This window comes from Wolbachia endosymbiont of Armadillidium vulgare str. wVulC (genome assembly GCF_001027565.1).
GTDB lineage: Bacteria > Pseudomonadota > Alphaproteobacteria > Rickettsiales > Anaplasmataceae > Wolbachia.
Window position 1 is genome coordinate 519,042 of record NZ_ALWU01000001.1, and the last position, 57,671, is coordinate 576,712.

The 57,671-nt window shown below is 34.0% G+C and carries 36 protein-coding genes, 1 tRNA gene and 15 pseudogenes (2 of these 52 cut by a window edge); 26 read left to right on the forward strand and 26 right to left on the reverse strand.

Annotation, left to right across the window (positions count from 1 at the left end):
* The 3 genes and pseudogenes from wVul_RS10445 to wVul_RS02585 form a co-directional block, all read right to left on the reverse strand.
* Positions 1–31: pseudogene (locus wVul_RS10445) on the reverse strand (transposase); it reaches 841 nt to the left of the window's first position.
* Between the two features lie 456 nt (positions 32–487).
* A complete protein-coding gene (locus wVul_RS02580) occupies positions 488–1,213 on the reverse strand; it encodes a triosephosphate isomerase (protein ID WP_047759017.1) in 726 nt (241 codons plus the stop codon).
* Positions 1,214–1,237: 24 nt separating this feature from the next.
* A tRNA-Thr gene (locus wVul_RS02585) sits at positions 1,238–1,310 on the reverse strand.
* 77 nt (positions 1,311–1,387) lie between these two features.
* Here wVul_RS02585 and rsmA point away from each other — a divergent pair.
* Complete coding sequence (gene rsmA / locus wVul_RS02590; protein WP_047759018.1) at positions 1,388–2,182, forward strand: 16S rRNA (adenine(1518)-N(6)/adenine(1519)-N(6))-dimethyltransferase RsmA; 795 nt, start codon at positions 1,388–1,390, stop codon at positions 2,180–2,182.
* A gap of 118 nt (positions 2,183–2,300) precedes the next feature.
* Positions 2,301–3,794, forward strand: coding sequence for an IMP dehydrogenase (guaB, locus tag wVul_RS02595; protein ID WP_047759019.1), 1,494 nt, complete (start codon positions 2,301–2,303; stop codon positions 3,792–3,794).
* Positions 3,795–4,072: 278 nt separating this feature from the next.
* Here guaB and rho read toward each other — a convergent pair whose 3' ends face one another.
* Together rho and wVul_RS02605 are read right to left on the reverse strand one after the other, a co-directional pair.
* Positions 4,073–5,479 (reverse strand): transcription termination factor Rho, encoded by a 1,407-nt coding sequence (rho, locus tag wVul_RS02600; RefSeq protein ID WP_047759020.1) that lies wholly within the window; start codon positions 5,477–5,479, stop codon positions 4,073–4,075.
* A 195-nt stretch (positions 5,480–5,674) separates the two neighbouring features.
* Complete coding sequence (locus wVul_RS02605) at positions 5,675–6,277, reverse strand: cell cycle transcriptional regulator TrcR (protein ID WP_047759021.1); 603 nt, start codon at positions 6,275–6,277, stop codon at positions 5,675–5,677.
* 332 nt (positions 6,278–6,609) lie between these two features.
* Between wVul_RS02605 and wVul_RS02610 the strand changes: the two are divergent.
* The 5 genes and pseudogenes from wVul_RS02610 to trpS form a co-directional block, all read left to right on the forward strand.
* Positions 6,610–8,412: pseudogene (locus wVul_RS02610) on the forward strand (peptidylprolyl isomerase); the annotation flags it as partial.
* A 136-nt stretch (positions 8,413–8,548) separates the two neighbouring features.
* Entirely contained in the window at positions 8,549–8,857 is a 309-nt protein-coding gene (gene rpsP / locus wVul_RS02615; RefSeq protein WP_047759023.1) for a 30S ribosomal protein S16, read from the forward strand.
* A gap of 10 nt (positions 8,858–8,867) precedes the next feature.
* Entirely contained in the window at positions 8,868–9,854 is a 987-nt protein-coding gene (locus wVul_RS02620; protein WP_047759024.1) for a polyprenyl synthetase family protein, read from the forward strand.
* Between the two features lie 61 nt (positions 9,855–9,915).
* Positions 9,916–10,485: a nucleotide exchange factor GrpE gene (locus wVul_RS02625; RefSeq protein ID WP_047759025.1), complete on the forward strand. Its 570-nt coding sequence runs from the start codon at positions 9,916–9,918 to the stop codon at positions 10,483–10,485.
* 17 nt (positions 10,486–10,502) lie between these two features.
* The gene (gene trpS / locus wVul_RS02630) at positions 10,503–11,501 is read left to right on the forward strand and encodes a tryptophan--tRNA ligase (protein ID WP_047759026.1); all 999 of its coding nucleotides are present in this window, start codon (positions 10,503–10,505) and stop codon (positions 11,499–11,501) included.
* Between the two features lie 7 nt (positions 11,502–11,508).
* On the opposite strand, the gene wVul_RS02635 is transcribed toward trpS, so the two are convergent.
* Positions 11,509–12,888: a hypothetical protein gene (locus tag wVul_RS02635; RefSeq protein ID WP_047759027.1), complete on the reverse strand. Its 1,380-nt coding sequence runs from the start codon at positions 12,886–12,888 to the stop codon at positions 11,509–11,511.
* Between the two features lie 397 nt (positions 12,889–13,285).
* On the opposite strand from wVul_RS02635, the gene wVul_RS02640 reads away from it, so the two are divergent.
* The 4 genes and pseudogenes from wVul_RS02640 to wVul_RS02655 all read left to right on the forward strand — a co-directional run bounded on the left by wVul_RS02640 (position 13,286) and on the right by wVul_RS02655 (position 19,918).
* Complete coding sequence (locus wVul_RS02640; protein ID WP_047759028.1) at positions 13,286–15,931, forward strand: 2-oxoglutarate dehydrogenase E1 component; 2,646 nt, start codon at positions 13,286–13,288, stop codon at positions 15,929–15,931.
* Between the two features lie 200 nt (positions 15,932–16,131).
* Positions 16,132–16,905, forward strand: coding sequence for a hypothetical protein (locus wVul_RS02645; RefSeq protein ID WP_047759029.1), 774 nt, complete (start codon positions 16,132–16,134; stop codon positions 16,903–16,905).
* A 588-nt stretch (positions 16,906–17,493) separates the two neighbouring features.
* Positions 17,494–18,482: pseudogene (locus wVul_RS02650) on the forward strand (IS110 family RNA-guided transposase).
* Positions 18,483–18,901: 419 nt separating this feature from the next.
* Positions 18,902–19,918 (forward strand): substrate-binding domain-containing protein, encoded by a 1,017-nt coding sequence (locus tag wVul_RS02655; RefSeq protein WP_047759030.1) that lies wholly within the window; start codon positions 18,902–18,904, stop codon positions 19,916–19,918.
* 106 nt (positions 19,919–20,024) lie between these two features.
* On the opposite strand, the pseudogene wVul_RS08445 reads toward wVul_RS02655, so the two are convergent.
* Positions 20,025–20,777 (reverse strand): annotated as a pseudogene (locus wVul_RS08445) (IS5 family transposase).
* Positions 20,778–21,244: 467 nt separating this feature from the next.
* Between wVul_RS08445 and wVul_RS02670 the strand changes: the two are divergent.
* Entirely contained in the window at positions 21,245–22,564 is a 1,320-nt protein-coding gene (locus tag wVul_RS02670; protein ID WP_047759031.1) for a pyruvate dehydrogenase complex dihydrolipoamide acetyltransferase, read from the forward strand.
* 81 nt (positions 22,565–22,645) lie between these two features.
* Positions 22,646–23,827, forward strand: coding sequence for a hypothetical protein (locus wVul_RS09430; protein ID WP_153295471.1), 1,182 nt, complete (start codon positions 22,646–22,648; stop codon positions 23,825–23,827).
* Positions 23,828–23,961: 134 nt separating this feature from the next.
* On the opposite strand, the gene wVul_RS02680 is transcribed toward wVul_RS09430, so the two are convergent.
* From wVul_RS02680 to wVul_RS02700, 6 genes are all read right to left on the reverse strand, one after another.
* The gene (locus tag wVul_RS02680) at positions 23,962–25,707 is read right to left on the reverse strand and encodes a type I secretion system permease/ATPase (RefSeq protein ID WP_047759032.1); all 1,746 of its coding nucleotides are present in this window, start codon (positions 25,705–25,707) and stop codon (positions 23,962–23,964) included.
* 245 nt (positions 25,708–25,952) lie between these two features.
* Positions 25,953–29,252 carry an ankyrin repeat domain-containing protein gene (locus wVul_RS02685; RefSeq protein WP_238580371.1) on the reverse strand — a complete coding sequence of 1,100 codons (3,300 nt, stop codon included), beginning with the start codon at positions 29,250–29,252 and terminating at the stop codon, positions 25,953–25,955.
* Positions 29,218–29,931: an ankyrin repeat domain-containing protein gene (locus wVul_RS09760; RefSeq protein WP_238580372.1), complete on the reverse strand. Its 714-nt coding sequence runs from the start codon at positions 29,929–29,931 to the stop codon at positions 29,218–29,220. Before wVul_RS09760 ends, wVul_RS02685 begins: the two co-directional genes overlap by 35 nt.
* 118 nt (positions 29,932–30,049) lie before the next feature.
* Entirely contained in the window at positions 30,050–31,060 is a 1,011-nt protein-coding gene (gene tsaD / locus wVul_RS02690) for a tRNA (adenosine(37)-N6)-threonylcarbamoyltransferase complex transferase subunit TsaD (RefSeq protein ID WP_047759033.1), read from the reverse strand.
* A gap of 107 nt (positions 31,061–31,167) precedes the next feature.
* The gene (locus wVul_RS02695) at positions 31,168–31,617 is read right to left on the reverse strand and encodes a hypothetical protein (protein ID WP_047759034.1); all 450 of its coding nucleotides are present in this window, start codon (positions 31,615–31,617) and stop codon (positions 31,168–31,170) included.
* A gap of 127 nt (positions 31,618–31,744) precedes the next feature.
* The gene (locus tag wVul_RS02700) at positions 31,745–32,482 is read right to left on the reverse strand and encodes a WD_0702 family putative metalloprotease (RefSeq protein WP_047759035.1); all 738 of its coding nucleotides are present in this window, start codon (positions 32,480–32,482) and stop codon (positions 31,745–31,747) included.
* Between the two features lie 327 nt (positions 32,483–32,809).
* Here wVul_RS02700 and wVul_RS02705 point away from each other — a divergent pair.
* A pseudogene (locus wVul_RS02705) lies at positions 32,810–33,564 on the forward strand (IS110 family transposase).
* A 237-nt stretch (positions 33,565–33,801) separates the two neighbouring features.
* Here wVul_RS02705 and wVul_RS02710 read toward each other — a convergent pair.
* On the reverse strand, positions 33,802–35,229 hold the full coding sequence (locus tag wVul_RS02710; protein WP_047759036.1) for a sensor histidine kinase: 1,428 nt from the start codon (positions 35,227–35,229) through the stop codon (positions 33,802–33,804).
* Positions 35,230–35,293: 64 nt separating this feature from the next.
* Here wVul_RS02710 and wVul_RS02715 point away from each other — a divergent pair, with 64 nt between their 5' ends.
* Positions 35,294–36,469 carry an aspartate aminotransferase family protein gene (locus tag wVul_RS02715; RefSeq protein ID WP_047759037.1) on the forward strand — a complete coding sequence of 392 codons (1,176 nt, stop codon included), beginning with the start codon at positions 35,294–35,296 and terminating at the stop codon, positions 36,467–36,469.
* Here the strand turns inward: wVul_RS02715 and wVul_RS02720 are convergent.
* Positions 36,466–40,098 (reverse strand): DEAD/DEAH box helicase, encoded by a 3,633-nt coding sequence (locus wVul_RS02720; RefSeq protein ID WP_047759038.1) that lies wholly within the window; start codon positions 40,096–40,098, stop codon positions 36,466–36,468. The genes wVul_RS02715 and wVul_RS02720 overlap by 4 nt on opposite strands.
* A gap of 97 nt (positions 40,099–40,195) precedes the next feature.
* Here wVul_RS02720 and rimM point away from each other — a divergent pair, with 97 nt between their 5' ends.
* The 5 genes and pseudogenes from rimM to wVul_RS02745 all read left to right on the forward strand — a co-directional run bounded on the left by rimM (position 40,196) and on the right by wVul_RS02745 (position 43,658).
* Positions 40,196–40,693: a ribosome maturation factor RimM gene (gene rimM / locus wVul_RS02725; RefSeq protein ID WP_047759039.1), complete on the forward strand. Its 498-nt coding sequence runs from the start codon at positions 40,196–40,198 to the stop codon at positions 40,691–40,693.
* Positions 40,694–40,755: 62 nt separating this feature from the next.
* Positions 40,756–41,322, forward strand: a complete 567-nt coding sequence (efp, locus tag wVul_RS02730; RefSeq protein ID WP_047759040.1) for an elongation factor P — start codon at positions 40,756–40,758, stop codon at positions 41,320–41,322.
* The gene (locus wVul_RS02735) at positions 41,323–42,006 is read left to right on the forward strand and encodes an inositol monophosphatase family protein (protein ID WP_047759041.1); all 684 of its coding nucleotides are present in this window, start codon (positions 41,323–41,325) and stop codon (positions 42,004–42,006) included. It abuts the gene before it with no gap.
* Positions 42,007–42,293: 287 nt separating this feature from the next.
* Positions 42,294–43,197, forward strand: a pseudogene (locus tag wVul_RS10450) (transposase).
* A gap of 122 nt (positions 43,198–43,319) precedes the next feature.
* The gene (locus wVul_RS02745; protein WP_047759042.1) at positions 43,320–43,658 is read left to right on the forward strand and encodes a hypothetical protein; all 339 of its coding nucleotides are present in this window, start codon (positions 43,320–43,322) and stop codon (positions 43,656–43,658) included.
* Between the two features lie 164 nt (positions 43,659–43,822).
* Here the strand turns inward: wVul_RS02745 and wVul_RS08460 are convergent.
* Positions 43,823–44,925: pseudogene (locus tag wVul_RS08460) on the reverse strand (IS256 family transposase).
* A 417-nt stretch (positions 44,926–45,342) separates the two neighbouring features.
* Here wVul_RS08460 and wVul_RS02760 point away from each other — a divergent pair.
* From wVul_RS02760 to wVul_RS02785, 6 genes and pseudogenes are all read left to right on the forward strand, one after another.
* Positions 45,343–47,043: an ABC transporter ATP-binding protein gene (locus wVul_RS02760; protein ID WP_047759043.1), complete on the forward strand. Its 1,701-nt coding sequence runs from the start codon at positions 45,343–45,345 to the stop codon at positions 47,041–47,043.
* Positions 47,044–47,153: 110 nt separating this feature from the next.
* Positions 47,154–47,957 (forward strand): hypothetical protein, encoded by an 804-nt coding sequence (locus tag wVul_RS02765; protein ID WP_047759044.1) that lies wholly within the window; start codon positions 47,154–47,156, stop codon positions 47,955–47,957.
* 89 nt (positions 47,958–48,046) lie between these two features.
* Positions 48,047–48,640: a hypothetical protein gene (locus wVul_RS08470; RefSeq protein WP_153295473.1), complete on the forward strand. Its 594-nt coding sequence runs from the start codon at positions 48,047–48,049 to the stop codon at positions 48,638–48,640.
* 88 nt (positions 48,641–48,728) lie between these two features.
* Complete coding sequence (locus tag wVul_RS02775; RefSeq protein ID WP_047759045.1) at positions 48,729–49,175, forward strand: hypothetical protein; 447 nt, start codon at positions 48,729–48,731, stop codon at positions 49,173–49,175.
* Positions 49,176–49,263: 88 nt separating this feature from the next.
* Positions 49,264–50,061, forward strand: a complete 798-nt coding sequence (locus tag wVul_RS02780; RefSeq protein ID WP_047759046.1) for a hypothetical protein — start codon at positions 49,264–49,266, stop codon at positions 50,059–50,061.
* A 459-nt stretch (positions 50,062–50,520) separates the two neighbouring features.
* A pseudogene (locus tag wVul_RS02785) lies at positions 50,521–51,180 on the forward strand (JAB domain-containing protein).
* A 98-nt stretch (positions 51,181–51,278) separates the two neighbouring features.
* On the opposite strand, the pseudogene wVul_RS02790 reads toward wVul_RS02785, so the two are convergent.
* The 10 genes and pseudogenes from wVul_RS02790 to wVul_RS08495 form a co-directional block, all read right to left on the reverse strand.
* Positions 51,279–52,237: pseudogene (locus wVul_RS02790) on the reverse strand (DDE-type integrase/transposase/recombinase).
* A gap of 36 nt (positions 52,238–52,273) precedes the next feature.
* Positions 52,274–52,660 (reverse strand): annotated as a pseudogene (locus wVul_RS02795) (IS630 transposase-related protein); the annotation flags it as partial.
* 92 nt (positions 52,661–52,752) lie between these two features.
* A pseudogene (locus wVul_RS08475) lies at positions 52,753–53,367 on the reverse strand (transposase); the annotation flags it as partial.
* Positions 53,368–53,450: 83 nt separating this feature from the next.
* A pseudogene (locus tag wVul_RS08480) lies at positions 53,451–53,594 on the reverse strand (transposase DNA-binding-containing protein); the annotation flags it as partial.
* Positions 53,595–53,711: 117 nt separating this feature from the next.
* A complete protein-coding gene (locus wVul_RS02800; RefSeq protein ID WP_047759047.1) occupies positions 53,712–54,263 on the reverse strand; it encodes a 5-formyltetrahydrofolate cyclo-ligase in 552 nt (183 codons plus the stop codon).
* Positions 54,247–54,867 carry a ferredoxin reductase domain-containing protein gene (locus wVul_RS02805; protein WP_047759048.1) on the reverse strand — a complete coding sequence of 207 codons (621 nt, stop codon included), beginning with the start codon at positions 54,865–54,867 and terminating at the stop codon, positions 54,247–54,249. The genes wVul_RS02800 and wVul_RS02805 overlap by 17 nt, the downstream gene beginning before the upstream one ends.
* 99 nt (positions 54,868–54,966) lie before the next feature.
* On the reverse strand, positions 54,967–56,109 hold the full coding sequence (locus wVul_RS02810; protein WP_047759049.1) for a SurA N-terminal domain-containing protein: 1,143 nt from the start codon (positions 56,107–56,109) through the stop codon (positions 54,967–54,969).
* A gap of 319 nt (positions 56,110–56,428) precedes the next feature.
* Positions 56,429–56,539 (reverse strand): annotated as a pseudogene (locus wVul_RS08485) (IS5/IS1182 family transposase); the annotation flags it as partial.
* Positions 56,535–56,852 (reverse strand): annotated as a pseudogene (locus tag wVul_RS08490) (integrase core domain-containing protein); the annotation flags it as partial. The pseudogenes wVul_RS08490 and wVul_RS08485, both read right to left, overlap by 5 nt.
* Before the next feature lie 265 nt (positions 56,853–57,117).
* Positions 57,118–57,671, reverse strand: a pseudogene (locus wVul_RS08495) (IS3-like element ISWpi17 family transposase); it runs 553 nt beyond the window's last position.

Genomic DNA, 57,671 nt, shown 5'->3' on the forward strand with positions numbered 1-57,671 from the left:
GGCAGTTACTGATCTTCATTTTAGTTGGCATATTTTTCTTTCGTAGGTTAAATGCCTGTTTTATAGTGAATTTCGTCAGTAACTGCCAGTTCTTTTCTCTTGAGTGATGCAACAAAGCCCACTGGAATCCATTTTTCCATCACCATCAGAAACGTTGTATTTTAACATAAAGCAGCTACTTTTATACTCGCAAATTTAACTGGATCCCAGTGTCTGGGCACTGGGATGACATCTTCTTACAGATAATGTTCGTACAGCTGCGCGCGTGATGCTGGAATCCAGCCTTTATCACTTGGTTGAAATTACTTTTTCTGGATTCCAGTGTCTGGGCACTGGAATGACACCGTCTTGGATGGAAATCAGTGTCAGTATTTAGATGACACCACTTTTGTATAGAAATCAGTGTCGCCTTGACAACCGTCAATCTCACTATATGTTAGCGGAATCTGCTGAGACGCACGTGATAGACCTATTCCTATATTGAGTATTATCTATTTTTAGAATTAATAAGAGAAAAATTTTTCTCGACTTGTTGTATAATTTTATAAAAGTGATCAAAATCTAAGCTTGCACTACCAATTAAAACTCCTAATAAATTTGGAATACTGAGTAAATTTTCTATATTTTCTGAGCTGACTGAACCACCATATATAATGTGTTTTTTACCAGTACAAAATTTTATTGTCTCTATCACCTCAGCAATTGCGTCATTATTTGGCACATTTCCTGTTCCTATTGCCCATATCGGTTCGTATGCTATGGTATATTCACCATGTGTTGGCAAACGGTTTTTACACTGATATTCTATTACTTCTTTTGTTTTTTTATTTTTATAATCTTCTGAGTTTTCACCTACGCAGATGATTGGGTGTAAGCCTGATTCTATTGCTGTTTCTGATTTCAGTTTTATTTCACTATCTGTTTCATGAGCTCTTTCAGAATGTCCAAGTATTACGTAACTACATCCTAGCTCCTTTAACATTTCTGCGCTAATTTCGCCTGTATAAGAACCAGATTTTTTATGATGGCAGTTTTGTGCTCCTATTTTAATATTGTTGTCCAACTCTATATTGCTTGGAAATGATGTAAAAGGAGGGCAAATTACTAATTTAGAGGTAATTTTGTTGCTCTTATCATTAAGTTTGTCTATGAAGTCAACAAATGAAGAACGCGTTCCATTCATTTTCCAATTTGCTACTATTAAAAAGGACATCAATTTTTCTTATATGGATAAGAGTGCCGGCTGTCGGACTTGAACTGACAACCTACTGATTACAAGTCAGTTGCTCTACCAATTGAGCTAAGCCGGCATTAAATACACTGACAATATACAATTATCAGTGAATTTTCGTCAACTAATTTTTAAAAAACTGCATAATAAGATTATATGAGAAAATTTTTATTGAAGCCAAAAAAGAGTCTAGGGCAAAATTTTATTTTATCGAATGAGATAACAAAAAGAATAGTTGCCTTAGCTGGTAGCCTGAAAGATTTTAATGTTATTGAAATTGGTCCTGGATATGGTGCGTTAACAAGGGAAATATTGGCGTATAATCCAAAGTTTCTACTTTCTATAGAAAAAGATAGTAATTTAGTGAAACATCATGAACAATTGCTGAATGAGCATAAGGGAAAATATAGAATTATAGAAGCAGATGCACTTAATGTTGTAGAAAAAGAGCTGGTAGAATGTCCAGTTAAAGTCATTGCTAACTTGCCTTACAATATCTCGGTAGCGTTATTTTTAAAGTGGTTAAATAATATAAAATTTTTTACGAGTTTGACGTTAATGTTCCAAAAGGAGGTAGCAGAGCGTATTACAGCAGAACCTAATTCTAAAGATTATGGTTCCCTATCAGTGCTAAGCCAGTTACTATGCGACATAAAAAAGGAATTTGATATTGAACCTAAGGAGTTTTTTCCAAGACCAAAAGTATATTCTTCAGTAATTACAGTAAAACCTTTGTCCAACCTAAGATTTGCAGTCAATTTAGAAACCTTAACAAAGCTAACACGTGCTGTTTTTGCTCAAAGAAGAAAGATGCTGAGAAATAGCTTGCAAAGTATAACTAGTGATGTCTCAACTATTCTTGAGAATGCTAAACTGAGTGGAGACGAACGTCCAGAAAGCTTAACTATTGAACAGTTTTGTTTGCTAGCAAATAACATAATTATGCGATAAATATATTAGAAGCTACATCCCTATCCTATTTTGATCTAAAAACAGCTGGAGCCAGGCTAATTTTACAAAAGCTCTATTGCAATTTCATTAATTGGCGTATAAGCTTTAAATAAAGCATATGAAAAAAATGGAAGCTTGTTATTCGTTTGACGATGTACTTCTCTTACCAGCCTATTCTGATGTATTGCCTCGTGATGCAGATACAAAAACTTATTTAACAAATAATATAGAACTAAATATCCCTCTCATATCCTCCGCAATGGATACTGTTACTGAATCAGGCTTTGCAATAGCTATTGCCCAACATGGGGGAATAGGTTGCATACATAAGAATTTATCAATAGATGAACAAGTTTTAGAAGTAAGAAGGGTGAAAAAATATGAAAGTTGGATCGTGTATAACCCAATTACAATTTCCCCAGATAAAACGGTTGCGGAAGCAATTTCATTAATGAGAGAGTACAACTATTCTGGAATTCCTGTAGTTGAGCAACGCAAGTTAGTGGGAATTTTAACTAACCGAGATGTAAGATTTATTGAAGACCAGAACATGAATATAAAAGTTTCCGAAGTAATGACAAAAGATAAGTTAGTGACAGTGCGGGAGCAGGAAGTGAGTAGCGCCTCAGCAATGAAATTGTTGCATGCAAATAGAATAGAGAAGCTTTTGGTTGTTGATAAAAATTCTTGTTGCATAGGCCTAATTACAGTTAAAGACATTGAAAAATACAATAGATATCCAAATTCGTGTAAAGACAGTAAAGGTCGGCTCAGAGTTGCCGCTGCAATTGGTACTGGTAAAAAAGATGATATAGAAAGATGTGAAGCTTTGATCGAAGAAGAAGTCGATGTGGTTATTGTAGATACCGCTCATGGTCATTCCCAAAACGTTATCAGCACCATTAGAGAAATAAAAAAGATGTATCCGAATACGCAATTAATCGGCGGAAATATTACAACAAAGGAGGCTGCTGAAGCGTTGATTGATGCTGGTGTTGATGCAGTGAAGGTTGGAATAGGACCCGGATCAATTTGTACTACCAGAATAGTTACAGGTGTTGGTATACCGCAATTCTCTGCAATCAAGAATGTTGCAGAGGTGTGTAGAACAAAAAACGTCAGACTAATTGCTGATGGTGGGATAAAATACTCGGGAGATGTTGCAAAAGCTATTGCAGCTGGTGCTGATACTGTGATGATAGGTTCAATCTTTGCTGGTACTGACGAAAGCCCAGGTGAGATTATCATGTATAAGGGTAGAGCATATAAAGAATATCGAGGAATGGGATCTATTAGCGCAATGAAAAGAGGTTCAGCTAGCCGTTATTTTCAAGATAAAGATTCAAAGCTTGATTTAGTCCCACAAGGAGTAGAAGCAAGAGTTCCTTTTAAAGGTCCAGCTTCAGGAGTGATCTGTCAATTAATTGGTGGATTGCAAGCTGCAATGGGTTATACTGGTAATCGTAATATAGAAGAGATGAAAAAAAACTGCAAATTTGTTACTATTACTGCATCAGGATTAAGAGAAAGTCATGCTCATGATATAATCATTACACAGGAAGCTCCAAATTACGCTTATCAAGCATACAACCTGTCAGATGATTCAGAGTAGATACGATTCTTTTTGGAATATGTCACTCCAATACTGATACACAATTGTATAAACATACTAATATTAAGAGTCCAAAAGATGTCATTTAAGTAGCTGATACTGGAAAATTGATTGTAAATAAACTGACTGTACAAAATTTTCGATCAAAACTAGTGCTACACGCTGGAACAGCAACTTAAGGTAGATTACCAACTTAACTATCTGGTAAATCCAAATTATTTTAGCTATAAGAGCGTTTTACTTTTTGCTCAGCATATCCAATCATAACTGGCTTACTTCTAGTGATTCATAGAGTTAAAAAAGTCAGCATTGCTCTTTGTTAAAAGTAATTTGTCGCGCAAAAACTCCATCGCTTCAACAGATCCCATAGGACTAAGTATCCTACGCAACACCCATATTTTATTTAGTATAGCCTTATTAACTAATAGCTCTTCCTTCCTTGTTCCGGATTTTGTAATATCAATAGCAGGAAATATACGTTTATCAGCAAGCTTTCTATCGAGTATAATTTCAGCATTACCTGTACCTTTAAACTCCTCAAAAATAACTTCATCCATTTTTGAACCAGTTTCTATAAGAGCTGTAGCGATAATTGTCAAAGAACCACCATTTTCAATATTACGAGCTGCTCCAAAAAAGCGTTTTGGTCTCTGCAGTGCATTTGAATCTACACCGCCAGTTAGAACTTTTCCAGACGAAGGAATTACTGCATTATAAGCACGTGCAAGACGAGTTATAGAATCAAGCAAAATCACTACATCTTTTTTGTGCTCGACCATTCTTTTAGCTTTTTCTATTACTATTTCAGCAAGCTGGACATGACGATAGGCAGGTTCATCAAATGTAGAGCTTACCACTTCACCCTTTACAGAGCGCATCATATCTGTCACCTCTTCGGGTCTTTCATCTATAAGTAATACTATTAGTTCTATTTCAGGATGATTTGTAGCTATAGAGTGAGCCATTTGCTGAAGCAATATCGTTTTTCCTGTACGAGGCGGAGCAACTATCAATGCTCTTTGTCCTTTTCCAAGAGGTGTCACTATATCCACAGCACGCATATTTATATCTTTTTTATTATCTCCACTGCTGTTGTTTTCAAGGATTAAGCTCTCTTCAGGATAAAGAGGAAGCAAATTATCAAAATGGACGTACTTTCTTAATTCACTGACTTCAGTAGAGTTTATACTTTGAACCTTAGTTAAAGTAAAATATCTTTCTTTATCACCAGGTGGCCTTATTTCCCCATATACCATATCTCCTGTGCGTAAATTAAACTTCTTTATTTGCCCGTTGGAAATAAAAACATCATCGGTACTTGGGGCATAATTTGCACTTGCTGAACGTAAGAAACCGAAACCATCAGGCAATATTTCCACTATTCCACTCCCTGTGGTTATGCCTCCTTCTTCGCTCATTTTCTTCATTAAGCTGAATATTATTTCTTGCTTTAGCATTCTACCATTGCTTTTACCGTTAGTTGAAATTTTTCTTTCTTCAGCTAACTCTAACAATTCTTCTGCTGTTTTCTTTTTTAATTCGCTCAGATCTAATGTTTTTTTGTTTTTTTCAGTACCTTCAATGGCTATCTGGTTTACTGTATCATTATTGTGAACTCGTTCACCTTTTTCAGGTTGATCTATAACCTTTCCTTTTGCTAAGACATCTTCATTGATTGTTGTCATAATCCTCCAAAAATTTTAACTGATGCTTACTAACCTAAGATGTGACTATAAGATAATAAATGAGCTAGTTTTTAGTGCGTACTTAAGCTTAATTACTATTAAACTAGATACTTTACTTATATTATACTGACAAAAACTAACAAGTCAAGTTAATTTAATGTTCACAAATCGCAAAAATTTGAGAATCATCAATAGCTATTCATTTATATTTTTTAACCTTCGTTGTTTTTCTTCTTCTACCTTTGCTTTTTCCACTTCCGCTTCTAAATTTTCCTGGCTACATAAGCCGAGCAGTACAGGATCTTGGGGTTTTATATTGTGCATGTTATGATGAGATCCATCTCTTATTTGCTCAACTGTATAATTTGTTGTACTCACTAGCTTAGCTATAACATTATTGTCAAAGATAGGAAATTTTTTTATCAAATAATAAATCGCATTAGGTTTATCTCTACGCCTTATTGTAGAAGCAAAGCCAAGAATGCTGCAAACCGCTTTTCTCCTTTTTTTTATATTTTCCATAATCAAATTTGGCACACGATTTGGATTTTTTTTGCAATCATCGATTTCTTTTTCAGTAATTATTCCAGAAATAATAGGGTCATACTTTTCAACTTCTATTTCCTCATCAGCTATATCTTGTACTTTTTTAAGGTCTAATTTGCAACATTGTGCTATTTGATTAAAAGTTAAACTAGTGTTATCTACCAGCCAAGCAGCTATTTGCATGAGAAATTGTTCATTTTTATCGTTATTGTCCTTAGAAGACTCCATTGACATCAAAAAAACATCTCCCATGTTAATATTCCTTTACTGTTATAAAGATAAAATATAAGCTATTAAAACTAAAAAAGCATTAACTTTGTCATTCAACAACTTTTTGGTTTATATTTCTCACCTCTTAGGTTAATTAAATGCGCTTACCTTTAAGCATATTTCAAACGATTCAAAAAAATATTTTCCCTTCTTAAGGTATAGTATAACTCAGTTGAATATATGTTTTTATCTAAGAGGAGAGTTAAATTTTAAGTTAATATATTGTAATATTATATATATTAGCTAATAAAGCAACAGGTTTACAAGAATTATATTATCACTATCCTATAATTAACCATTAATTAACTGAGTTTAAAATGAATGTTAAAAATTTTTTCACTAAAGTAACCGTTGTCCTTTTAGCTTGCTTGTTAATCTTCATGGGAGTTAGCAACCTTTTATCAGATGATGATGAAAAAGAAGAGGTAGCTAGAGTTGGAAAAGAAGTTATAACATCAGATGAGTATAAATCGCTATATCAAAATTATGGAAAGCAAATCTCTGGATCTGATGCAAGTGGAGAACAAGTCAAAAAGCTGAAATACGATTTGCTTAATGCACTTATAGAGCAAAAACTATTGTTTAACCTAACTAGTGAACTGGGATTAACAGTTGGAGAAGAGTCTATAAAAAACCATATTAAAAATACCAAGTACTTTCAAAATGATAAAGGCGAATTTGACAAAAATAAATTCCATAAAACGCTAAATAGCCTGCATATTACAGAAAAGGAGTATATAGCAAAGCTAGAGAAAATCCTGCCTGTAATGATGTTCATGACTTCATTATTTAAAGATAATTATCCGATAACTTTTGGCGAGAAAATTGACGAGCAGATATACAAAAGTCGCTACCAAACTAGAGTAGTTGATATTGTTAAAATAACTGAAGATGCAGTTACAAACGTTCCTGAGCCAAATGATCAAGTCTTACTTGATTTATACGAAAGAAATAAGTCCAATTTTTATTATCCTGAGTATCGAACTGCGCAATATATTTCTCTGGACCAAAAGTATTTTGAAGATCAAATCAAAATCTCAGATGAAGAAGTTGATGGTGTAATAGAACAACAGGAACTTAAAGATCAAAGAGATATATTCAATGTAATATTTTCTACCAAAGAGAAAGCTGAGACAGCAAGAAGGGCATTTGAGGAGGGTAAAACGAGCTTTGAACAGATAGTAGAAAAGTTTGGCAAAGCAAAACTTGAGGAAACTAGAGTAGATAATATAACCAAGGATTCTTTACCAGAAGACGTGAGAGAAAAGGTATTTGCTCTCAAAGTAGGTGAAGTAAGTGAAGTTTTAGCAAGCAGTTTTGGTTGGCACATAATAAAAGTGGAAAGTGCGCATCAAATCTCTGATGAAGACTTAGTTGATTTAAAAAAAGGCATAAAGTCAGTTTTAACTAACCAAAAGTCTTTTGAAAGAGTCAATGACTTCATAAACCAAGTGAACTATAAGATATACAATGGCACAGCAATTGAAGAAATATTGAGTGAATACAATTTGCCTATACAAACTATTGGTCCAGTAGATGCGAGTGGAAAAGATCAAAACGGTAATAACGTAGGAGATTCTGGTGATTTGATTTCTTTCATTTTTTCGCGAGAAAAGGATCAGAAAGGTTATTTCAAGGACGTTGGGGACGCTGTTGTTAGTGTAAAAATCACTGATATCATTCCTCCTAAATTACAAAGTTTTGAAGAAAGTAGGGCATCAGCCGTGAAGCTTTGGCGTAGTGAGTTTATAAAAGAAAGAATGTTTAAATTAGGACAAGAAGTTGCAGTTCAACTAAAAGAAAAGACAGATTTGGAAGAAATGCAAGGTGTAAAATTGGTTAAAGATCAGCAAATACAACGCAATGAACAAAGCTACCCTTTTTCTTTTATAGAAGAGATTTTTAATATGAAGACAGCTGGTTTAGTAACAGAGCCTATTCAATACAACAATGAAATTATAATAGGTGTTTTAAAAGAAATGCACTTATCAAATGGTAAATTAAACATGCTTGACACTGGAAAACGTGTGATGATACCGCTAAAGGAACAGCTAATTCGCTATCTAAAATTAAAGTATATAGTTGAAGTTAACCACGCTATGATTGATGATATATAAAAAAGTTTTATCTTAGGTCTTCCTTTTATGAGTGATTAGCGGAAGTTATGTTGTTTTCAGGTAAAAGAGGTACAATTAGTTTGACTTGAACTGTTTATTGTATTAAATTGTAATTAATATATGAATAAAGGTTGACATGGCAGTTAAAATAAGGTTGGCAAGGTTTGGCGCAAAGAAACGCCCTTTTTATAGGATAGTTGTAGCTGATTCACGAGCACCAAGAGATGGGCGTTTTATTGAGAAAATAGGACAATACGATCCAATGTTACCAAAAGACAATAAAAGTCGTATTGTAGTGAAAGCTGATAGATTAAAACATTGGCTAAGTGTAGGAGCGCAGGCAACTGAAAGGGTACTGTGGTTCATTAAAAAAGGCATAGTAACTTTAGAAACAGAATCAAAAAAAATAGAAAAGAAGAAAGTCGGGAAAGAACAAGAAGCATAAGTCTTCTTAAATGCTAAACACTGATTTAACAAACAATAGTAAATTAGATAATATCGTATCTTATGATTTATCAACTATGAATGATTTTATCTTCAAAAATGTCAATGATGAAGATGCGAAGCTTGCTACCGATATCATATCTCATCTTGTTAAATCAGGAGGAAAAAAGATAAGGCCTAAGCTCGTTTTTATTATATGTAAAATGCTGAGCTATTCTGGAGAGAGTAGGATCAACATTGCTGCATCGGTAGAATTTATACACAACGCTACTTTACTTCATGACGATGTGCTTGATGAAAGTAAGGCACGCCATGGAGTTGCAACAGCGAATAAAATTTGGGGAAATAAATCAAGCATTTTAGTTGGTGATCTGTTGTTGACCTTAGCATTTAGATGGCTTATAGAATGTGGAAATTTAAGTGTTCTCTCTATTTTATCTAAGGCATCAAACTTGCTTGTGAAGGGTGAGATAAAGCAGATGACAACGCGTTTTGACCCTAACACGATTAGGAAAAATTATTTTGATATCATTGGAGAAAAGACAGCATCTTTATTTTCTGCATGCTGTGAAGCTGCATCTACAGTATCTGGTGCAACAAATGACGAAACAGAGAGGCTAAAGAATTTTGGTTTTAATTTTGGTATGGCATTTCAAATAGTTGATGATATGCTCGATTATACTGCTAATCAANGCACTTCTGGAAAACAAGTCGGAAAAGACTTTTTCGAAGGTAAAGTCACCTTACCTGCTATTATAGCATACGAAAAGGGCAGTCCAGCAGAGCAAAAATTCTGGGAAAAATGCTTTTCTTCAGCTAGACACAATTTTAACCAAGCATTACACTATATTAACCACCATAATGCCATTCAGCTTTCTATGGAAAAAGCTAGACACTACATTAATATGGCACAAAATGATATTAGTACTTTTTCTGATTCTTTTTATAAAACTACTTTAATTGACTTTTTAAATGCGAGCATAGAAAGACGAATGTAGCTGGCGCTTGATATTTTCGAATTAATTGCTATATATTTATTAGATTCTTAAGGGTAATAATATGTCAGATAGCAGTAAAGAGAAAAAGAAGAAGTTTGCTGATATGGTAAGTAGGCAGAAAGGTGACGACCAACAAAGTGATAACCATAAGCAAACTGATGATTTAAATGAAGATCTCAATACATTAAAAGAGCGTGCAGCTCAGCTTGAAGATCATTTACGCCGTGCTGTTGCAGATAATGAAAACGTCAAACGTATAATGCAAAAGCAAATTAGCGATGCAAGTGACTATGCAGTCACAAAGTTTGCACGTGATATGATCGACTCGTGCGACAATTTAAAAAAAGTAATGGAAAATTTGAAAGATGGTGATCCTGTTCATGAGGGGATTAAAGTAGCTTATCAAAAAATTATAAATGATCTAAAAAAACATGGAATAGAGGAAGTAGATCCACTTGGTGAGCTTTTTGACAGTAATTTACACCAAGCCGTTGTGGAAAGAGAGGACGATGAAAAAGAGCCTGGTACTATTATAGAAGTACTACAAACTGGTTATACTATCAAAAATAGGTTGCTCCGTCCTGCAATGGTTATTCTTTCTAAGAAATCTACTGATTGTGGAAGCGATTAGCATGAGGTAAATGTATAATGACAAGTATTGTCTTTTCAGGTATCCAGCCAAGTGGCGTACTACATTTAGGTAATTATCTTGGTGCAATCAAACAGTGGATAGGCTTACAGGATAAATATAAATCTCTTTTTTGCATTGTTGATCTACATGCAATCACAGCAAATAAGCTTCCTGCAAACGAATTAAAAAGTAATATTTTCAAAACAGCAGCAGCTTATATTGCATGTGGAATAGATCCAGAAAAGTCCATTATTTTTAATCAGTCTACAGTTAGTGGGCATGCAGAGCTCTGTTGGCTACTTGGGTGCTACACGCCAATTGGTTGGCTCAGTCGTATGACTCAATTTAAAGACAAGGCTGGCAATGATAAGCAAAAAGCCTCTCTTGGATTATATAGTTATCCAGTACTTATGGCTGCAGATATATTGTTGTATCAAACTAAATACGTTCCTGTTGGTGATGATCAAAAACAGCATTTGGAGCTTGCACGTGATATTGCATCAGCTTTTAACAATCATTATAAACTGGATTATTTCATCGTACCTGAAATCTTAACTTTGGATTGCACATCAAGAATAATGAGCTTAAGAGATGGTACAAGCAAGATGAGTAAATCTGACCCTTCAGAACATTCGTGCATTAACCTTGATGATACGGATGACTTAATTGTCAAAAAAATAGAAAAAGCAAAAACAGATTCAATCTCAAGCTTTGATTTTTGTACTTTAAAGTGTCGTCCAGAAATAAGCAATTTGGTGAGCATTTATTCAGTGCTTAGTGACACAAGCGTGGATAAAGTGTGCGAAGAAATGAACAAGCATAACATGAAGCACTTCAAAAAAGAGTTAGCTGACTTAATCATCGGTGTTATATCACCGATACGTGAGAAGATGAACGGTCTTTTAAAAGACCAATTCCATTTACATGAAATATTAAAAAAAGGTACAAAGAAAGCAGCAGAAATTGCAAATAACAATATAAGAAAGACCAAGGATATTATAGGGTTTGTTCAATAGGTTATAGCTATTTCTTCCCATGGCTTTCAAATCGTGCAGCTATTTTCTTTACGCTGACATGCGTGAGAAGAGGTTTTTCACTAACTGGAGGCTTGGGATCGGACTTTGCTGTTATGGGGTTCATTTTAGATCTTTTATTTCCTGTCGGAAATAAGTGAGATTGAGAGGCAGCTTTTGGCGATGGTTCAGGATCTTTCTTCATACCGATATCTGCTTGTGCAGCAGGAGTGGCTTTGCTCTCAGCAGCTTGATTTTGCTCAATTTTTTCTACCATTGACTTTACTCTGCCGTCCTTCTTGCTATTTACTTTTTCTTTCATAGTAACCACTTTTACTTCTGGTGCTGCTTTATCAGCAGCTTTTTTTAGCGGTACTATCGGTTTACTTTTAGCTGATTTTTTTGGAGTCACTCCTACTATCCTTGGTTTCGTGCTCACTTGTTGGCCTAGGTTTTTAGGCTTTGGTGGTATTTCAGGTTTATCTTTTTTAGGTTTTTGCCTCACTTCTTGACCGATAGCGTTTGGCATTGGTGGTGCTATTGACGGTTTTGTTGGCTGTTTCTTTCTACTTTCTCTTTTCGCTTCTATATGTTCTTTAGGAACTGTTACGTAAATTGACCCTTTTTCTTGGTAATTAGATATTTTTTTATCAGACTCTTCATCTGATAAACTTTCATATCCTGAATCATCAAAAGGTATAATCTCTGGTTTCGATTCAAAGCGCACCTTCTTCTTTTCAGTAGTAGCAACCTTTTTCTGAGGCTCAGGTTTAAGCTCATTTGAAGTAATAGGAGGTGGCGGAGGCGCTGTTGTTGGTCGTTTTATTTGCTTCATGTGATTACTAGCAGATTCTTTTTTTGGCTGCTTTTCTTTCTTTTGCCTTGGCGTTGTTCTGCTTTCCAAGTTTACTTCATGCGGTTTATGTTCCTCCTGGCTTTTTTTGTTCTGCTCTGAGTCTAAAAATTTTTTCAAAGCATTAAGTTTTTCATAGCCGAATACATTAATTCCTTTCAAAATGATTGTATATTCGGCTGCTTTTTCTTCTATAGTGAAACTTGATAATTCATCACCAACAAAATCTCTTATGTCATTATCCTTAACTGGAATATCTTTTCCCAAAACTCTATCTAATATCCCCTTCAATGTTCCAAAAAAACCGAGTGGCTTTGCATCCACCGGTTCTACATAATTATTCAAGTCACTATATATAACAAACTTGGCTACATCTTCTGACTTTGCCTTATTTGTAAAACCCTTCAGAGCTTGAGATAAATCCCTCAATGTTTCATCATATTGTTCATTAATTTTTTTTGTATCCTTCAGATTTATGGCTCTTATCAAAGAATTGAGATTCTTATCATAATTATCACTTTTAAATAGATCACTCATACCAATTACCGTTTACTAAAATATAAATTCAAAGTATTAAGATCCAGTAAATCTTATATGACTTATCCTCTGACTCATAAACGCTTGCGCTCTTAAATGTGCAAAAAAAATTTCAATAATCTTCAATCAGCAATAGTATAGGAGTCCAAAAAAGATGTCATCCCAGCGCTTGACACTGGGATCTAGGAATTCTGATTGGGCATAAGTTGGTGAGTATAGCTGTTTTATGTTAAAATACAATGTTTTATGGAAAGATTAGATGCCAGTCTAGAATGACACCCTTCCTGGAGAACTCAGATTGCAGTGTTTGTATAACTTAATAATTGGAAACTAAAGGAGTTCTTTTTTAAAAAACTTAAGGTATACTTATAAGTATTTGATATCTTTTATAGTGATTATGCTAAGTTTAAGCTACCTTTATAGTGATAATGCAGAATTTGTAGAGGAAATGTATAGCCGTTATCTGCAGGGCGATAGATCAATCGGGGAGGATTGGTACAGAATTTTTTCGAGCAATTTAGGGGTTAATAAAACGGAATTTTGTGACACGCAACATGTAACTAAGGTAGAGTCTAGTGTAGCAAATTTTTTCAGATCTTACGGTCATTTTTTTGCAGACTTAAATCCATTATCACCAAATGTAAATAAAGAAATAAATTATCAAAAATACTCGAACCTATCTCCAATGCGTGATGCTGAAATCTATAGAGATATTTACTGCAAGAATATCGGCTTTGAATTTATGCATATTTCCCCTTATGAGGAAAGAGTTTGGCTGCAGGAGAAAATTGAAAATCAGGTCTATACGCTAAGCCCTCAGGATAAAAAAGAAATACTAAGGCACTTGATTGAATCTGAGATGTTCGAGCAATTTCTCCATATGAAATTTCCTGGATATAAGCGTTTTTCTATCGAAGGTGGGGAGTCAGCCATTGTTGCAATTGAAAGAGTTATTAGTGATTCTGCAGCTTTTGGTATTGAAGAAATAGTTCTTGGTATGGCCCACCGAGGACGGCTTAATGTTCTAACCAAAGTTATGGGGAAAGAATATGCGGCAATGCTGTCTGAATTTCAAGGCAATCTTGCATACCCAAGTGGTCTTGAGGTATCTGGTGATGTCAAATATCACCTTGGTTACTCTTCTGATCGAGCACTTGCTGGTGGTAAAAAAATACACTTAAGTTTATGTCCTAACCCATCTCACCTTGAGGCGGTAAATCCGGTTCTAGCTGGAAGAGTAAGGGCAAAACAAAATATGAGATCTGTGCTTGGAATATCAATTCATGGTGATGCAGCTTTTATCGGGCAGGGAGTGGTTGCCGAAACCCTGACTTTGAGCAACATTGAAGGTTATAAAGTTGGTGGTATCGTGCATATTGTCATCAATAACCAAGTTGGTTTTACTGCGAATCCTCGTTGTGCACGCTCTTCTTTTTATTGTACTGATGTAGCAAAATCAATAGAAGCTCCAATATTTCATGTTAATGGAGATAATCCAGAAGCCGTGGGTTTTGCCGCGAGTTTGGCAATGGAATATAGGCAAAAATTTAAAAAGGACGTAGTGATTGACATAATATGTTACCGCAAATATGGCCATAATGAAGGCGATGAACCAAATTTCACTCAGCCACTTATGTATCAAGCAATATCAAAGCATAAAACTCCAGGAACACTGTATGAAGAGAAGCTGACTGCAGAGAAAGTATTAAGTGACAATGAAGTAAATAAATTACGCAGCGAATTTAGGGCAAGATTGGATAAAAGCCTTGCTGAGTCAGCGACTTACACTTCCAAAAAAGCCGACTGGTTTGGTGGAGTGTGGTCAAAATTAAGAAGAGCAAAGTTGAACGATTTGAATGAATACTATACAGACTCTGGTGTCTCACCAGATGAGCTAAAAAAGTTAGGTGTACACATAAATAGCAATATTCCAAGCAGTTTTAATATCCACAATAAGGTTAGAGAAATACTCGATGGAAGAATAGACAATATAAATTCCGGTAGGAATATAGACTGGGCAACTGCTGAAAGTCTTGCATTCGCGTCATTGCTCACAGAAGGAATAGGAGTGCGCTTGTCAGGACAAGATTCTGGTCGCGGTACTTTTTCGCACCGTCATTCAAGACTTGTTAATCAGGTAACAGAAGAAACGTTTATTCCACTGAACAATATAAACAAAGAACAAGCTCGCTTTGAAGTTATAGATAGTGCACTATCTGAGTATGCTGTGATGGGCTTTGAATATGGCTATAGCCTTGATTCTCCATATTCACTGGTGCTCTGGGAAGGACAGTTTGGTGATTTTGCAAATGGCGCGCAAATTATGATCGACCAGTTTATTGCATCTGCAGAAACAAAGTGGTTGCGATCAAGTGGTCTAGTTTTACTTTTGCCTCATGGTTATGAAGGGCAAGGACCTGAGCATAGTTCTGCTCGTATAGAAAGATTTTTGCAACTTTGTGCAGAAGATAATATGCAGATAGTGAATTGCTCCACTCCCGCAAATTATTTTCATGCCTTGCGCCGGCAAATCCACAGAGACTTCCGTAAGCCTTTGGTAGCATTTACACCTAAATCGCTATTGCGCCACAAAAAGGCAGTTTCTAATCTGTCTGACTTTGAAGAAAAATTTCTCACGATAATTCCAGAGTGTAGAAAAAGTTTAGCTTCAAATGATAAAATACGTAAAGTCGTAATATGCAGTGGTAAAGTTTATTACGACATAATTGAAATGCTTGAAGCACAAAAAATAAACGATATAGCAGTAGTCCGTTTAGAACAATTCTATCCATTCCCTGCTGATAAACTAGGCAGTGAACTTGAGAAGTACAAAAACGCTGAAATTATATGGTGTCAAGAGGAACCAAAAAATATGGGAGGATGGTTCTTTGTCAACCCATTGATGGAAGAGGTATTGTCTGGCCTCAATGCTCAAGCAAAAAGACCTAAGTGTGTTGCAAGACCTGCTGCTGCATCTCCTGCATGCGGTTGTTCTAAAGTTCATGAGCAGCAAAAAGAGGAGATTCTAAGACAGATCGCTTAGTATTCACAGTAGAAGTGGTGCTATAAAAGTATTGGCACTACGTGCTCCAGCCAGGTGCAATAGAGAACGGATCACACTAATAAAACCTCTTTGATGCTCAGACAAATATAAAAGGACTTTCATTTTGTTTAAAAAATTAAGATTTCTATTTATTTTTATTAAAAAGTAAATATTATTAATATTTACTTTAATTAATATATATGAATACAAAAAGATTTGAAATATTAATAGAAACAACTAACCTATACAGCAGTAGCAAAGCTGAAATCATACAGTTAAATAGAAATGAAAAAACTTTCATAGATGAGGATAAAAAATCTATCGAATTAGCTGAGGCTATTTTGGAAAAGAGAGGTATGTTTCATTTGTGTGACACTATGGATTATATCTTGAACAAACTAATAAATGATAAAAAGCTTTTTGAGGAAATGAAAGATAGAGGTACAAGTATAATACGTCTTTTTTCTTTGTTATCAAAGTATTATGGTAATTTCAGGTATGATACTACAACAAGAGGAGATCGTGTTGTTAAGTGTGGCATGTCTTTGTACCGCCGTTACGGCACTTCCAACACAGCACCTGTGGAGTACTCTATGCTTACTAATCCTAGTTTTTATCTTAGATACACTGTGTTTAATGATAATAATCCTGTTATCAGAAATAGGTTAGCTAGAGACTTAACTAAAGATAAAACAAAATTAGACATTTTCGTAAATGGAATTTTAGCAATAAAGAGCTCGGATTTAGTATTGTCTTGTATCAACACAGTAGAGGCTCTTAATGGGGAAGCTAGAAATTATGTTAATTGCTTACAGAAAAGCAACATGCTAGATAAAATCTTAAATAAAGATGATACAGCACTTGAAAAATTAGCTCTAAAGGAGTTATTAAAACTTTCTATTTTGCAGAGTACTAAATTAGAATCTCCTCAAATTTCAAGTATGGAAACTCATCAACATTGTAATGGGCGGTAAGATTTAAAATATACTGAGGCTCATTTGAATATGAGCCTCAGTATCACTTAATTTTTATGTTAGCCTACTTTAACTTTATTTCACTTCCACCAAGGGAATATTATTCCAGATGCTACTGCAATAGTTATCAATAGAAGCGTTTAAGTAATCTGCATCAAAGCGCACAGGCAGGGAGTGTTAAATAAACCATACGCATCAAGTTAAGAGAATACGCCTAATATAGCAACCATTTAGGGTAGATATCTTATTTGTTATATTTATTTTTTAAGAAATCTTGATCTAAAATAAGATAATTTTTTTTAAAGAGTCTATAAATTACTAATTTTATCGTTTAATGTCTAAAATAATTTTTACTGCTTCTCTTCTTGTATCTTGTAAAAAGCATCTAATGTTTTAAGCTTAAGCATTAGGTGGAGGAGGGAAGAACTCTGTTTCTCCTCTTAGATATAAAATCTGTAAGAAAGATAAGAGTTCCCTCCTCAAAAGTATAGGCTGGACGGTATCGTAGAAAGACCTAAATGGCTCTAATTCTGTATCCACAAGGTTAGCCTTACTTTTCGTTTTAAATGGTAACGTATGGGGTTATATATGATCAACAACTTTCTTGGAATTGATGTATCAAAAGATCGCTTTGATGTTTTTCTTTCATTCATAAGTAAAAAAGAAAAGCGTGAAACTAGGAAAAGGAGCTTTAAGAACGATGATCTTGGGTTTCAAGGTCTGCTGAGTTTTCTACAAAAGCATAATGTGGAAGAAGTAAAGGCATGCATGTGGTTGTTATAGCGAAGCTTTGGCTGAATTTCTGCACAATGCTGGACATTTTGTTAGTGTTGTAAATCCTTATTGTATTAAATCTTATACAAGGAGTAAGCTCGTAAGACAAAAGAATGATCAGACTGATGCAGAAATTATTGCTGATTATTGCCAAAGACAGGAACCAACTCGTTGGACACCACCTTCTTCTGAAATGAAAAAATTAAAACATCTTTATCGTTGCTCAGTTGCGTTAAAAGAATTAGTAAATAACCACCTAGAAAAAAAAGAGAGACTGCCTAAAGAAGTTGCAAATGCTTGGGAGGATCTTGCAACGAATATAGTTAAAAAAATAGAAATAATAAAAAACTCCATACGCAAACTATTAAAGCAGCACAAAGAATTGTTGGAAAATTTTCAGCTTCTATTGACTATTCCAGGAATAGGAGAGGAATCAGCAATAGCTATTTTAGCTGAAATCCCTGACATAAAAGCTTTTAGAGATGCCAGGCAATTGGCAGCATATACAGGAGTTATACCGAAAAATATAACATCAGGTTCATCTGTACATTCTAAACCAAGATTAAGTAAATCAGGTTCACAAACATTACGTAAGGCCCTTTTCTTTCCTGCCATAGTAGCCAAGAATCACAATCCTATCATTGTGAGTTTTTGCCAAAGACTAAAGAAGAAGGGTAAGCATAATATGGCAATTGTGGGAGCGTAAGCTACTCCATATCATTTTCGGTATCCTGACATCCAAAAGTGCTTTTGATCCAAATCATATCAAGAATTACAGAACTAGGATGTTGACTGTAGTTTAAAATCAAAAAATGCTTCCAATCCATTCAACATATTCACTAACTGTAATCTGTGTACTGTTACACAATCAGAAGTATTTTTTGATTTTATGATACAGCTTGAGTAATTTTTTTGTTGACTAGCAAGACGGTATCTTTCTTATTCCACTTTTCCTTAACTTGACGCGTATGGTTTATTTAACACTCCCAAAAACGTTGTATTTTAACATTAGATTGACTACTTTTGCACTTAACAACTCAATTATTTGTTAGGAGATACTGCAACGTAGCTATGGTGTAACCTAGTTTTATTTTTTGTGGAGTATTTTTCCTGGCTGCTTGATAATAAATTGTGATTGCTATACCTGCTGAAATCTAGAAAAAAAGCTTTTCAGTTTGATTTTTTATTACAATAATTAAGTTTACACTCTTAAGCAGAAACGATGCTGAAACGCTTTTTCCTTATTTTTGCACTTGTATTACTCATGCCGCTATCAAATACCGATGCCCGAAAGTATATCAGAATTGTTGGATCTTCAACTGTTTTTCCGTTTATCTCATTTATAGCTGAAGAATTCAGTCGTGTATTTCCCTTTAAAACTCCAGTTGTGGAATCAATAGGAAGTGGATCAGGGTTCAAAATGTTTTGCTTAGGGATAGGGGAAGACACACCAGATATCACCACTTCATCTCGTCCTATCAAGGAAGTAGAGAGAGAACTATGCAAAAGAAATAAAGTTAATGAAGTAATAGAGATCATCATTGGCTATGATGGAGTTGTCATTGCAAATTCAAATCAAAGCCATAGATTTGATTTTACGAAAAATGACCTATTTGAAACTTTATCTGCATATTCTCAAGAAAATGGCAGATTAGTAAAAAATAATAAAAAATTTTGGTCTGATGTAAATCAAGCCCTACCAAAAACAGAAATTAAAATCTATGGTCCACATCAAAATACAGGCACACATGAAACTTTGGTTAATTTTATTATGCTTGATCAATATTCATGTATGAACTCAAGGATTTTCAAAGAGAATTATAAAGATCAGGAAAAAAGAAAGAAAGCATGTAGTAATATCAGGGATGATGGAAGGTATATAGAAGTTGGAATTAATGAAAACATAATAATACAAAAATTGAAGAGCAATAAAAACGCTTTAGGAATATTTAGCTTCAGCTTTCTAGCGAAAAACCAAGATGAAATTCAAGGAAGTACAATCGCAGGAATTGAGCCAACTTATAAAAATATATCATCGGGGGAATATATGTTAGCAAGGCCTTTATATCTTTATATAAAGAAAGAACACTTATATACTGTTGATGGGTTAAGAGAATTCATTAAAGAAGTTGTAGACTCTATCAGCACTGAAGGTGGATACTTATCTAGGCTTGGCTTAATCCTACTTTCAAGCGAAAATATGAAGAAAGTCTTGGAAAAGGTTCGTGATATAATGTGACGACTTTGATATTTTTTTGTTCTGGATACTAGGTTAACAATAGAACGTTTAATAGAGTACATTTCTTTTTTTAGTATTATCATACTTAGATTTCCTAAGAACCTGTTCATAATCTTTTGAGGAGCAAAGAAGTGAAAGCCAATTTGTAAGCTGGTGTTGAGTTTACGCTCGCAATTTTTCCATAACCGTCTACATTTTTCCAACCAAGCAAAAGACCTCTCTACAACCCATCTTTTTGGCAATACAGCAAAGGTATGTAATTCGCTTCACCTCAACAGTTGCACCAATAGTTGCTTTTATTTGTGTTGCAAAATTTTCTCCTGTATAGCCAGCATCAGCGAGTATATTTTTGACTTCAGAGAGTTTTGCTTTAGCATTTTTAACCATTTTTACAGCATTGCTACGATCAGCTGCTTCTGCCGTTGTTATATGAATTGCGTGTGGAAGACCTTGTGTATCAACTGCGCTTTATACCTGAAATTTTTTTGCCTGCATCATAGCCCTTTCTTTCAGCAGTATCTGCGTTTTTAACACTTTGAGCATCAATTATACAGAAACTGTTTCCTACCATTGTTGATACGGACCTTTCTAACTAATTTTTTTTAAAACACTCTCCAAAATACTTTCTTTATCTTCTCTTGGTTTTTCGCTCCATTTTTTAAAGTAGTCGTAACAACTTCTCCATTTTGGAAACTCTTGTGGGAACATTCTCCACTGGCAACAGCTTTTTAGGACGTACAGCACTCCACAAAATACATCATAAGTCTTCTTGGCTTTGTTTTTTTCTACAAGATTCTAGATCTGGTAAAATTATCTTGAATTTTTCACGACTTATGTCACTTGGGTATACACTTCTCATATATCTAATTTATATACATTATCTCCTACTTTATCCCTTCTTTGAGATCATGTACAGGTTCTTAGAACAGACTTATCCATTTTCATAGTGATCTTGCTATCCGTACTCTGTTTTTGATATCCATAAGTATCTTTTTTTATCGTCGCATAACGCTTGCTGCTGAGTAAATTACTTTTTATCTATCCACAGTCTTCATTTATATCACAAATTTCCAATTTTCAAACTCTTCTATAGCTTTGAGGGGCAGGTTTTTGCAAGTGTATATCCATTTTACAGGATATTGAAACCCTGGTCCTGTTCTCATATTGACTTTATTTGATTTTATTGAAATAAAGTCGCTAGCAAGCAAACTAGAACTAAATAATAAAAACATCAGTATGACAAACTTATTCACTACAAATTACGATTAGATTGACATAGGATAAAGAGTAAATTAAAAATTGAATAGATCTTTTAATATATAATAAATGCCTATAGAAATATTGATGCCTGCTCTTTCCCCTACAATGAGTAAAATTGGAGGAAAAATTGTAAAGTGGTGTAAAAAAGAACAAGATAAAGTTGAAGTAGGTGATGTTATCGCCGAAATCGAAACTGATAAAGCCATAATGGAGTTTGAGTCTATCGATGAAGGAATTTTAGCAAAAATTTTAGTGTCAGAAGGAGCAAGTGGCGTGCCTGTAAATCAACCGATAGCTCTAATGTTAGAAGAAGGAGAAGATGAAAGTGCACTTAACAACTATACCTCAACTTCCACCAATAATGTGGTTGAAAAGGAAATAAAAAAAGTGATAGAAAGTGCTGTTGATAATCAAAAATCAAAACACCAAGATTTAAACGAAAAGCCAACGGGGCACTCTCCGGTGTCATTCCAGCGCGTGACGCTGGAATCTAGGAATCAAGAAGTATGGATCCCAGTGTCAAGCACTGGGATGACAGAAGGTTATGCTGAAGGTAGAACAAAAATAAGCCCTTTAGCTAAGAAAATAGCTCAAAATGAAAATGTTGATATAAAGCGATTAAAGGGTACAGGTCCATATGGTCGTATTATCAAGGCTGATATATTAGAATGTCTAGATCAAACTAAAAATTATGAGAGATATGAGGAAAATACAATAATTGAAGTAAGCAGCATGCGCCAGGTGATAGCGCAGCGCCTAGTTGAATCTAAGCAAAATATTCCACACTTTTATTTAACTATAGACTGCTACGTCGATAAGCTAGTATCGCTCAAAAATGAAGTTAATTCAGCGAATGAAAACAATAAAGTAACAATTAATGACCTAATTATAAAAGCTGTGGCTTTCAGCATGAAAAAAATTCCTGATATAAACTCGTCATGGATAGATAATAAGATAGTAAAATACTCAAATATAGATATCTCAATTGCTGTAGCGCTTGAGGGTGGATTGATTACTCCTATAGTGAAAAATGCTGATAAAAAAGGTATTTTATCTATATCAAAAGAAGTGAAAGATTTAGTAAGTAGGGCAAGATCTGGAAAATTAAAGCCTGAAGAATTTCAAGGAGGAGGGTTTACTATTTCCAACTTAGGTATGTTTGGTATAAAAACTTTTAGCGCTATAATCAATCCGCCACAGTCTTGCATTATGGCTGTTGGCGCATCTAAAAAACAGCCGGTTGTCATAGATGAAAAAATAGAGATAGCAGAAATAATGACAGTTACTCTCTCTGTTGATCATAGAGCAGTTGATGGAGCACTCGGAGCAAAATTTTTAAATGCCTTTAAACACTATATAGAAAACCCTACGGTAATGCTTCTTTAGCCTTGTTAGCATTATTATTATAATAAAATTAATATCTCTTGATTTATACTTTTATTAGTTAATAGGTTTAGAGGTAAAAATATGACTAATCAAGAAAGACAACAACGCAGTATATCTAATGCAAAGAAGCCTAGTTCGGCTGACTTTTTAAAGACAATGAGGAAAACTATACCAGTGCTTTTTGACACATCCGAGCAGGATAAGAAAAGTTCTCCAGTACAAACAACAGTTGATGATATGTTCTTTGGAGGAATAAGTGACTCCACTCCATGTCTAACGCCGCAAAGAAGCGAAGCATCAACAACTGTTTTGAAAGTTCCAGGTGTTATTCATACCACAACAAGAAAAAATAACGTTGGAAGCGGATTAAATGAATTGAATGCAAGAAAGAAGGCTAATTTTGTTGCTCCAGAGCTTAGCATTGCGAAGAAGAAAGTTACTTCAGAGTACCATATTACTCCAGCTGAACATCGGCCTACTCTTTCTGAATACATGATGCAAAAGGAAAGAGAAGCAAAAGAGTCAAACCCTTTTAAGACACTGATGGAAACTATGCCAGTGTACTACGAGCCAGTGTACAAAAATGTTGATGACACATTCGAGCAGGATAAGAAAAGTCCTCCAGTACAAGCAACTGTTGACGATATGTTCTTTGGAGGAATAAATGATTCTACTCCATGTCTAACACCAGAAAAAAGTCAAGCAACAACTACAGATGAACTAGAGACTGTAAAATTCCTTAAAACATCAAGCAAAGCAGAAAGAGAAAATCTTGGTTTTTCTCCTAAGCAGCAAGACGATCAAAAGGTTGAGGTTAGCACAAAAGCTTACAATCCTCTTGATTGGAATCCAATCTATCAAGGTAAAAAGCGTTTTAGTCCAAGATATCCGTTGTTGCACAATAATGCTGAAATGCACGGCAACATAACTTCTGCTTACTCAATCGCAGAAAAGTGCATGGTAACACGCGATGGCAATGAGCTTGAAGCAAAGATGGAGAGAAAGCATGGATTTCAACAAGATCTAAATGTTAAGCATACGAAGGCTGATACTGTAGTGTGTTCTATTACCAAAGGTAATGATAAAAAAGATATCAGACTTGATGATTCATATAAACAAGAGCCTACATCAAAAATGTCTAAGGTCAATGTGAGGGAATTAGCAAATAGGTTCCGCAAATCTGATATTTCATATAAACAAGAGCCTACATCAGAAATGTCTAAGGTCAATGTGAGGGAATTAGTGAATAGATTCCGCGGTTAATCATTATTGGATTTTTTGCATAACAATTGCTTAAGAAAATCGAATATAGTATCAGTACACTGGGACAACACTGTCATAAACTGTACATATAGTACATTATAAGGTAAAGGGAAGTATCAAATACTTCCCTCTTTTTAACCACTAGCTGAAGAACGTTTATCTTCTGTGGTATCTGGTGATGGAGCAACTAATCTGCTCAAGATCTCATCTTTTGGTCCCATAGCGTAAATAACACCATCTGACATGATAATCACTTTATCAACCACGGATAGTAACGGTAGCTTATGAGTGATGATAACAGTGGTAATATTTTGTTCCCTTGCAGTATTGATTGCATTAATCAAGCACGCCTCTCCTCTGCTATCTAGATTAGCGTTTGGCTCGTCAAGCACTAAAAGCTTAGTATTACCATAAAAAGCTCTGGCAAGTCCAAGAAGCTGTTTTTGGCCACCAGAGAGCGTTACTCCTCCAGGTCCTCCTATTGTTGTATCATATCCATTTGGCAGGCTTAGTATTAATTCATGTATTCCTGCAATTTTTGCTGCTTTGATTATTTCTTCAGGATTTGGATCTGGTCTCATGCGAGCAATATTAGCTTTAACGCTCGTGTTAAATAACTCAATGTCTTGAGGTAAGTAACCAACATAATTACCAAAGTTCTCTCGATTCCAAGTATATACATCAGCGCCATCTAGTCTGACTACACCTGATATGGGTTTCCACACACCAACGGTTAGTTTTGCAATGGTCGACTTACCAGAAGCACTCGCACCAATAACACCAACTACATCCCCTGGTTCTATTACAAATGATATTCCTTTTACTGTTGGCTTATTACTCCCATAAGGAGTAAAAAATACCCTATCAAATTCCAACTTCCCTTCAGGCTCTGGTAGAGACATAGTTTGTTCTCTTTTTGGTGATGTTAGTATAAGTCTTTGCAGCCTCTCATATGACATTCTGGCTTGATTTAAAAATTTCCAAGTGTGAACTGCTGCATCAAATGGAGCCAATACTCTACCCATTAAAATCGAGGCAGCAATAATGCTACCGGCAGTTTTGTGAGCTGTGATTGCAAGTAATGCACCTGTTCCAATTACTGAAATTTGGAGAGTTGAGCGTAAAAACTTAGTAATCCCAGTAATTACATTAGAACGATTCTGTGCTGTAATTTGCATTGCACGATTTTGATCATTTCGTTTACACCAATCAGAAACTATAAATTCTGACATACCCATAGCCTCAACCACCTCTGCATTTCTTGTTGCAACATCTATAGCATTAATATTGCGTATAGTTTCTTCATTGGTTTCTCTCAATATACGCTTAGTAGCAAGTTCATTCCATATTGCCATTGAAACTAGTATAATGATTCCTGCAATAGCTATAAACCCTGTAGAGGTATGTATCATAAAGATGACAACAAGGTAAATTAACGACCATGGAGTATCAAACAGTGAAAATATACCATTTCCTGTAATGAAATTTTTTATTACCCCAAGGTCACGTATTGCTTCACCACTTGAAGTTGAGCTTTGCACTGATGTTAGCCTGATTGACCTTACTATCAGATCTGGCGTTGCAGTTTTATCAATCCAGTCGCCAATTTTTGCCATGGCTAAATATCGACAAGTTTCAAGCATTGCAGAGCATGCAAACGCAGATAAAGTAATAATCGTTAGCATAACTAGTGTTGATACACTCTCGCTCGATATCACTCGATCAAGTACCTGAGAGGTGTAAAGTGGCAAAAATAACATTAACGCATTAATCCCTGAGCTAAACCAGAAAATGAACCAAAACGCACTCTTGCACTTCTCTAGACAAGTATATAGTATACTTTGTTTTAATTCCTTTTTTATTGATGGAGTGATTTCCACAATCTTCCTTTTAACTTAACTGTATGCACCATATATAACTTTTATTTCGAAAGTATTAATAGCTATTGCCTTACCCTATCATTAATATAATAAAATATTAACATATGCAAATATAAACTTTCTTATGGAAGTTTAGCAAGACTATCAAATTCATTTTTACTATACGATGATAGCCTTGCCAATTATTTCTTTATCTACTACCTAGCAATGATTCACTAGAATGTCTGCTATTCCTCCGATCTTGGTCAAAGTCTATAATCAGAAGATATTCTAGATTTCAATACTCTACGTGCAGTTTCTCTTCTGCTCATAGAAGCTGGACTTGAATACGTTCTTGATCTACCATATTCCTCTTGAAAACGGTCTGCTTCCTTAATAGCAACCTCCGCTACAGAACTAGAAAGCGTTGTGCGTGGAACTTCTTCCTCGCTCACAGAAAATAGCTTATTTGCACTAACATAACTCATACGATGAACTGTTCTATTACCTGTACCAGCAGTACTAAACTCTTCTCTTATAGAGGTTGAGCAATTTGGATTAGAAAAAGTTGAAAATACTGAGTCCCTTCCCTTTCCTATACAATCAAAAGATGTCTTAGATTTTGGTAATTTACCTACGAACTTTTTTTTCGTCATATAAGACGGATTTGATTGCACCCTTGGCCTATATTCCACTTCAAAAAAGTCTGCTTCTTTAATGGTAACCGCCCCAGGGCTAGAAAGTGTTGCAGACGGAAATTTACTAGCTCCATCCTCGCTCACAGGAGGTAGCTTATTTACACTACCATAACTCACACGACGCGCTGCTCTATCAGTGGTACCAAACTCTTCTCCTGAGGTTGAGCAATTTGGAGGAATCGAAAATATTGAGTACTCATGGGTATCAGCAGACCGCTTTATTAACCCATACTCTTCTTCATCCCTTTTTGCAGCACTTTCTGATAAGCTTGATGTATCAACCACATTTTCCTTCTTCCTAAAAACATTAGCTGCTCTTAGCTTGTTTATCACAGCCTTTAATTTGCTTTGCGAAGCTTCTTGTTTACTTTTTGAATGTTCTTCTATAGTAATTAAACATGACGCACTATCACATCTGTCCATTGTATCTTGTACTCTACTGTTGCGTCTTACATACTGACCAAACTTTTTTGTTACATCATTCAGAAAAGATGAATTTCTTCTGCTCGCTAAAGACTTATCTGAACATTGTGCTACGCTATCATGCCTGCTCATTTTTTGAGAAGGCATATTGGGTTTGTCTCTATTCTTTAAGTCAACTGCATTCATAAAATTATTAAGCGTACTTTTCAATTCTGAAATGTCTTCTGCATTCCTTATTGTACTGTATCCTTCCAAATCATGGACTTCTACTTTTGTCTCGGCTGATTTTCCTGTTATCTCTTCAATTCCGTCTATTTTTTCAGTATAGTTTTTTATGTCATTCTTAAGTGGTTCTTTTCGACGACTAATTACTAAATTAGACAAGAAAAGTACAAGTGATATTAAAGAACAGGCAATAGAAATATAAGTAAAAAATTTTTTCACTTCAGATTCTGACTGATCGAATAGAACGCAAGACGAAATAGTAATACTTGCTATTGGTGTAAGCACGTTAGTGATGCATGAAACCATTTCCTGTTTCTCTTGATAATCTATCTCAAATTTATCATATTTTCTTTTTCTGTCCTTCTTTATTTCATAAAAAACATCTAAAAATAACCTCAAGATACTTGTATCGCTATGTTCAAAAGAATAATCTAGGGCTGTTTTTCCTGCATTATCTTTTATATCAAAATCTATTTTCTCACTTATAACTTTCTTTGTGTCATTCATTGTTAAGCAGAATAAGGCATTGATAGCTTTCTCTCTGAAATGCTCATTCTGCTTACGCTTTTCTAAAACTATGCTTTTCAAGAAGCGATCTTGCTTAAAATCCTCATCTACAATTCTTTCAAAATCATTATCATTCATTACAAGGTAGTGTAATGGTGTTCTTCCAGATTTAGATAAAATATTCAACGTTTTCTCAGCATAGGGATAATTATCTTTCATGAAATATTTTATTACCTCAGCATTAAGGCTCATAGCAGCTAAGTGTAGAGGTGTAAGCCCATGAATGTTTGTGTTAAAGAGTAGGTGAATTTTTGTCGTGCTACTAATATCCAGCCTAGTCAACTTAGAAACACTTTCAATAATATACTGAGAACATCCTATGCCGTCGGCAAGAGCAGCCATGTGTAACGGTGTATTGTCATTTTCATCATTATAAGAAAATAACACTCCAATGCTATCAGCCATGTTTCTATTTACAAGGCTTTCCTCCGCTAAAAATTCAAGACATTCCTTATTACCGCTCAAAATAGCTGCAAATAGCAACTTTTTTTGCGTATTTTGCTCCGAAAAAATATCAATTTGGCTCTTTTGCATCAAATACTCAACGCATTCCATGCTTCCACTTAACATAGATAAGTGTAGTAAAGTTTGTCCATCGTTATTTTCCTTTCTTAATATCTCTTCTATTTTCTCTTTCTTCATAAGAGAAAAAAGGTGCTCAAGGCATGATTTATTGCCAACACACGCTGCCATATGAAAAGCTGTGTTACCGCTTTGGTTCTTACGCAAAATCTCCTGGTGAACGTCGATTTTCTGTTTTTTTAACTCTCCTTCTATCACGCTCAAAAACTCTAGACCAACGAGTTGAGCAGCAAAATGTAAAGGGGTGCTTCCTTCATTATTACTCTCATTTACTTGCATACCTCTATCTATTAACAGACTTACACATTGTTTTCTTGACTCTAGCTCTGTACTTTTCAACAGAGCTAAGTGTAATGCTGTATTTCCTTTGCTTGTCTTTGTGTTTAAATTATGATTAGGGAATTTATTGAGTAAAAAATGTAGACAATCAAACTGCCCGTACATTGCAGCCAAATGTACAAGATTTCTTCCATGCTCACCTTTAGATTCAAGAATATCTTCTCTATTTTCATGAAATAGCTCTATACAATCTGCATTACCATGCATAATAGCAATATGTAAGGGGGTGTTATCTTGCTTATTCATAACAATTTTTGCACCTAATCTACTAAACAGTTCTATTAATTGTTTATTTCCATGCTGTGCAGCTATATGCAATGGGGTGTTACCATCTACATCTTTTTGATTAATATCACTTTTTAGTTGACCTAACAATTTTGAATGCTCTATAAGAAAATTTATAGCATTATCTTGGGTTTCTGAATCTTGAGTTTCTGAGTTACCTGCAATTTTATGCAAAGGATTCTCATGATATTGATTGTTTAAAAATTTTACTCGATTATCGATGAAGAACTTTATGCACTCAGCATTCCCAGATTGTGCAGCAAAGTGTAATGCGTTATTTCCATATCTATCTTTTTTAATTCTCTCCCTATCAAAAATTCCTCTTGCTGTAAGTACTTTTTCTAAATACCCTAGGAGGCTAAAACTTCCGCTTCTAGCAGCATAGTGCAATTCACTCTTATAATTGATAGTACTAGTAATTGATAGTACTAGTAAAATGTGCCTCATTTTCCATGAGAGTTTTAAAGCATTCTTCATTGCCAAATTTAGCCGCATAATGTAGTGGTGTTTTACCACCTCTATCTTCACTCCTTACTGCTTCTTTAATGTCAAAATTAGAACTTTCTATCACAAAAAGTAAAACATCTTCTTTACCCGACTCGGCTAAGTAATGTAGAAGCGTTTTATCATTACTATCTGCAAAATTCTCCAATTTTATAATCAATTCTCTGTCCATACCAAGAATTAGATATACAGCTATTTGAACATGAATATCATAATTCCTATTTTTCTTTTGTTCTTTCCCAATTCTTTCAATAGCCACTGTTAATAGCGAAGAACCATCATTACTTGTTATATTCCATCCATCTTGATAAAATTTTTCAGCTAATGAATCACTTATATTTTCTTTTAAAATCTTGCTTTTTATATAATCAAGATTATTAGTACATATATTATAGTTTTCTTCTTGAGTTACTTTATTAATATAATCATATATGATTATTAGGTCTTGCTTATTGACTTTATCTTCTGAATTGCCTTGTAATAAAGAGAGGTCTATCTCACTAATTGCTCTGGCCATACCAATGGTTCCCGCAGTAAATAAACCTGAACTGAGTGTCTTTGCGCTTGTACTAGATTTAGCTTTGAAAACATTAGTAACTGTGTCAAATTTATTTTTGAACATACTGTACCTCATAAATAATAATGCCGGTAGTGAATAAGGCTTTAGTAGATACCACTGTAATTTTTAAGCCTACAAAAATTCACCAGCGGCCGCATTATATAATAGATAATTTTTTGTGCTAGTAATATTTTTCTAATTCCCACTTTGGCCTTGGTGCAAAGTCAAGAGAGTCTACATAGTTTCTCTGTAACCTTTCAATTCCTGTCCATCCAATCATCACTGCATTGTCTGTACATAAATTGCTTGGAGGAGAAAGCACGTTCAAGTCTATGTGCTTTTTTAATCTCTCTTTCAGGAAATTATTTGCTGCAACTCCACCAGTAATTACAAAATCATTGATTTTAATATTTAAAGATACAGTAATAATAATCGCATTTTTGACCCTATCGATTAATATGTCGCTAATACACTCTTGAAACGAGGCGCACACATCACAAACATCTTGCTTGCTCATTGCAAGCTCTTTCACTAAGTTTTTTACTGCTGTTTTAATTCCAGAAAATGAGAAGTCACATCCAGAGCGTTTTATCATTGCTCTTGGCAGCTTAAATCTCATACCATCACCTTTTTTAGCTAACTCTTCAATCAATGGACCTCCCGGATAGCTTAGGCCTAGCATCTTAGCAACTTTATCAAACGCTTCACCCAGTGAATCATCGAGTGTTTCCCCAAGTTTAATATATTTACCTACATCCTGTGCAATTAAAAATTGACAGTGGCCACCTGATATCAGTAGGACTAAAAACGGAAATTCAACCTTATACAGTAGCCTAACAACTAATGCGTGCGCTTCTAAGTGATTAACTGCAATGAACGGTTTTTGTGCTACATGTGCAATTGCTTTAGCCATCATTGTACCAATTATTAGTCCACCTATAAGCCCTGGTCCTGATGTTGCCGCAATTGCATTCAGATCACAAAAGTTAAGGTTAGATTTTTCCATAGCACTTTTTATTAGATCACTTAAATGCTTCATATGAGCACGTGATGCTACTTCAGGAATCACCCCACCGCATTTTTTATGCTCTGCCTGAGAAAGAATTTCGTGAGCAAGAACTTGCTTATTACTATTTACAATTGCTGCCGCAGTTTCATCGCAACTTGTTTCAACCGCTAAAATGGTTTTCATAAACACTTTAATTGTGAAAACTATACCTTGAAATGCTGTAACTGCAAAACGTACATAACTTAAGCTAAAAACAATCTGCTCTACTATAGCTAAGGCACCTAACTCTACTATTGTTGTCTACTCTGCTGACTTGTAGCTACAGTAACATCTTCCAGATCAGACAATGGCAATAATTGTTGTTTAAACCCTTCTATTAACCAGTCAGCAGCCCATTCTGCAATACTTTCTCTACCAGATATTCGAATTTTTTCCTTAAGTTCTGTAACAAATCCCTGGGATTTTATTTCTTTTTCTTCTGATATTTCTTCCCCATTTGCACGCGTTATTATCCTGCTACACTTTGCTATGACAGCATTGCGGGATATTTGTACTTCCCTTCCCATCAATACATCAATAAAATCATCAGATAATTTTACCTCTTCTGTTACTTTTAGACCATTAAGAGATGTTGTTGATTGTTTATACCGCCCTACAGCAGAGCTTGTTGAACTTCTTAGGATATTCATTATAAGATCTCTGATACTTACCTCAAGTGGAAAGCCTATAGTTGCATGCATCTCTTTATTATTTTCATTACTTGCATTCTAAAATGCTAGAATTGCCTTGTCAATGAAAATCACAATTCCACTGCTCATTAGTGGATCCACCTGTAATGGTAAATGTAGAAGAATATCTAGCTATAATCTAATCACTGTCTCCAAATATAGAACCAAATTTTTTGCCTCCTGGGGAAAATTTATTAGTCCAACTGCTTTGTACTTTGTTTATATCTTTAAAGGCAGTTTTGTTGCTATACTCCTTTACTTCTTTATCTATTCTCTCCATTATTTGTTGATCCAAATAGCTCTTTTTCCATTGGTTAGTAGCAAGAAATACTTTGTTTAAATCTTGAGTGCGAATTAGATACTCTTTATCTTTAGGATAAACCTCCTGAGCCCAAGCGAATAGCTCAAAATAGCGTGCAAATAATTCAGATGCGCGTGATTTTAGAATTTGGTAAGCTTGTATCTCTTTAAATATAATTTGACCAATAATTTTTTGTACCAGAATATTTGACTGCTTTAAGTTCTGCTCAATATCCTGATAAACTTTATAGAGAAATTCTTGCTCTAATCTTAAGTCCAGTTCATTTTCAACCATATGTGAAAGTTCATGTACTATGATGTAAGGATTTGACCTTCTTAGCACAATAACATACTTATTTACACCAGAAGATCGAATTGTCTTACATACTCCCTCTTCCATATCCACTAATCCTTCTTGATATATCTCAAATGAGAGTCTATTTTGCTTTATTAGTGACAAAGTGAGGTTTAATGTATTTCTAAACTTCTCAAATTGATAGAGATATTCGACATATCGTATTACGTTTTCACTATTTCCTACTTGAGTTGCTTGTTTTATTAAGTTCCTGATTAGCATGCTTTATTATAAAGGAATTTTTTTTATAATAAAGAGGTATAAAGTGTTTTCAGGAAGCATAGCTAAAGTAATTTAAGTTCACTGACATCCCACTACTTATTAGCAGCCAAGAGATTGTAAGTTAAAAATATGTTATAAAACGAACAAGAGGGAAGATAACTCTACTCACTATAGGAATAGAACTATCACGGGCATGTGCAACCGAGGGAAAATTGGTATTACAACCGTCGTTATCAAGGTACACTAGCCCATCTCTCGATACGTTTGAATAGTTGTGTGGTATGCACCCATTTACAATCTTAAATTAATAAAACTATCGAGGTTATCATGATTACATCTTATCAAAATTTTATTGGTATTGACATCGGAAAATTCAAAAATGTCGTTGCAATCCACAAACAGAAGAACGCTATCAAATTTGACAATGATTCTGCTGGTTGGCAACAATTATTTCAAAAGTTTTCAGATATTCTACCTAATACTTTAGTAACTTTGGAAAATACAGGAAAATTGGTTTATCACATTTTCTTGTTGACAAGAATATTGCAGTACATCGAGCTAATACTCGTAAAGTAAAAAGTTTTATTTTATCTCACGGAACTTTTGCAAAATCCGATAAATCAGATGCGATGGCTCTTGCTCAATATGCGCCATAGAACTCTCTCTCTATTTGCACCTACGTCAAAAGAACAATCAACTCTAGCTGCACTTTGTCAACGTCGTTACGCAAATGAGAACTCAGGAAAAATGTAGACTGGAAACACCTGAAAACGACCATATAAGGGAAAGTTGTCAAAAAACTATTGAATTCTTTAATAGCCAAATAGATGAAATACTATACGAAAAATCATTGATGAAAGCCGTGAGTTACAACAACGTCAAAAAATCCTTAAAACAGTTCCTGAAAAGTTATCACAAGATTTTCTGTATTTAATACCAGAGCTTGGTTACTTAAACAGAAGAGAAGTAGCAAGTCTTGCCGGAGTAGCACCTCATCCTAGGGAAAGTGGTAAGCTCTAATGCGAAAAATCATAGTAATTGCTAATGCAAGACTTAAAGAAGTGATTAACTTGCATATTTAAATAATGAATACGTGGAGAAGTACGTTCACACAGACTTAAAGCACATATTCATTGACTTAAGCAGGTGGTAGCTGTTTGATGTAAAATTTTATTTCTATGACACACGGGTTTTTATTGCCCATATAATTTGCAAAATTACACAAATAAAAAATTTTTAAAAAAACATAATTGATACCATGGTAGCATGACTTAGGAATGTATAACGTAACTTTTAAGTGCAATATCAAATAGATTCTACTAAAAATCAATCAAATCTTCACATGTTTGTTCTTCATAAAAGAAGTTCAATGTTATCGTAGTACCAAATTTTGATTCACTTTTAATGTTGAAAGTTCCACCCATTAACTCTACTAACTTCTTGCTTAGCGGTAATCCAATACCTGTGCCTTCGCTCCTATATCCTGAATCTGCTTGGCCAAAAACGGACATGACTTTATATATGTCCTGCTGCATTATCCCTATCCCATTATCATGAAACTCTATAGTTAATAAATTTTTTTCTATATTCTCTTTAATAACCATTCTTATTAAACCACCTTTAGGAGTGAATTTGATTGCATTTGATAACAAATTTATTATAACTTGCTTCATTCTTTTGGGATCGGTGATAACTAATAATTGTTTATCAGATATCTCTTTCTTTAAACTAATTCCTGTTTCTTTTAGTTTAGGTGATAGCATATTTAAGCACGAATCTATTATCTTATTCAGGTTAAACTTCACTTTCTCTACCGTTAAACTACTTGATTCAGCTTTAGAAAAATCGAGTACATCATTAATTAAAGCAAGTAAATGCGTACCTGCATTATATATATCGTCTACATATTCCTTGTATTGAGAGTGATCTACCGAACCTAAAGTTTCATTTTTGATCAACTTTGCAAATCCAATAATAGAATTAAGAGGTGTACGCAACTCATGTGTAACGCTTGCAAAAAATTTTAACTTGTTTGCATTCTCCTGCTCTAATGTCTCTTTAATCTGTTGTAATTCAATATTAGTTTTATGCTGCTTGGCTAGCATTTCTGTATTAGAAAAGTGCAAATAAAGCATTATCAGTATTAAGGTGAGTGATAATAAGCCCACGAATATTAAAAACAAACTATATACCACAACACAAGAGTCATCATAGCTTTGAATAATCTTCAAAAAAAACGAAGGTTTAGTGTCACCTTCATGAAATATAGGAAAAGTAGAAGTTAATGTATTTCCTGTAGCATAAAATATTTCTTGATTGTTTAGCAACTTATCAATTTCATCGTTTGTAAGTAACTGCTCATAATCATGACCTTGAGTATTAAAATTACTGAAAATTACTCTGGCATTTTGATCATACAGTATTAAGCTAAAATTCTTTACTTTGCCCACTGATTGTAATAATTCAGCACGCAGTTTTACCAGCTGGTTTATGTAGTCAAAACTGTTGTATTTAATATGATGCTTTTCTATTAGTAAATAATGGTATTTTTTTATTATACTACTTTCCAATAGATTTTTTAAGTTTACATTCGAATTACGGTAAGAAGAAAGAAAATTATTCCTTAATGAATAATTGCAATATATTACGCTAAACAAAATCACAAGAATTAATGAGAATAGCGTGATAATTTTTGTATATCTATTTTTTTTTAGTTTAGTAAAAATTAATTTACTTAATTTATACATATCCTTCTCATTGTAAAATAACGGCTTTTATGGTATTAATTAAAAATTAGCATATCATACTTTTATGACAATTTCTCCTATCTTGCCAGTTTATTCTCCTATTAATATAAATTTTTCTTATGGTAAAGGTATTTACTTGTATGATATCGACAACAAGCGCTATATAGATTTTCACTCTGGAATAGCTGTTAGCAGCTTAGGTCATGCCAACCCACGGTTAACTAATGTCCTAAAATTACAAGGAGAAAAGCTATGGCATATATCAAATACCTATAATATCTCTACTGCCAACAACTTTGCAGAAAATTTAATAAACAACAGCTTTGCTGATACCGTATTTTTCACAAATTCTGGAGCAGAAGCAGTGGAGTGCGGACTTAAGATTGCCAGGGCCTATCAAAACGGAAAGGGTAATAAAAATCGCCATAGAATTTTAACGTTTCATGGTGCATTTCATGGCAGAACATTTTTAACCTGTGCTACGAACGATAGACAGAAATTTTCTGAATTACTGAATCCTTACATTGAATGGTGTGATAACATAGAGTCCAATATTGAGAGTGTAAAGAAAGCAATTTCCAGTGGTATAGGTGTTATATTAATAGAACCAATACAGGGACAAGGTGGTATCAAAGTAATGGATGATACCTTTATGCAGGAACTAAGAAAACTATGTGACGAAAATGACATATTGTTATTTTTTGATTGCGTGCAGTGCGGTGCTGGTAGAACAGGAAGATTATTTGCGTACGAACACATAGGAGTTAAGCCTGACATATGCGCCCTTGCAAAAGGAATAGGGGGAGGGTTCCCGCTAGGGGCTTGTCTTGCAACTGAAAAGGCTGCTAAGTACATCGCGGTCGGCATGCATGGTTCCACTTTTGGTGGCAATCCACTTGCAACTTCAGTAGGCAATGCTGTACTGGATGAATTGCTCAGCCCTGGCTTCTTAGAAAACGTTGAAGTCAGAGGTAAGTATTTAAAAAATAAATTAGAGGACTTAGCAAGTAAGTTTTCAATGATAGAAGAAGTAAGAGGAAAAGGGTTAATGCTCGGAATAAAAGTAAAAATGAATAACCAAAAGTTCGCAGAAGAGCTAAGTCACCGTAGCTTACTCACTGTTGGAGTAACATCAGATAACGTTGTAAGAATTTTGCCTCCACTCATTATCACTGAAAAAGAGATTGATAGAGGCATTGATATCCTGACTCAATATTTAACTGAAAAATCTTTCAGTTAAGCGTAGCAGACCTGCTCGCTAGTTGTTGGCTGTACTGAAACTGCAGACAAGTCAGTAGCTATAACTTCATTAGTTATTTCATTCATGCATTTCACTTTTCCCTCCTTTCTTATCAGTGTAAGCTCATTTATATCACTTAGTGAGTCAAATTTTGTTACATCCTCAAATATAAACGATTGTAAGATACTTTTATTAATAGGTAAGAAAACGTCATGACCAAGTGATAAAATTGTGCCTAATAAATTCTGCATTAAACCATTTTTAAAAATACATCTAGGCAGTTTCTCTAAAAGAATTGATGTTCCAAAAAAAAATGCTTCTCTTGTTAAATAGGTCGTTATTTCATATAACAATGCACCACACAAAAACGCTAGTGGTCCAAATACTATCAAACCATAAAGTGAAGGCAATGGCATGTTCTGGCCTAATAATATTCTACTTATAAGCTCCATTGAAGCTATAAATCCAAAAAATAGCATAGCTCCACCTAGATATGTCCTGTTTTTAGAGCGATTGTTAAAGTTTTTCTCACATAACTTAGAAAAATCATTGTTAACTCTTACTTCAAAAATACTATGATTGGTTTTTAATTTTAGCTCCAAGCCCTCTATTCCATGACGCCACTTATGGCAATTTACAATTTCATCAATTACTATACTGATCTGATTATTGATCTTGCATAATTTGCTCTCTTGATATGAGTTTCCTTGATAATACTTTTCTCTAAAGTTTGCGCAGTTTAAATTCTTTAAATCACATAAAAAATCTTTAATTTCTTGTGCCAATTTATTAGTATCACCTCTGCAGCCTACAATTTTCAAAATTGTTACCAAGTGTTCATTTTTAATTTGAGCAATTGTTCTATCTAATGCACGTATATATTGCTTGGATTGAAAATATGAGATGATTTTTTCTTTACATCTATCTCCATTCCCTTCGTAAAACCTATTTTGTGTAAAACTATCGTCATGCTTTTTAGCGATTTCTAACGCATGAGCTAATACATTTTGAGCTTTTACACTACTCTCACAGTGGCAATTTCTGATTATGTGTACATACGCTCTTGCACTGGCATCTTCAGATTTATCTATATTGTACGCTTTAGCCAAAAAGACTAAATAGTCAAACCCTGCCCATAGATAATACATTACCTTTGTTATAGTACTTCCCACAGAAAACAAAGCTGAGCGTATGCAAGATAACTTACCGTCGTTTTTAACTCTATCCTCATATGAACGAAGGTATTTCTCTGTGCTCTTTAAAATCTTATGCAAGTCTTCTTCTGTCTTTTTGACATCAAAATCATTGATGTCATGAACTTTTTCGTACGCTTCCTTTATCAAATCACTAGAAAATTTTTTCAGAGCTGGATCGTTGATATTTCCTAATGCATCAATGTTTTTACTAATATAGATTTCTATTTTCCTTCCAAGTTCTTCTCCCATTCTATTTTTTAGCAACTTATTGTATTTATCAGTAGCTGGAAACAAAATTTTCTGACAAAAATTCCGTGGTTCGTTTTTAAAATTTGCTAAGATCTTATCCACAAATAGCTCAACTTTTTCACCTGCAGCAGCAAAAAACCATGCTTGCCTGCTCGCATTACGTTCCCTATTTCTTCCAAGATTTTGTAGGGCTTCAGATGGATTATTGAATTGACTGATTGAATCTGCAAATATTGATGCAACATGATTATATTCACTATCAAACCCACGACCTTTCGATCCATCTACAATCGTTGTCAACGCACATTTAGCTAACGCATCAAAATCCCTTTTTTCATAATCACAATGGATAGTTCGATATCCGCCTATTTGATTACGCATTATTGCTGAAAAGGGTCTGTTCTCTTCAATATCAAGATCATTTCTCCCAATCCCTGCAAAGATGCATTTATTTTCCTTGCAGAAATTACTGAGGCTATGCAGTACACCTTCTTCTCTTTCCATGAAACCATGTAGCTCTTTGCTTAAGTGCCAGTTATCAACTATTAACCTGCATTGCTCATTATCACTTTTACGCAATGCTTCAATTACTACCTTTATTTGCGGTAAAAGCTTGCCTCTAGCAAATTGTTCACTAAAGCCTTTTTCCTTTAGGTAGCTTATAATATTGTTATCATTAGTAGAGCTAATATTCTTTTTAACATCTTCTATCAATCCGCCTAAACCTTCTCTTCTTTTTTTATCTAAAGTAATATTATCACACTTCATTAAATATGAGAGAGTAAGATCGATCATTGAATGCATTACTCTATATTTTAAATATTTAGCGGTATCACTAAAATCGACTTTCTCTTTTAATTCAGATATCTGCGCTTCTGTCAGACTAGGATGTTGCTTTTTAACACAGTTTATAAAATTCGCTTCACGTAACTTGAGCCTGTAGTCTTGATATGACATCCCTTCAGGCTGGAATTTATTATATACTTCATAACGTGTACCACCTTCATATACTAAATTATTCTTACCCTGCAATGCAAAACTAAGATTAACTATGCTATTTACATCATCAACTAAAATCAGAGCACTTTCTCCAATTGGGCTTTGCACGTTCCATCTTACAGAAGTTAATAAATCATCGTTATCAACAAGTTTATTGTAATTAAAAACTTCTTCACTCTCTTCAACATATTCATGAACTGGACTGGATTTTTCTCTAGTAAATAAGCTACGCAGGTTAGCAAGAAATCTAGAAAGCAGTTCTCTTGATTCTATTCCAGTTGCTTTAGTTAGCACCCACCAAATTAGCAACATTACTATACCAAATATAAACAGAGAAATTGTATGGTATAGCTGCTTAATCAAAGCAGAATACAGCCAATAATTTGAAGTTATACCAACTATTGCAGCAACATTACTTTTTATAACAGGAAATAATATAATCATAGGTATTATAGTAACAGCAATATTCACTACAAATGCTAGAGTGAAATTTGCTCTTCTATTGGTTTTTGCAATAACACTCATTGTTTCGATGGTGCTTGCAATACAACGTCTACTCAATCTTGTAGGGCTGATAACTTTTCCGCATCTATTTAAAATCCTTCTCTTTGGTGTTGCAGTTAGATAAGTTGTAGGATACTCCTCATCAAGCTTGCACATGTTCTCAAAAGCCTGCTGCTTGCTGATACTGTCTGCTTCATCAACACTAATCCACAATTTGGTATTTTGGTCTTCAAATTTTTGATCATGTAAGAGCAGGTCATGCGTTACTATAATTGTTGTAGGTTCAGTTGCCTTCAATGCATTTTTAATTTCCTCAGCAGTTTTAGGTGTTCTAATGTTTACAGTAAATGCACTACTCATCATTTTTTTAGCTTGGTTTACTAGATCACTGTTTGGTACTGCAACCAGATGATGAAACCCTACTTGGGCTAGTACATGACTCCACATTCCAATATCGTAAGTCTTCCCAAATCCAGTTTCTGCATCGATCATAACATTACAGTTAGTAGTGGAAGAGTTACTTAGATGTTCTAATATCCCCTCAACAACAGGTTTACGACGTGCTACTATTATAGATTCCTTTGTGTCATCAAGCTTTATAGATTCACCTTGTAGCTTGCAGTTGATTTCTTCTAAGCCACTAATGATACTTTGCTTTTCTTGATTACTGATAGAACTCACACATTACCCACTATAATTATAACAATATTAATTGTATGTTAATTCAGTAAATTGTCAATTCTATAGACAAAAAGCTGATTTTAGCTATCATACTAATATGAATGTATGTCTCGGTATAATTACTTCTCCCCACGGAATCAAAGGGGCTGTCAAAATAAAAACCTTTACTGAAAAGCCCGAAAATATTTCCCTATACGGTGAACTAACAAGTGGCGATGAAAATTACAAAATAAGCTCGGTGTCTGTTATTGGTGATAATTCAGTAATAGCAATAATCAGCGATGTAAATTCACGTAATGAAGCAGAGCTTTTAAGAAACAAGAAATTATACATAGAAAGAGACAAACTACCACAGTTAAATAATGAGGATGAATTTTATCAAAGTGACCTTATAAACATGGAAGTAAGGCTAGAGAGTAATGAATTATATGGCTATGTGAAATCTGTATGCAATTTTGGCTCAGGGGATATATTAGAAGTTTTGGTTATCAGCACAAAAAAAAACATCATGCTATCTTTCACTAAAGAAACATTTCCACATATAAATATAAAGAAAAGGTATATAGCAATCAATATGCCAGGATTTATTAATTAATAAAGACTTTGATGTTTGTATAAAGTTATTTATAATCGTCAGACTAAATTAAAGGTGTAATTATGGCAGAAAGGGCTAATGATATCAGACCAGGTCAGGTTCTGGAACATAATGGTGGGTTGTTTTTGGTTGTGAGTATTATGCATACTCAACCTGGTAAAGGTGGTGCATACATACAAGCTGAAATGAAAAATATCAAAACTGGAGCAAAATACTATGAAAGGTTTCGTTCTGATGCAACAATCAGAAGGGCAATTTTAGATGAAGAGGAATATGTTTACCTTTTCACTGAGGGAAATATTGTAAATCTTATGCATCCAAGTAATTACGAGCAGATTATTATAAATTTAGATTTATTAGGGAAAAAAAAGGCTTATTTACAAGATAATATGAAAATTAAAGTAGTAACTTATCAGGATAAAATAATTTCTGCGCATGTGCCTGATTATGTTACATTAACTGTAAAAGAAACAGAATCTGTTATCAAAGGGCAGACTGTTACTGCTTCTTATAAGCCTGCAATTTTGGAAAACGAAATACGCGTTAACGTGCCTCAATTTATAAAAGAAGGTGATAAAATTGTAGTACATACTCCTGATAACAGCTATTACGAAAGAGTAAAAGAGTAGATGGCCATTTCATCACCACGAATCAATGCGATGCTTGATTCTGTACGCAGTGCCTCCAAGCAGCTTATACGTGATTTTAATGAATTGCAAATTTCCAGTGTTAAGTCAGCGGACTTTATCAATAAAACTTATTCAAATTCCAAGCAACTTATATACGATTGCTTGAAAAATTACAAACAAGACTATGAGTTTATTTGTGAAGATCAAGATGCAAAAGACGAAGGTTATACTTGGTTTATTATGCCCATAGAGGGCAAGGAAAATTTTTTTAGCTGCATGGTTTATTTTGCAGTATCAGTTTGTCTCATTCATAAAAACAGAGTTGTAGCAGCTGTGATTGATGCCCCAGCCCTTAGAGAAACTTTTTGGGCAGAAGAAAAGAAAGGTGCTTTTCTTGAAGATTTTAAATCTCGTCATGTAAGAATGCGAATAAAAGCCCGTGAAGGGGGGATAATAGACATAAATGGTAATTTATTAAATAAATTATTGCCTGGCAATAATAATGTACGCTCCCTCGGCTCAACAGTTCTGGGTTTCGCATACCTTGCTGCCGGAAGATACAATGGAATAATTTACTCTGGAATTAATAAATACAAAACCTTGCTCGGTAGACTTTTTCTGCAAGAAAGTGGTGGAAGGTTAAAGGAAGATAGAGGGCTCATCATTGCTGGAGATATAAATTGAGATATATTCAGAAATAATAACGGTATCATTTGACACTGATATCCAGTTATAAAAATCACATAAAAGTGATTATACTAGTATTGGCATACTTACAATATAACAAAAAAACTTATTTAATAGGTAGAGCTGAAGGCAGAGCAGATAAGTTCAAGGTGCAGCAATATCTCTATAATAAATAGGTCTATGTGTAATTGTGTTTTAGGGGGAGTAGGCTTTGTTGCATAGCTAGGTAGAAAAAGTGGAAGTTACTGAAGGAATTCATTATAAAACAGACATTTAAGAAAAATATGCCAGTCAAAATGAGAGTCAGAACCAAGGTGAATATAACAAATTTCTCGAAGAAAGAGGAAATATTTTTCACTTTATTGATAAAGCCATGGAAAGTTGGTACGAAAATAGTTCAAAAGTAGCTGGTGGTAACAATATTTATAGCGATAGAGTAGTAATTTTAATACATATATCTATTTAGGATAGGTTTAAGGCGGTTTTATAAAAGGGTATCTGGAAAAGATAGCTTAGAGTTATTAGCTATTCCCAGGAGGTTAACAAGACTAAATATGAAAATTAATGACCATAGGGTTGATAAGAATGACATAGAAATTGCTATAGATAGTACTTCAGTTAATATTTACAATAACAGTGATCAACATAACTATAAGTATGTTAAGGAAATAATCAACTAGATCAGGTACATGTTGTTTAAAATATAAAAAATAAAGAAGTAATAGCTACGGAATACACTAATGCTATTTCACGTGATAGTACATTAGCATATAACATGCTAAAAAAAATAGAGAGATAAGTACAATATCTTATCCCTCTACGCAGATGCATTTTATGATGCAACGAATGTGTATAAAATATGTAAAGAATATAATATAAAGCCTATAATACGGCCAAGAAAAGATGCAAAAATCTACATGTCAGAAAGAAATGAAAATATTAGTATAATAAGGTTGAGTGAGAATTATAAAGATGGCATAGCAAATTGGAAGAAGAAATGGTGCGAGGTCCTACGTTGAAAGCTACAATGCCTTACTTCTTGAAGATACAAGCTTTTTCTTTAGACTTAAAAAAACATTTGGATTTAGTTTAAAAAATAAGTCTGAAATAAATCGTGTGTCAATCAAGTGCTATTTAATAAATGAATTTACTAAAATTGGTACTGCTAAATTTGAGATAGTTATGTAAAGTTTTATCATTCTTAATAAATTAAGGAGCTATGCAACAAAGCCGCGTGCCAATATACTTTTCTGGTTTTAAACGAAGATTACATAACAAAATTTAAGAACCTATGTAGAGAGTATAGGGACTTGAAGAGAGAAATAAAAGAGCCTGACTTGGAAAGGTTATCAGAACTTGCAAATAAGTTTGAGAAGCTAAGCAGAAGTTTTATTGAAAGCGAGAAGGAAGAAGAAGAATCAATAGAGAATGTACCAGAATGTAGTGACCAGGGTATTGATAGATTAAAGCTCAGTATAGTAACGAGAGTAGTACAAGCAAGGGATGTAGCAGAGAAGGAAAAGAGGAAAGTAGAAAAAGAAAAAACAGAGGTAGAAGAGATAGTAAAACAACTGCAAATGCGAGCACCAGATTCTACATTTAGTAATGTAAGTCATGAACCAGTTGCAGGAACATCTCAGCAAATATGAGAGCAGAGGAATTTCTCAACTTTTTAGAGAAGGAAAAGCTGAAGAACATTATATATAAAAGGCTAAAGTGAAGGGAGAATTAGGGAGTGTTAAATAAGCTGTGTCAAACCGAGAAATAAAGTAATAAATTGGGAGTGTTAAATAAACTGTGTCAAACTGCATTTTTAATTCAACTCAATTTTCAATCTGTTGGGAAAGAAAATGTCGAGCTGAGATATAGTCAATGCCCAATCATGTACAGGCATAGTCCATTTCTCCTCCGCTTTCTTTATAGCACAATATACCTGTTTATACAAGGCATTTATGCTAGTAAATGAGCCCTTGGTTTTGGTGAATTTCCTAATTTGCCTATGTAGCCCCTCTATGGGATTAGTAGTATAGATTATCCTCCTAACTGGGTCGGAATACTTAAAATAACCAGATAGGTTTTCCCAATTATTCTGCCAAGATTATAGGGTACTTTGTGCCCCATTTTTCATCTAATTCCAACAGATAATTCTCGGCAATTTCCTTACTTGAAGCTTTTCTTTAAATCACTCAAAAAACTCTTTACTAGCTACATACTTCAGTGAGTTACGTATCTGATGCACTATACACATTCTGCATTAGGGAACACACCGTTTATTGCTGCAGGAAAGCTTTTTAGCCCATCTACACATGCAATTAGAATATCTTCCACTCCTCTCTCTTTGAGATCATTTAGTACTCCCAACCAGAACTTCACTTTCAGCTAAATAAAACTTCTTTTCTGCCATTTTGCTAATATATTATACATACATTTACTTACACAACTCCTTAAAAAACCATGAAAACTATCGGATATACAGACTGCAGCGGACGACTACGCCATTCGTTGATTACTGTTTGTCAGTAATACTTGATATCTCTGCCGCCGATATTTTGTGATCGTAAATTTCCTCAATATGTGACGCTATATCTCCATGCCACTGGCAAATGTGCTTAAGACCTTTGCTTCAAGTTCTGTTGTTTGTCTTTTTCTAACTATTTGGGGTTCAAAGCTTCCTTCCCTGTCTCTAGGTGTTAACAACTCAAATGAGTTGTACGTAAAGTTTTTCCCATTTCTTCGATTATTTTCTTCGCTTTCACCAGACAAGTGGTGTTCTATTTCACCTTCCAGACTTGCCTCAAGCAGCTTTTTTATAAACGGTGTCATCTCTTCCTGTTAGCGGTCTTCCTTCTCGTATAGACGACAGGTTTCTAATTCTTTATAATCTACCAATCCGGTAGTTTTATTTACTTGACTCATGTCAAACCTCCGTTTTTTTATATCAATTATATTTTTATTTCTTGGTTTGACACAGTTTATTTAACACTCCCAATAAATTGATAAAAAAATGGAGGTTTGACACACTTCTTTGAACGTTCCCAATGAATATTAAACTCTGGTCTGCTCATCCTTCCAGTAGTTTTTTTATTACACAATTCATAATAAACATAGGGGTAACATTGAGCATTTTTCCAACCACCGGCATAACTCTTCAGCTATGGTGGCTCTTCTCTTCTATCTTCGAGCATTGCACTTGGCATAATGCTGTCCTACAGTAAAAAATCAAACTAAAGTTTCTTGAATGTATTGCTCTAAGTAGGTACTCTGTGGACTAATGCTGTACCTTTTTCCTGAAACTAAAATCTATATACTTAACTTTAGAAACTTCAAAATACGATGCGATCTAATATTAGAGAGTTATTTTGCTATATAAAGCCTAACTTATCTTATTTTATTGTAGCTTTTATTGCGGTTTTATTTTCAGCTTTAACTATTCTCCTTTTTGGTAAAGGTTTGAGCAGCATAATTGACTCTGGCGCAGAGCACAATTTTACTACCAAACTATTAGTTGCAATACTTATAGTTTTAGCCATTTCTCTCACTGCATTTATTCGGTTATATTTCATTGGCATTGGCAGCGAAAAAGTTATCGCAAGAATCAGATATGACTTATATAGCAGTATCACTAACTTGCAACCAAGCTTCTTTGAGAATATAGGCGTACAAGATGTTATCTCAGCGTTAATTACTGATACCTCTGTGCTGCAATCAATAATAAATAGCAGCTTACTAACCATATTACGAAATTTTGTGATTCTGATTGGTAGTGTTGCCATGTTATTATATACAAATATACAACTAACTGCGTATGCAGCAGCAATAATACCTATACTACTCATTATCATGACCTCACTTGGAAAAAAAGTGCGTAGCTATGCACGCTTTGCCCAGGATAAATTAAGTGAGCTTGCGTCATTTAGTGAGGAAAATTTTCGATCTATAGTGACTATTAAATCGTTTGTACTCGAAGAAAATGAAAAAACCCGTTTTAAAGAGTATTTAAACTCAGTATCAAAATCATACGTAAAATTAGTACTCTTGCGTGCTATCCTAGTAACTCTAGTTATCACGTGTGTGATAGGTTCACTGGTTGTTTTGCTCTTTTTTGGTATTAAAGAAGTCTTAAGCAATAATATAACTATTGGAGAACTCTCCTCATTTGTGTTTTATTCAGCGCTCGCAGCAGGAGCTATAAATAATTTGAGCGATAATATCAGTGATTTACAACGAGGTCTTGGAATAGTAGAGCGTTTATTTGAATTTAAAAATATGAAAAGCTCTATAGCAGATGCCGATGATCCTATAAAAATTTGTAGTGTTCAAAAAGGAATTTCGTTTAATGGCGTAACATTTTTTTATGCTGATAAGCTAGCGTTAAATAACGTATCATTTTCTATAGAGGCAGGTCAAGCAGTATCAATTGTTGGGCCATCTGGCAGTGGTAAAAGTACCATTTTAAAGCTTCTGCTCCGTTTTCATGATCCAAACAAAGGTAGCATTACTATCGATGGGCACAATATTAAGTCAATTGCGTTAAATGACCTCAGATCTTTGTTTGGCTTAGTGCCACAAGATCACATGATATTTTCTTGCTCAATAATGGAAAATATACTATACGGCAAACCAGGTGCTGAATATGAGGAAGTAAGGCAAGCAGCTACCAGTGCTTATGCGATGGAATTTATTGATAAGCTGTCTGATAAATTCGATACATTTGTAGGAAAAAGAGGATTAAAACTCTCTGAAGGGCAAAAACAACGTATTATAATAGCAAGAGCGATACTCAAAAACCCTCAGATTTTAATACTGGATGAAGCAACTTCCGCCCTTGATTATGAAAGTGAGAACCTCGTGCAAAAAGCATTGAGCAAGTTAATGCAAAATAGAACAACGATCGTAATTACACACAGACTATCAACCGCACTTAAAACTGACAAGATTATAGTAATTAATCATGGAAAAGTAGAAGAAGTAGGAACTCATGACTCTCTAATGAGTAAAGACGGGCTGTATGCAAAATTGATGAAGATAGGGTAGAAATTTAAATCATAATGTTTTTAATATGCTGAATTTGGCAATTAAGTTATTATTTTATTAACCATTGTATATTATAATTGTAATAATTAATTATTTTAGGAGATTAAGTTATGAAATGTACTAGTACGTGTCAGTCAAATGATTCAAAATTAACAACCAAAAATAGTATTTCCGGTTGCGATTATAATATAATGATTAACATAGGCACGCCACCTTGTTCAATACTTAACGATAAGTGTGATGGCAGAGTAACAAATCTACGTGATAAGAAAATAATAGAAGAAGATGATCAAGACCCAACGAGTAAGGAAGTAGTGGAAGATCCAACGAGTAAGGAAGTAGTGGAAGATCCAACGAGTAAGGAAGTAGTGGAAGATCCAACGAGTAAGGAAGTAGTGGAAGATCCAACGAGTAAGGAAGTAGTGGAAGATCCAACGAGTAAGGAAGTAGTGGAAGATCCAACGAGTAAGGAAGTAGTGGAAGATCCAACGAGTAAGGAAGTAGCGAATGAAAATGATAATACCAAGAAGATAAAAATCTCCCCAGAGGTTAGAAAAATTTTATCACAACTTGAACTCACGATTGCTGGGAAAACGCAAGATATTCTTGACGCTGATACTTATGACTCAACTGGTCAAAATTTTTATGATTGTGTGAAAATTTTGAGTAATTATTCAGATACTCTGAAATTGGCTAAAGGTAACCATCTCTTCAAGGCTGATTGTGGTATAGATCTAAGCTGTAAAAATTGCTTAGAAGCTATTAATTCTTCTATTATAGTAGCTAACAAAGATTCAAAAAAACATAGTGAAATAAAAGGAGAAGCTATTAATTCTTCAGAAGAAGTTGTCTTTGTTTCCATTATAGATTTGCTCCAAGGAGAACCAATAAAAGAATTTGTTGAGATGCTCTAATTTTGAAGCCATGCATCTCTTTTTTTTGAAATAAAATTTTAAAGGTATTTTTATGCCAACCAATATTAATTATTTTAGGAGACTAAGTTATGAAGTATAATATTTTACCCCCAACTAATTTAACAACCCCAGATAGTATTTCTGATGTATACTCTGATTGCCGTTATAATATAATGATTAACATAGGCACGCCACCTTGTTCAATACTTAAAGATAAGTGTGATGGCAGAGTAACAAATCTAAGTGATAAGAAAATAATAGAAGAAGATGATAAAGAACTAAGTGATAAGAAAATAATAGAAGAAGATGATAAAGAACTAAGTGATAAGAAAATAATAGAAGAAGATGATCACGGAGTCAAAGATAATAATGAAAAAGTAATAAACGTCAATAAACCTTACATAATATTAGAGAAACTTGCACTAGCAAGTGACATAAGAACTGGATGTATTATAGATTATAAGACTCGAGAGTCTACTGGTCAAAAAATGCAGGATTGTTTTGATATTTTGAATGGATTATATCTTCTAAAATTAACTGACTCAGGAAAAATCTTAGGCAAATGTGGCGATAATATAAACTGCAAGAATTGCATAGACGCTATTAATGTTTCTGTTTTGCCAGATACACAACACAATCTCGATGAAGATCAATACTATTTTGGTGATCAGATGAGCTTATAAATGTTACAGAAATTACAACCTAACTTTGAAGAAAGGATAAACCTTTGCTTTGTTAATTTAATTAAAATAAAATTTTGGAGGTATTATTATGTCAATTGATAATTGTTCTAGCCCGTATTTATACAATAAGACGCAAACCTATGACTATCCATGTACTGATGATAAAGAACTAAGTGATAAGAAAATAATAGAAGAAGATGATCACGGAGTCAAAGATAATAATGAAAAAGTAATAAACGTCAATAAACCTTACGTAATATTAGAGAAACTTGAACTAGCAGGTGACATAAGAACTGGATGTATTATAGATTATAAGACTCAAGAGTCTACTGGTCAAAAAATGCAGGATTGTTTTGATATTTTGAATGGATTATATCTTCTAAAATTAACTGACTCAGGAAAAATCTTAGGCAAATGTGGCGATGATATAAACTGCAAGAATTGCATAGACGCTATTAATGTTTCTGTTTTGCCAGATACACAACACAATCTCGATGAAGATCAATACTATTTTGGTGATCAGATGAGCTTATAAATGTTACAGAAATTACAACCTAACTTTGAAGAAAGGATAAACCTTTGCTTTGTTAATTTAATTAAAATAAAATTTTGGAGGTATTATTATGTCAATTGATAATTGTTCTAGCCCGTATTTATACAATAAGACGCAAACCTATGACTATCCATGTACTACAGAAATTGTTATAAATTTGTTCACAGAAGATGAAGACTGTTGTTGTGATGAAAAACATATTGCCAAGGACGTTATAACTAACAAAGATGAGTGTAACGGAGAAGGATGTGAAAACAGCAAAAAAGATGGTAACTATATTGACGTAAGTAACGATGGTAAGCTTTATATAAGAGAGGCAATAAATAAATTATACCCTGACTTAAGTGAAGACATTATTGGCAAGATTAAAACTAATGATTATTATGTAAAACAATTTGGTATAAAAGTAACTAACTGTGATAAGAATGGTATAGACTACAGTTATATCACTAGTAGAGGAAGCATGAATTCATGGTGCGTTACTATTCCTTCGGGTAATCTTTGCAAAGAATCTTATGATATACGGCAAGATGTTGAAAGTGATCAGTATGAGAATTGTAAAAATCATATTTTTGATGATGAGGCTTATGTAGTAAGCGCAAAAGTATATTACAACGGTGGAAGCATCGACAAAAATAAGCCAGCGGTAGTGCTTTCTCAAAATCAACCACTGATTATTGCTGACAAGAAAACGCATAAACTTGTAAAAAAAGATGGGACAATAAGTGATAAAACACTTGATGAATGCAAAGAATTTTTTGATAGTGATAAAAGAATAACTAGTTGTGCAGAAGAAAAAGGAGATTGTGAAGTTTGCAAAGAAACAATTTGGGATTTTCAGGATGTAGTACCAGCGTTTTTTATATAAGGGAATCAAGATCTTGCATAACCATATGAAAAACCAATAGCCCATTCTTCTTTGTCATTCCAGCGTTACGCGTTGGAATGAAAGGCTATAGGTGTCATCCAAGTAGCTGACACGGAGCAACACGTCATACCACCGCGGCCGCTAACGAGTAGCGGAATGACAGTTCTTCAAATTGTCGGTAAACCTAAGTCGCTTTAGCTATAAATTACATCAGATAACCCTTCAACTTCCCCCACTTATCCGTTATACTACCACAGGTCTCTCTTTAGACGAAATTCAACAGATTTAAAATAAAAAATCAGTATATATTAACATCTTAACTTCTTAATGAAAAAATAAGTAAAAAAGATTGAGAAATTGATTTGACTTCACTCGCAAGCTATGGCTCTATGCCAATGCTGATAAAAAAACAGCAGTAAATATCTAAAAAAAGTTTGTTGTTAGTGAAGGGTAAATTATATGAATAAAAGTAAAGAAGAAATCGAATTCAGAATATTAGAAAGCAAAGGCAAAGCACTACTTGATCGTGAAATCAATGGAGACGTTTCTAAGTGCAGTACATGAAAGGCCGCAGGCTCAGGAAATTGCTAAAAATTTAGTGAATACTTATACGGGAGTAGGAAGGATTTTAGGTCGAGAAATGGATGACCTGCAAGTTATAGAAGGAGTAACTGATTCTGCAGTAGCAATGATTATGTGTGTTAAGGAAACGTTAGAAAGAGTACTGAGAGAAAAAGCTCAAAAATAAGCCAATAATGGACTTACAAGGGCTAGTAGAGTACTTAAACGTCAGTATAGGCCACTCAGAGAGGGAATGTGTAAAAATATTGTATTTGAATAAAAGGCGCCAATTAATCGGAGAAGAATCCTATATTGGTGAAATGGAAAAAGCACCAGTATACATAAAGGAAATTACAAGAAAAGCATTAATAAAAAATGCAGCATTAATAATAATGTCACATAACCATCCTGGAGGAAGTTTAGAGCCGTCAGAAGAAGATCAAACAGTAACGAAGAGCTTAGGCAGCAGCATGTAGTACTGTAAGCGTTAGATTATTTGATCATATTATTATCACAAGTGGGGGCTATTTTAGCTTTAGAGAAAACGGATTGTTATAGCAGAAAGTATTTGCAAATCCACTCACTATAATTTATAATGAGTAATAAAGTGTATAAACTAAGATTTGTATACTTAAAAAGTATTTTTAATATGGGGGTTATATGACTAGTAAAGATCGGAATAAAAAGACTAATGTTAATTGTATGGTCCCAGAGTGTGAATTTAGTGTAAACAAATCAGGAGCACTGTAAACATATAAATTCAAAAGGTGTAAGACCATTGAGAGTTCTGAGTCTTTTAGCGTAATTATAACAAAAGCATAAAGATGCTCTTTGAGTTGCTGATGAGATCGATAGTAATACTTCTTAACTGTAGCATTTTTTAAGGTTTTATTCATACGTTCAACTTGCCCATTTGTCCAAGACTTTTGTCAAACGGTGTTCAATATCATGTTCTTCACAAACTCTATCAAATATATGTTGAAAGGCATACTTATGACGCTTCTGATTAGTAAATTGTATACCGTTGTCTGTCAAAACGGTACGGATTTTATATGGTAAAATTCTAATCAAGTTACGTAAAAACTCAGCAGCTATAGGTTTTGTAGCGCTTTCGTGAAGCTCAACATAAGCAAATTTGGACGTTCTGTCTATAGCAACAAACAAATGCCTTCCTCAGTTCTAATATCAATATGAAAGTAGCCGATAGGATATTGTTTGAACTTCTTTTTAGGCTGGATGTCTCCATCAACATTTGGTAATCTGCTAATATCATAACAACGATGCAAACTAGAACGAGTCAAATATGGAATTGTTGCTTGTAAAGCATATAGGCAATCATCTAGAGGAAGAAGCGTATGTTTACGAAATGCAACAATTATAGCCTCTTCCTCTTTGGTTAAAACTTTGGCTGTTTTGGTCTCATATTCACATCTTTGGTGAATGAACGTTTTTTCCATTTGACAATAGTTTTTGGATTAAGATTATAGCATTGAGAAAGTTTTGCTATGCTCTCTTGACTATTTTGTATTGTCCTACGCACTGCCTCTGTTGTTCTGGTGCACCCGTGTAACCATAACTCCTCCTTTGATGGTATTTTTTTCTCACATTCTATCATACCATCACACTCCGGGACTGTACAATATCTTCGGTGTCCAGATTCGTCGATATACACTAAGTTTTCAGGTTCTTTTGTTTCTATAATTTTTGTGAATTTGGCACGATTTTCTTCGCTTCTTTCTTTGTACCCATAGGTCTTTTTTTCTCGTAAAATTGACCTTTTTTAAAGCTCCGCTAATCGTTTGACAACTTATATTGCCCAAACAGTTTAGCCATTTCTGATAGAGTTTTTCCACCGTGCTTTTTAGCAAATTCAGCAAACGCATTCCAGTCGGTAATTTTATGGTTATAGCCCACGCTTCCAGGCTTTTTTGACTGAAAATCTCCCGTTTTCTCACGTCTTTTCTTCCACTCGTATAAAGTTGTTTTTCTGATCTTAAATCTCTTGGGCTCCACTCTCTCCTTCATCCAACGCTTCCATTACCTTTTTCCTTAAGTCATAACTATATGCTACTTACCTTCACTACTATAAATCCATATCTTACTCTTTTTCTACTATTATGAGAAGGGCTATAACTTATCCTCTAAACATTCTAATAACTCCATTTTTTGATTTATCATATATGTTGGTATCAACGACTTATGAAATAAGCTCCTATTTCATTGATTTGTTTATTGGCACAAAATAACCGAGATTAGCAAATCATTGCTTAATATATTACTTACTATATCCTTGGTCTGACCTCCGTTAAATTAAGTTGGTCTATTTCATGTAGTCGAAAACTCCGGACTTAGTATTGCTTTCATAGCCACTGTAGCACCCTTATATACATCTCTTCCATACTGTTAGGTAGAGCCACTGTCCAATAATTTAACACTATTAAATTGCTGTAAGATTTTGCAATCAATCCGTAGACTGTTTTTAAATAAACACAAAATACATTTGTTTCATAAATTCCACTGCTTCTTCAGTAAATCTAAACCTTGTTTTGTTATATCTCTCGTTTAGTAATTGACACATTGTTTCTACGCTACAATTATCAACTCCTATAAGACCATGGCTTTTACGAACGATGAACCTTTTAGCTTTCTCTTTCTTTTTATAAACCTTGTTGTAATTGAGATTTTGTCTGCTTTTTCATTAAAAAAATCTTTGAGCTTTTTTGATAAGCAAGTTATTTTATTCATTGGTTCTCTCACTAAAAGTACATCTGGGAGAACTTATTATTCTATCTCTTTCATACCTTTATTTCCTTAACTTGACGCCTATGGTTTATTTTACACTCCCCGTTCAGGCGATTCAGCAAAACTGTTTTTAAAAGCCTCTTACTTAATCTTATATCACCAAAATTAACAATTCCAAATTCACTTTCTGCCCATTTACCAGTTGAGGTGCTTATATTTCTTTTTATCATATATTCCATTTTTAGATCATAGATCTATTTATAATAGAAAGTTGAATTAGTAAAATAGCAGCTTTTTCTCTATTTATAGATTTATGGGTAATAGTAAGCCTTAGAAGTGGGGTTACGCTACTCCTTTCTATCCGTTTTCTTGGGCAATCCACTTTCAAATCTAACACACATCTCAGTGATTATAATATCCAATTTTTGATCATGTTGTTCTACAGGTAAATCTTTACAATATTGTTTCTCATAGGCTACACCTATAAATATTTTTCCAAGCGGCCGTAACTTTTTTATCATTGCATCATACCAACCACCGCCAAAACCTAATCTATTAAAATGATCATCAAAAGCAACAACAGTAGTAATGATTGTGTCGGGAATTACATCTTCATTTGTTTCGTTCCATCCCTCAAATCTTAGCAACTGATTTTTATCAGGAATTGCTACTTTATAACCTAAATAGAGCAAACGACACATCAAAGGGACAACATTTATTTCCCCATCCATTGGAATGTAAGCCGCAATTGTTTTGCCTTTAACGTAGCTTAAGTTCTGATTAAAGAAATTAATAAGGGAATTTGCCGCATAACTGGAATAACTTTCATCAATATCTTTTCTTATAGTTCTATATTGCTCTCTTATTTCCTTTTTGTGCTGTTTAATGTCTTTGAACATGATCTATCCATTTCGCAGTGAGTTTTTCTTGTAAACTATTTTGTTTTAAGCGCTCACTTAAAAAATCAAAGTCAATAAATTCCATATCCTGGTCTTGATTACTGCAACTATAAACAAAACTCCTTTCTCCTGTTTCCGTATTTATATGTTGCTGAACACACTGAGCGCAGATTTCCTTCATCATACATTGCATAGGAGAATTAACTGACGATATTGCTATGTGACTTGACTTCAGATATGGCTTTAAAATTGTTTTTCTAGCGTCATTTACAGCTTTCATCATTTTATCAGAACCAATAGTGATGATTTTATCTATAGCGTTCAAATTAATACCTAGCTTTCCTTGTTGATAAGAGATTATTGCATCAACTATATTACCATGAAATGATTTATCTTGATCTCTGCTTGTGTCTATCAATCCTTCTTCACATGCCCAAACTACCGCATTTGATGCACGTTCTATCAGTGCTCGTTTAAATACATCACTTAATTTCTTATAGCCAGCAAAGTACAAAACCTTATTATTATTTTCAAGACACGCCTTCCCTATCGAAAATAATACTGCATTTCCAACTCCACCACCAATTAGCATTATATTCTTCATGTGCTATTTTAACTATATTTGTTCAAATTTTTTGAAATTTTATAGAACAAAGTAATTTTCGCATACAAAGCCAGAGACAAGGACACTCTCTGGCTTCAACTAATGCCGGTAACTGACAGCTGAATTTTTACGCATATCATCTAATAACAAGTTGCTTTGTATCATAATTTTTTGTTGGCGCATCTGCCATTTAATTGCTTCTATATCCGCTACATTACTCTTGATATCACACAATATTATCAACTTTGCAGTGCCATTTTTTCTCAATTCTACTATCTCATTCACACTTGTTTTACTAAATAAAATCTGTAAATCAGGACTTAAATCTCGCATTTTTATTTCAAACTCTTTTGCATTTGGCAGCTTAAAATTATCTGCCAATTTATCAAAATTTAAACAATTAACTTTTTGCTCCTTGAGATTATCCAATAAACTTTCTGAACCTTCAACCACAATCTGTTTTAATTTTAAAGTGCTTTCCAGCAGCGCATAACTAAGCTGTACTTTATCTATGACTTTTATAACGGAGTAACCTCCGCTGAAACTAACCGGACCTGCTATATCGCCGGTTTCTAGTCTTTCTAAAACGCTCTTAAGTTTATCTTTGAACTGACTTAAATTAACTGTTGCTTTACGTATCTTTATTGAAGATTCTGGGTTATTACTATTACGTAATTTTTTTACTAGATCTTTAGCTATACCATAAACGTCCTTGCCTTTTTGATCAGGAATTATAAACTCTTGGAACGTGATAAGATAATCCGGCTTTTCTGTTTGCCTTTTTACATCATCTACTTCTTTATCGCTTATCTTAATAAATGGCATAATTCCTACTTCAATAATCTTGTCCCACAACAGCTGACGCTTCATTTGTTTTTTTAGGATGTTGAGATCTATATTATGCTTCTTTACGTATTGATCAACTTCATTAGCCTTAAGTTTAAAATTTTGGGTTAAAAATAACATGATAGCATTATCTAACTCCTCGTTGCTCAATTTTATATTCAGCCTCTGCGCTTCGTTGATAATGATAATTTCGTCTATTAGCTCCCTAAGAATTTGAGGCTTTGCTTCTTTTTGATTAACACTTTGAGTGCCAAACAATGAATTTATCAAGTTGATGCGTTTTTCGATGTCCAAATTTGAAATTGGCTCACCATTTACATCTGCAACAATTTCAATCTCGGTTGCAAGCAACCTAAGTGGCAACATTATTAATAGTAAAATTAATATTTTATGCATATAAGGCTATTCAGCTAATAACCAATTCTATAATAAATGCTGAGTGAATGCTAGCTAACTTTTTAATAGTTAAAGAAGGAAAGAAAATCACTGCAATAAATACCTAAATAGTAGTATACGGAGCAAAGGGTACTAAAAAAAACTTCTTCTCACGACTGTTATGTAAAATAGGTAAAAGTAGCTATATTCCTTTTTTCTGATAAATACAGGAAATAGGCTTTTTTGGCTACAAATGCATAATTCGTTTCTATATTTTATGTTCAAGTGTTAAGTTTGCAATCAATAGACTTCTTGCATAACCTAAGGAAGCAGCTCAAAATTATAGAAAGAGGCAAAACCGTAAACCGAAACGCCTTCGTTTATTTCTATACCTGTCTGAAATTATTTTAAATCGCTTTAGTAAACCAATAACTACAACTCTTTGGCTAGATGTATGGTCCCAGAGTGTGATGGTGTGGATTTAGTGTAAACAAATCAGGAGCACTGTAAACATATAAATTCAAAAGGTGTAAGACCATTGAGAGTTTTGAGTCTTTTAGCGTAATTATAACAAAAGCATAAAGATGCTCTTTGAGTTGCTGATGAGATCGATAGTAATACTTCTTAACTGTAGCATTTTTTAAGGTTTTATTCATACGTTCAACTTGCCCATTTGTCCAAGGATGGCTAACTTTTGTCAAACGGTGTTCAATATCATGTTCTTCACAAACTCTATCAAATATATGTTGAAAGGCATACTTATGAGTGCACCAAGAAAAGCGTTTAGAAGACAGTTGGTCAACCTAGGCAAAGTCTAGCCAGCAGCCTAGAACAGACCATTATGCTGCGTAAGGTAACGAGCGTAGTAAAGCTAATGGAATGGACAATGCAGGGTACAACGAAAGTGAAGGTATTGAGTATAGTGCACCCATTTGTCTAGACCATTTTTTTCAAAGTGATCCGATTTTTAAAATGAATATGTTGATAAATACGTCGACACACATTTAAAGTATTTATCAACATATTCATTTACTGTTTATGATAATAAAGATCAGCAGGAACTTTATAATGTAGAGTCTGATGTCGCCTTCTATAGTTATACCAAGCAACAAAATCATTTATTATAAGATTCAAATCTCTGATACTATTTGGTCTATAATAATATATAGCTTCTTGCTTTAAAGTTCTCCATAAGCGCTCAACAAATATATTGTCGAAGCAACGTCCTTTATGGTCCATACTGATTTTAATATTAGCACGCTCTAATTCCATAATAAAGTTGTAGCTAGTAAACTGCATCCCTTGATCACTATTAAAAATCTCAGGTTTACCTTGTTTTAGAGCTTCTTTGAGAGTATAAAGGCAAAATCCAGCATCGAGATATGGTGATAATGAATGAGCAATAATATAGCGACTATACAAGTCCATTATTGCCACAAAATAGACAAACTTACCTTCTACCATAATATATGTTATATCAGTAGCCCATACCTGATTAACTCTGCAAATAATCAAATCTTTGAGTAAATAAGGATATATTTTATGCTTTTTTTTCTTTAATACTTGTATTACATCTTTTTCTA

Bases quoted from the DNA above. Each gene is read 5' to 3' on its own strand.
- wVul_RS02670 (WP_047759031.1), top strand. From the start codon at position 21,245: ATGCCTATAGAAATATTGATGCCTGCTCTTTCCCCTACAATGAGTAAA.
- wVul_RS02700 (WP_047759035.1), bottom strand. From the start codon at position 32,482: ATGCTAATCAGGAACTTAATAAAACAAGCAACTCAAGTAGGAAATAGT.
- wVul_RS02765 (WP_047759044.1), top strand. From the start codon at position 47,154: ATGAAATGTACTAGTACGTGTCAGTCAAATGATTCAAAATTAACAACC.
- wVul_RS02625 (WP_047759025.1), top strand. From the start codon at position 9,916: ATGTCAGATAGCAGTAAAGAGAAAAAGAAGAAGTTTGCTGATATGGTA.
- wVul_RS08470 (WP_153295473.1), top strand. From the start codon at position 48,047: ATGAAGTATAATATTTTACCCCCAACTAATTTAACAACCCCAGATAGT.
- wVul_RS02710 (WP_047759036.1), bottom strand. From the start codon at position 35,229: ATGTATAAATTAAGTAAATTAATTTTTACTAAACTAAAAAAAAATAGA.
- wVul_RS02715 (WP_047759037.1), top strand. From the start codon at position 35,294: ATGACAATTTCTCCTATCTTGCCAGTTTATTCTCCTATTAATATAAAT.
- guaB (WP_047759019.1), top strand. From the start codon at position 2,301: ATGAAAAAAATGGAAGCTTGTTATTCGTTTGACGATGTACTTCTCTTA.
- wVul_RS02635 (WP_047759027.1), bottom strand. From the start codon at position 12,888: ATGAGTGATCTATTTAAAAGTGATAATTATGATAAGAATCTCAATTCT.
- wVul_RS02735 (WP_047759041.1), top strand. From the start codon at position 41,323: ATGGCCATTTCATCACCACGAATCAATGCGATGCTTGATTCTGTACGC.
- wVul_RS02760 (WP_047759043.1), top strand. From the start codon at position 45,343: ATGCGATCTAATATTAGAGAGTTATTTTGCTATATAAAGCCTAACTTA.
- wVul_RS09430 (WP_153295471.1), top strand. From the start codon at position 22,646: ATGACTAATCAAGAAAGACAACAACGCAGTATATCTAATGCAAAGAAG.
- wVul_RS02775 (WP_047759045.1), top strand. From the start codon at position 48,729: ATGTCAATTGATAATTGTTCTAGCCCGTATTTATACAATAAGACGCAA.
- rho (WP_047759020.1), bottom strand. From the start codon at position 5,479: ATGACAACAATCAATGAAGATGTCTTAGCAAAAGGAAAGGTTATAGAT.
- wVul_RS02645 (WP_047759029.1), top strand. From the start codon at position 16,132: ATGAATACAAAAAGATTTGAAATATTAATAGAAACAACTAACCTATAC.
- efp (WP_047759040.1), top strand. From the start codon at position 40,756: ATGGCAGAAAGGGCTAATGATATCAGACCAGGTCAGGTTCTGGAACAT.
- wVul_RS02695 (WP_047759034.1), bottom strand. From the start codon at position 31,617: ATGCATGCAACTATAGGCTTTCCACTTGAGGTAAGTATCAGAGATCTT.
- wVul_RS02800 (WP_047759047.1), bottom strand. From the start codon at position 54,263: ATGTTCAAAGACATTAAACAGCACAAAAAGGAAATAAGAGAGCAATAT.
- wVul_RS02640 (WP_047759028.1), top strand. From the start codon at position 13,286: ATGCTAAGTTTAAGCTACCTTTATAGTGATAATGCAGAATTTGTAGAG.
- rsmA (WP_047759018.1), top strand. From the start codon at position 1,388: ATGAGAAAATTTTTATTGAAGCCAAAAAAGAGTCTAGGGCAAAATTTT.
- wVul_RS02685 (WP_238580371.1), bottom strand. From the start codon at position 29,252: ATGAGGCACATTTTACTAGTACTATCAATTACTAGTACTATCAATTAT.
- tsaD (WP_047759033.1), bottom strand. From the start codon at position 31,060: ATGAAAACCATTTTAGCGGTTGAAACAAGTTGCGATGAAACTGCGGCA.
- wVul_RS02605 (WP_047759021.1), bottom strand. From the start codon at position 6,277: ATGGGAGATGTTTTTTTGATGTCAATGGAGTCTTCTAAGGACAATAAC.
- wVul_RS02580 (WP_047759017.1), bottom strand. From the start codon at position 1,213: ATGTCCTTTTTAATAGTAGCAAATTGGAAAATGAATGGAACGCGTTCT.
- wVul_RS02780 (WP_047759046.1), top strand. From the start codon at position 49,264: ATGTCAATTGATAATTGTTCTAGCCCGTATTTATACAATAAGACGCAA.
- wVul_RS02655 (WP_047759030.1), top strand. From the start codon at position 18,902: ATGCTGAAACGCTTTTTCCTTATTTTTGCACTTGTATTACTCATGCCG.
- wVul_RS02810 (WP_047759049.1), bottom strand. From the start codon at position 56,109: ATGCATAAAATATTAATTTTACTATTAATAATGTTGCCACTTAGGTTG.
- trpS (WP_047759026.1), top strand. From the start codon at position 10,503: ATGACAAGTATTGTCTTTTCAGGTATCCAGCCAAGTGGCGTACTACAT.
- rpsP (WP_047759023.1), top strand. From the start codon at position 8,549: ATGGCAGTTAAAATAAGGTTGGCAAGGTTTGGCGCAAAGAAACGCCCT.
- rimM (WP_047759039.1), top strand. From the start codon at position 40,196: ATGAATGTATGTCTCGGTATAATTACTTCTCCCCACGGAATCAAAGGG.
- wVul_RS09760 (WP_238580372.1), bottom strand. From the start codon at position 29,931: ATGTTCAAAAATAAATTTGACACAGTTACTAATGTTTTCAAAGCTAAA.
- wVul_RS02805 (WP_047759048.1), bottom strand. From the start codon at position 54,867: ATGAAGAATATAATGCTAATTGGTGGTGGAGTTGGAAATGCAGTATTA.